The organism is Allorhodopirellula solitaria, from assembly GCF_007859855.1.
Classification (GTDB): Bacteria; Planctomycetota; Planctomycetia; order Pirellulales; family Pirellulaceae; genus Rhodopirellula; species Rhodopirellula solitaria.
The window spans coordinates 119,982-174,274 of record NZ_SJPK01000008.1 but is presented as its reverse complement, the minus strand read 5'-3'; the positions used below and the strand labels follow the sequence as shown (position 1 = coordinate 174,274).

Below are 54,293 nucleotides of genomic sequence, written 5' to 3'. Positions count from 1 at the left end.
TGCGGTCCATCGGCTCCTGCAATGACCGCCATGATACAAATGACGAGTAGATCGCCGAAGATATGGAGTCGATTAACGTGGGAACGAGGGTCGTTGAGTTCGTCAAAACAAGTGAGTATCGAATCGACGTTATCGAACTGGATTTCGGCCATAGAGATGAATATTGGAAAGCGATGGGAAGCGAACAAATCACCTCCATATCATCACCTAAAAACCGGCCGAGCGCAACTCGACGCATACTGCCCATTTAGCCCAGAGTGCGCGTTGGCCGTGGCCGACCATGGGCAATTTCGAAGGATCCTGCGGCGTCGGAAATGCGATCTGCCACGCAATCGCTAAGTCGCACAGAAACCGAAAGGTGCCCTCGGCTGACATCGTCTGTAACCGTGTTCAGCGGTCATTCTGCCACGGCTACCCGCATTTCGACCACCACCGCCATGCAGGCAAAATACAACATTCGGATTCGCCCAAAATAATCGCGGATGGGTATTTCTTCGCTCGCCCTGTTCTGCGGCGAATCTGATTCACGGCGTTCTAAGCAGGTATGGGTAATTCTTTCGGTGTAACTCAATTAGCCGGTGGGCGCTAGCCCCGGTTTTCTCGCATTAAACGCGAAGCGTCAATGGAAACGGGGCTAGCGCCCACCGGCTAATATACCGAACAATTTGTTCATACCTGCTTACTTACAATGACGCGAGCAAGAAAATGGCCATGATTCGAACCTGAAGCTGAGTCCGCGTACGTTTTCTTCATCCGTACTATTTTCTTGGCCACGCTATCAATCAGATACTCTATTTGCAGTGAAAACGCCACCTCCGTGATGCCGAGTCTTGCCGAGGATAATTGGGCCAGCAATCGCCTGTTTGAATTCGAGACGCAGCATACACTGAAGACCGGAACCGGAAACTGCCGTCCAATTCTTAATTGCAATGGTAGGCTGCGGTATTCCTCTGCGACTACACTCGGCTAATACATCGCGTTTAATCAGATTTCCTGCTGTTGTCTTCTTACCGTGACGGTTGACGCTGTAGGGCGTGAGTGACTCCCAGACTGGCGAGCGACAAAAGAGTGGATCACTCGCTAAGTCGATGCCAGTTGGGTAGAGACGCAGGTTTCCGTCACGTCCAGCGCGCAGGTGAGCGAACTGAGCCAAAGCGAGTTCAAGCGTCTTGCTATGTCGGTTCGATCGGCCGATCGAGGCGTCAAGCATCTCAGGTTGAAGAACCAACAAACGACTTCGCACGGGATCGAATGTATACGTCAGGTGTGGCTGTCTTGATGAGTCTGCTGGATCGCCCGTTTTCAAATGGCCGCTGAAATAGGCTGGCAGGTCCGATGTCTTGCATACGTCTCGAACGCGCGCCATGACGGCGTTGCGTAGCGATCGCGACAAGCGGACGGGATCCGGCTTGCTCGACAATCCAGACTCGATAGTGAACGCGAGCACACCCGATGAAGTCGCAGTGGGTTGGAGCAAGCCGAGCCCCAAAAAACGTCCATCACCAAGCAACAGAGGACCACTAACCGGTTTTTCAAATTCCAATTGCGCGTGCCATAGTGTGTGTTTGCTAAAGCGATCTCCGGCGGCAAAATCATCTGCTCGCTGGCCACGCGCGGTGAACGGTTCTTTTTGTAGGCGAAGGCGAGTCAATCTAGCGAGCACGCTGGCGTGACGTAGAGCCTGACGGAGTGCGGACGCTGCGTTTTCCTGCTCGAACCTTCGCTCCGCAGTGCCCTTTTTATCGTGAGCAACTCGTTTGCGATGGTCCGGTTCAAGCCTGCGGCGAGCGGCCCCAGACAGCGCGATCGGCGTCACGGTTTGCCACATTCTCGATCCTCCAACGTTAACACCATAATGTTCGAGCTGACGGTTCGGCTGCGACCGTATAAGATCGATCGTGCGCCCGTAGCGGCTGAGCATCTGGCCCGAGAATGCCCAGGCGACGTCATCGGCAAGTAAGGGGCAATAGCCAGGAATCTCGATGACGACGCGACGAATCTGTTGGTCGGCATGTTCGTGGCCGATCGATGGTAGTGCAATGATGCGAGCGCGCGCTTTAATTGGTCCCGCATTCTCGCCGCTTGACGTGCGGCCAATTAAGGCTTGGCCGATCTCAGCTTGCTGATCTGGCAGCGTCTTGATAAGTCGCTCGACTGCGGCATCGCGAATCGTCTTGACCAGTTCGATAACTTCCGTGGCTGGCCAGACCGCTAGATTTGACGTCTGACGATCAGTAAGGTCAAAAGAGAGTCGCGTCACAGAATTGTCATACGATACTAGTCTCCACTTTGGCTTGGCTCGTCGACGAAATGTCTGTCCCTTTCCGTCTGCGGTCATCGCGTAGCGATTGGACATATCAGCATGACGCTGGATCAGGCTGGCAACCGTTCCAGACGTTGGACACTCTGTGCTACCGCTTCCCGATGATGGGCGCAGCACAGGTCCGCGATGCGAGTGCAGACGTTCATCAAGCTCGTCCGTCGAGAGTAACTCGGCCCATGCCCATGCCGTATCGACCCCGCGACCGAGCTGAAAGACACCATCGGCCAAAGCACATATTTGTTCGACGTGAGCATCATCAAGCGATGATTGCTCATTCAAATGCCAGCAGAACACGAACGGAATTTCGCAATCGAACAACAGTGGTCGAGTCGATTTCTTCGTTCGGATTTCGCCAATGCGGCGATGATCGCCTTGCTTGGCGTCCAAATCGTTATTGGGGACGAAATTCGTAACGGGCTGGCCGCCAAGCGTCACCGGAGCGGCCATGATCGGCGGCGACTGACGCTCCAACCACTCGAGTGCCTCAATCGATTCGTCAGAAATCGGGCCCGACAGACCGCGTCCGGCAATCAGCGATTGAAACAATCGGGCTGGCGATGGCGTAGAACCCGCGCCATGATACCAACCTTCATGCAGCCGAACGGAAATGACCAGTGCGTTGCTCATGGCTACTCCGCTTCCTCTTCAGTCGTCTTGCCGAGCAATTCCTTGGCGGCCTTCATGTCGAAGTCATGCTCGGACTTCAGATCGAGTTTTACCCAGGCCTTTCCGAGTGGTTTGTATGCAGACTCTGCGTAGTTCTTGAGCAATTCGGCAGCTTCTTCGCTGTTAAGATCGACAGACTTCTTATCCCCACGTCGTGGCACGACCTTCCAATCGTCCTGTTCGTCGGCGATTCGTAGGTTGCAGCCTTCGCGAAGAAACATATCAATGTCCGTCGTCGCGGTTAATAACGAAAGCGCGAGCAGGTACTTGCGTAGTGTTTCAGTTTCGGCGTCGTCTGCTCCAACGAGTCCACGCAACGCGACCAGGTTAATCGTGACGTGTCGTTCGATGTTGCCGCGAACGACGATTCCGCCGAGTCCTTTGGCTGGTGCATCATTGAAACCTTTTTCTGACAGCTTTTTGCCCTTGGGAAGGGCCTTTTTCAACGCCTCGCGTTGGTCTTCGTCGAGAGCCTTCCAGATCGAATTGAATTGCGATGCAGTGGTTAGTGGGTCCACGTCCCAGGCGCGAATAATGCTGCGGACTAGGCGGGGTAGTTTCTCTCCCGATCCGCCACGTGAGTCCCAGCATCCAAAGACCAGTGAAGTCGGCGCGACGGACGCCAGGGGCATCGCGTTGCCTGTCTTACGAAGATCCTCGAATGCTTCCTGAACCGTTGGCAGCAAGGTGGGTGAAGATTGGACAACTGCGTCAGCTGCCCGGTGTGCAAGCTCAAACAGCGAGCGTTTCTCTTTCCACGGGTTCTCGCACTTGCCAGTGGTCGGCTTCTTCGCCTGCTCGCAAGCATCGCATTTGCCGCAAGGTTCCGTCCGTAGCACAATATCAATCTGTGGCACGAAACCGGACAATGCGTGGCCTGATTCTGACTGGAATGCAGGCTCCAATCGGTTGGCTTGTGATCCAACACTGTCAATCAGGGCCACCCGAGTGCCATCGGCCAGCGTATCGATGTTATAGCCGACGTCCGCAAATGTGGGCGGATAGACGATCTGGTCCTCGCCGTCTTCACCTTCAACGGACAGCAGGCGCTGACGCATGCTGAGGGCAACGGGGCCGGTTAGGTCCGTTGCCCATTGGTTAAGCAATTCGATGGTTAATGGCATAGTGTCACTCATTTTCGATTTCCTCATAGACAGTGGTAATACAGCGTGACTGGCCTTCTTTTCCAGGCCAACCGAGTTTCATACGGAAAGTACGCTGTGGAAAGGGAAGTTCTGGGGCACCCAGCGACGCCCGCAGAAAGAATGGATCGAATAGATCAGCAGTAGAGCCGACCCCAAGTGTTCCGTATCGATAGAGGAGCTTATTGAGAAACTCGGGCCGCGCATTGGTCAATCCAATGGCCGCCAAAACTTCAACTATGGGATAACCAACCGTCTTGAAACGGGGTCCGCTGTGTGCGTTTAACGAAAATCCGATGTCGATCGGTATATAGTCGCGTCGCCAATCCAATCGAAAGCTACTGCTTTGCTCGGCCCAGGCCGCAAACGGGTCGTTGATGGAGGCTGGTATATCGTCTCGAACTAAATCGAGTGCATCTCGAGCCAGCGCGGCACCGGGATATCCAGCTGCTCCCGCCCAAAACTTGACGTTGTCTCGACCGGTTTCCGCGCGATTATCGCCCCAGTGTCCTATCTCAATCCTTGTCGCTGACTCGTGTTGTGCCGACGACTCTACAACCAGTACCGCAGGCAAGGTTGCTGGACTTGCGGGCGGCGGGAATGGGAACGGGGTATCCGTCGAATACTGTTCTGTGTCAATGTCCCAGCCTGATGTATCAAGTCCGAGAACTCTCGCACTTCGCGATGTCACAGACGCATGTTGTAGAAACAACAACACGACCTCATAGGGATTTCCGACGGTATCAGCGCTGAGCCGAAAGCGAACGTCTGACTCATCGGACCAATCGAAGCCACCGCGGGCGTTTCCCAGCAAAATGTCGGCCGCTTCTAGGAAACCAAGGCAGGCAAACACCTGCCCCGGATTGAGCAAATCAACGGGAATCGAAGCTTCAGCCATGAATGCTCTCCGGGTGTTCGGTGTTAATGTCTTTGCTTGTTGGTTCTTTTTCATCGACGAGTGCGGAGGCTCGATGATCGGCTGCGCGTAGAATCGATTCGAGCCACGCTAATCCCCACGGCCCCCATTGCTGCTGGAGCCGAGCGAATCGCAGGGCGACGTCACGCACGCGTTCGGCAAGGGCGGAAGGCGGTGCGTCTTCGCATCCGTCGGTCCGAATGATTGGTCTACCAAAACCGTGATGTGCCGCGACAAGATGCAACGTCAGATCTTGCCTGTCTTCGCAAAGGCTACTGAAATCGGGATCGTTCTTTACCAGTGGCAGTGACCCGAACTCGTGTCGGTAGCCGTCCAGCAAACTGTTGCGAAACGGGCCGAGTGTTTTCGCGTACGGTCGCCCCTCTTCAGGTGCGCTAAAAGCATTCTGCCAACGATCGCAATTCTTGCCGTGATCATGGTTACGAGCCGCTATTTGAAAAACAAGAGTCAGCTCGCGGGATAAGCCAAGAGTTGTTGCGAGCCTAGCAACCTCTCGCTCGGTATCCGCCAGATGGTCTTCGAGCGTCCGCACACCGATCGATGAGCGGCTCTCTTCATTTGTAACCGCTTGGCGATACTTTTCGATAACGAGGAATCGCGACGGCTCGTCTTCGTAACTCGATTGGACTGGCAATCGATAGCAAACTCTCCAAACGCGGTCTTGTTGCTTTGAGGTCGTCGGTTCATTCAGCTCATCAGCCGACTGATCGACAATACGAAAAGCGGGGATTGGTTCGATGTCGTTGCTTTGAGCATCTTCTGCAACACGGATCCACGGGTTCGAATCAGTCGCATCCGCAGCCTCTGCCGGTTCCGTTATCCTCGCCTTGTTATCGAGCAGCCCGCCAGACAAACCGCCGATCCGAGAGTCGACAACCAGCGTACCACTGGAAAGCTGTCGTGAAAAATGCTTCTTTTCATCCTGGACCGACTTTCCCCCATCAAATCGCAACTCATCGAGCGTCAGTCTTCTTTCTACGTCACCTTTTCGATCTACCAAGATTGCGACGACATCGTCATTCTTGGGAAGACGTGCCAACTCCTCTGGCTTGGTGCTCTTGGCTGGTTTTTCTTTGAGCTTAGTGATCCCATCCACTCGCTTGAGCAGCCATCTGAAGACTTCGTCGCTACGCGTCTCCAACTTCTCTGTCAAATGAATTGGTGCGGCTTCAAAAAAATCCGCAATTTGCTTATTGGTGCATCCGCTCGACAGTGTTGGCAAATACTTACGCCATACAACCGTTGTCTGAGGTTCATCATCGACCCAGCCACGTAGCCATGGTGCCACAAACGGTCGAGCCGAATGTTTTTCCAGTGATGTCATCGACCACGAGTCTAGAATTGGACGAGTCAACTGGGGACGCAACGGTGCGGGAGTCGTTGCATCGGCCAGAACGCTTGCAAGCCGATCATCCGTGTTTGCATTGATTTTCAACTGACGCAGCGCTTCGGGACTCGCATCTCTTGCCGATTCGCCTTCAATGAGCGGCAGAGCTTCCATCGCTGCACGATACTTCGGGGCCAATTCGAACTGTCTTACCACTTCGTGATCTTTTGCCCCACGCTGACGCTCAGCCTTCGCCTGGGCTTTACTCAGTGCGTCGGCTTCTTTTTTGTCGGGAACATCTCGCTGCAATAGCACATGCACCTCCGCCTCTCCCTCGCCCCGTCGATTGACGCGGCCAAAACGCTGCACCATTCGCTCGTACGCGACCAAATCGCCCACCATATGATCAGCATCCAGATCAACACCAACCTCCCCGGCGCTGGTCGCAAAGACGAAGGCGGGAGCATCAATGACAGCCTTCGAACCCGCAAGAAAACCATGGGCCTCAAGCCAAGCTTCGAGTTCTTGTCGTTCCCGAACCCGACGTGACCCAACAAATAACTGTTGAAATATCTTACGCGCCGGTATCCCTTGTTTCTTGTCGGCCTTGGCGAGTTTGGCAACGGCTTGCTCAACTTTCATCGCATCGGTCCGACGGGTGCAAAAAACGATGATGCGTTTCGCAACTGTCCCAAATCCGGAAAGCTTCCAAGCCTCCGTCGCGAGTCTCTCGACTAAGTCGTCATTGTCATTTTCTGGTTTGAGCAACCTCAGACGCTTGATCGCTCGAAGACGTTTGCCTGCGACTGGATGCTGAAGATCCTTGTCGTCAATCCGCAGCACGTTCTCCGATACTCCACGTCCCGTTGCTGAAAGCGAAATTAGAACAGATTGAGGTATGAGTAGGTCATTCGCGCGGTCGCCGCGCAGTACCTCATTGGGAGTGACGACGCGTTCCAAGAGAGCCTCGAATGGCGGAACCAGATGAGCTTCATCAATGATAAACAGAGAACCCGCACCGAGAAAACCAGCGTGATAGGGACGCATTTTGCGTGAGACTCCATAGCCTTGGAACAGCAATCGCGAGCCAATCATGTCGACCGTGCCGATAACGATTGCTGGCATAGAGGGATTCCTAAGCCACTGACCGTTGTCTGCAAATTGGCCTCGAAGCGTCGAGATAGGTAACCGCTCATCGCTCTGCAACCCAAGTAACTGGCTGGTCTCTCGATCCGTCGACACCCAATCCCGAAGCCTTTCCGCTTCTCGTGTCGCCTGATCCACGACCGCGCGGCGGTCAACGACGTATACAAGGCGTCTCGGCAGGTCTGCACCGCTGGCCAACGCGACCAACCAAGCGGCCATGACGCTCGTTTTGCCAAGCCCCGTCGGTACATCGAGCACCAACCGGTTACCAACTCTGCCTGTTAAGCGGTCCAACAGTGCATTCTGCCACGGAAATGGCTCGTTGGGTTCACTTAGGCCCAGTATTTCTTGCAGCGATATCATTCGTTCGTTCGTTTCCTCTAGCTGTCGTCCAGCAAGATTGCCTTGAAGCCATCCCGCCATTTGGAAGAACGCAACTTAACGGATCTCAGTGACACGTTTGGCCAGGGGGGGGTGTTGAATAGCTAACTTTTTGCAAGTTCTTTTCGTTTTCGTGGGCTCATCGGAGTCCGCAGGATGCGTTCTCCGGACCGACAGCGGCAATTCAGCCAATGGTGTGGGATTTTCAAGGCATGTCGGTGGCGTCCGAAACTTGTTGTCACGCTGATGTGAGTGCCTTCGCCTGAGCAGGCCAGGAGAAGTGGAAGCGAGCTCTGCTCGCAATGAGATCCCCGGCTGTGGGGCGGATTGGCCGAGAGTTCTTTGGCCATTCGACCGAAACGGGCGCAAACACTCGATGCCTGAGTTTTTGAGGCATGCCGTCAAAACCTCCAGAGCGGTGTTTCATCGAAAGAGCCATTTTGTCGATTGGCTGGGCGAATGTATGGAAGTAAGCACGGTTTATCGAAAATTGATAAACCGCGCTTACTTCGGTAGATTCAGAATCGCGTGCTAACTCCATCGGCATCTTGATCCCGTTCATCGATCGTGCGGCTGTCATCATCGATCGCCTACGTGGAGGAAATCACTGCCTCCTTGGTCTTCCAGGCGTTTGGATCAGACTCGTCACGAGTGTGCCCGCGTGATACGGACCTCCTTGACTCACGACGGGCGGAGCCGTCGGTCGACTATGTGAGTGATCTGCTGGGCGAAATCACGTAGACTGAATCGCCGCTCTTTCTCAATCCGGTCGTTTTTCTTCCCTCCATCGCGAATAATCCGCACAGATTGTCGCTGGGTGGGATTTTTCACACCGTCGACTTCGCCGAATTCTCAGCCAGACAGCCTCCCTCGAATTAGGGTGCATGATCTCCCCACTGCCTTGACCGGCGGCCTTCTTGCTTTTGATGGCTGAGAATCATGCGACGTATCTACCTGATCACCTACGACGTCTGTGACGCGAAGCGTCTACGGCAGATTTTCAAATGCCTCCGGGGCTGGGGCGACCATCTCCAGTACAGCGTGTTCGAGTGCCAATTGACCGACGCTGATCTGCTGCGCTGCAAGTCCGAGATGGCGGACATCTTGCACCACGGTGAAGACCAGGTGCTCGTGATCGATCTCGGTCCAGCAGCCTCACGCAGCGAAACGCTGGTCCAAGCGATCGGCAAGCCCTACTCCGCCATGGCAGCGCCCTGTTTCGTCGTGTGATTTTATTTGCTTTGCCGGGCGTGTCTTGGCTGTTCGCTTTCCATTTTTTCCAACCCATTGATTGTCCCTGCCCCAGTGTGATGCCATGATCCGACCCGCTGACGCGAGTGCTTCCACCTCCGACCGTGATCCTGAGGATCTACTTCCCGCTCGGATGATCAACGAGCTCGTGTACTGCCCGCGTCTCTTTTATCTGATGCATGTCGAAGGGCAGTTTGCCGAATCGATCGATACGATCGACGGCGGGATCGTGCATCGCCGAGTCGATAGCGGAACAGGCGGATTGGCCCCTGCCGAGCCCTGTGCGACGGAGTCTTTCATCCCGAGTGCTGATGAAGAACCCGCCGACGTGCCCCCGGAACCTGCCAAGCCGAAGAAGCGGCGAAAGTCAAAGCACGTGCAGCCAGCGACCCTCTTCGGCGACGATGATCCTGGGGATGCGGCTCAACCAAATTCGGATGACGAAGCGTCGGATTCCGAGGAAGAGAACGAGGACCTTCCTAAAACAATTCATGCCCGCAGTGTGACCCTGAGCAGTGACTCGCTGGGCGTGATCGCCAAGCTGGATCTCGCCGAAGCGACTGGCAACTCAGTAATCCCGGTCGACTACAAACGCGGGCGTCCCAAGCGGATGGCCGACGGAACCCTCGCGGCCTGGGATCCCGAACGTGTGCAAATTGCTCTGCAGGTATTGGTACTGAGAGACAATGGCTACCAATCCGATGAAGGCGTGCTGTATTTCAATGAAACACGGCAGCGTGTCCGGATTCCGATCGACGACGAACTGCTGAAACTGACACGCGAGGCGATCGCGACTGCGCGCCAGCATCGCATTTCAGGGCAAATCCCGCCGCCGCTGGTGTCCAGCCCCAAGTGCCCGCGTTGTTCCCTGGTCGGTATCTGCTTGCCCGACGAAACTCGCCGGCTTGCCGAATCTCGGCAAACGCCACCAACCGTGCGGCCCTTGATTACCGCTCGCGATGAGCGGCGACCCGTGTATTTCAATACGCAAGGGATGTGGATTGGCAAGAAGGGAGACCTGCTGCAAGCCAAGGTCGAAGGCAAAGTAGTCCAGGAAATTCGCTTCAACGACATCAATCAAATTAATCTGTTTGGCAATATCCAGCTATCGACCCAGGCCATTCAAACGGCGCTTGGGCGTGACTTACCGATCGGTTACTTCACTCAGAAGGGGTATTTCTATGGCGTCAGCGGTGGCCTGGGCGTGAAGAACATCCTCGTCCGACGCCAACAGTTTCGCTTGGCCGATGACCGAGAGTTCTGTCTCGACATTGCTCGCACCTTGGTGCATGGCAAGATACGCAACCAGCGAACGCTGTTGATGAGAAACCATCGCGAGCCCGATGCCAAGTCGCTGAGCGAACTCAAACGCTACGCCAATCGTGCCATGTCTGCCGACTCGCTCGCTTCCCTCTTGGGGATCGAAGGAATCGCCGCCCGCGTGTACTTCCAGGATTTTGCGGGAATGCTCAAAGTCGATTGCGGTGTATCGACAGGAGGTGCGGGATTCGCGGCAGCGGAAAAACGTCCCGCGTTTCATTTCCAATCGCGCAACCGTCGCCCGCCGCGAGATCCTGTCAACGCGATGCTGTCCCTCGCCTACAGCCTGTTGACCAAAGAGTGTCTGGTTGCGGCCACGATCGTAGGCCTGGATCCTCATCTGGGTTTCTACCATCAGGTCAAACCCGGCAAACCAGCTCTGGCACTCGACCTGATGGAACCGTTCCGCCCCCTGATTGCTGACTCGGTCGTCCTGTCGGCGATCAACACCAAGATGGTCACACCGGCTCACTTCATCTGTGCGGGAAAATCGGTCGTGATGAGCGATGCCGGGCGCAAGCATTTTCTGCTAGCGTATGAGAAACGGATGGATTCACTGGTCACTCATCCGCTATTCGATTACCGAGTCAGTTACAGGCGTTTGCTCGAGATTCAAACTCGATTGTTAGCTCGCCGCCTCAGCGGAGAGATCGAGGATTTCCCGGTTTTTCAGACGCGGTAGTGACGCGAGCAGCGAGGTGGTGAGCAATTCCCGGCCACCGCTCGCAACCAGGAAAAACACCGTATTTACATCACCTCCAGGGAAACATCCACGTGAACAGAAACGCTCAACTGGTGGACCGCTCGCAAACCGCAGCAAAATCCCCCATAATCCCGCATCCAGAAATGGGTGCTCCTTCCACGAGTTCCAACTCGTGGCCTCATTGAAGCGCTATCATTGATTCTGATGAGGTTGGTGCTTTAACCCTTCCACGAGTTCCAACTCGTGGCCTCATTGAAGCAATCCAACGTCGCTGGGACGGTGCCCGCACCGATCGGCCTCCTTCCACGAGTTCCAACTCGTGGCCTCATTGAAGCTCGAGAGCGAGCGTGATCGTGTTGAACGTCTCGAATCCTTCCACGAGTTCCAACTCGTGGCCTCATTGAAGCCGCCTCGCTGTAGACGCTCAACGCCGTCCGAGCATCCTCCTTCCACGAGTTCCAACTCGTGGCCTCATTGAAGCCATGATGGAGCAAGCCGCCGATGCGAAAATCAGCGACTCCTTCCACGAGTTCCAACTCGTGGCCTCATTGAAGCGTTCCCGCCGATGGGCGTTTCCCGCCGAGGCGTCCCCCTTCCACGAGTTCCAACTCGTGGCCTCATTGAAGCGTTGACATCTACCAGGATCGCACTGGCCAATCGCGAGACCTTCCACGAGTTCCAACTCGTGGCCTCATTGAAGCGCTGCTGTCTTGCTTGGCTGCAACGTTCATCGCGTCACCTTCCACGAGTTCCAACTCGTGGCCTCATTGAAGCGATTCCGCGTGAGGTGATGCTGTCGCGGCTGATCTCCTTCCACGAGTTCCAACTCGTGGCCTCATTGAAGCGTGTGGGATGGATTCTTTTAATTCCACGCTCTGTGCCTTCCACGAGTTCCAACTCGTGGCCTCATTGAAGCTGATTGTAGACACTTGTTTTTGGTGCCGAGCCGCCACCCTTCCACGAGTTCCAACTCGTGGCCTCATTGAAGCTTGCTTTACTGACATTTAAGTAAGCCCGTTCAACAGCCCTTCCACGAGTTCCAACTCGTGGCCTCATTGAAGCTTTTCATACCCTCCTATAAGAGAAACAAAAAGTGTTCCCTTCCACGAGTTCCAACTCGTGGCCTCATTGAAGCTAGCAATTTATCCTCATCTGTCTGATGGGATAATGCCACCTTCCACGAGTTCCAACTCGTGGCCTCATTGAAGCTCAGATATCGAGGTAGGATCAGGCGGTGTCACAATTGCCTTCCACGAGTTCCAACTCGTGGCCTCATTGAAGCATCGCTCTTTTCTGTCCACTCGCGACCATGCTCAATCCCCTTCCACGAGTTCCAACTCGTGGCCTCATTGAAGCGAGCGTTTGGCCCGTTAATGGGTCGCACTTACGACGCCCCTTCCACGAGTTCCAACTCGTGGCCTCATTGAAGCGCGTGATCGGCATGGAACAACGCGGTGCCATCACGCACCTTCCACGAGTTCCAACTCGTGGCCTCATTGAAGCCAGGTCGAATTGCCGAATGAAATCCACGGCGGCTTGCCTTCCACGAGTTCCAACTCGTGGCCTCATTGAAGCAGCGGTTCGGGGCCTGCTTCAGTTTCCGCAATCTCCGTCCTTCCACGAGTTCCAACTCGTGGCCTCATTGAAGCATCGTTGAATTTCTCCAGAGGGGTTCTGAGTGAATCGCCTTCCACGAGTTCCAACTCGTGGCCTCATTGAAGCTCTACAACGTGTTTGGTGGTTACTCGTCTTTTTATGTCCCTTCCACGAGTTCCAACTCGTGGCCTCATTGAAGCGGTGAGTTCTTCGTAGGTGATGCCAAGTAGTTTGGCCTTCCACGAGTTCCAACTCGTGGCCTCATTGAAGCCGAATCCTTGTCAGGCTTCAATTCCTCAGCCATCTTACCTTCCACGAGTTCCAACTCGTGGCCTCATTGAAGCCTACCACGAGGGATACGCTGCCGGAGAGGATGGCGACCTTCCACGAGTTCCAACTCGTGGCCTCATTGAAGCGCTTCCTGGACAGCATCGACGTATAGGAGCTTTTCTGTCCTTCCACGAGTTCCAACTCGTGGCCTCATTGAAGCCGCGAATGACTCCGCGTGATTCATTTGATCCGCACTTCCTTCCACGAGTTCCAACTCGTGGCCTCATTGAAGCCTACGCTGCCGCCTGGTCGATTGCGATCGATGGGACGCCTTCCACGAGTTCCAACTCGTGGCCTCATTGAAGCGTGGAGGGGTCATCATTCATTCACCGTTGGGCAAGCCTTCCACGAGTTCCAACTCGTGGCCTCATTGAAGCCCATGTTGCCGCCACTGGATGTATCGCCGCGAAACTCCTTCCACGAGTTCCAACTCGTGGCCTCATTGAAGCTCAGCGATTACTTCGGCCGGTGTCGGTTCGGTCGTAATCCTTCCACGAGTTCCAACTCGTGGCCTCATTGAAGCGCTCGCCTCTTGCTGGGCTGCCATCTTCGCCAGCTCCCCTTCCACGAGTTCCAACTCGTGGCCTCATTGAAGCCGTTCTACTTGGCCTCAACGTCGCCCAAATACTTCGGCACCTTCCACGAGTTCCAACTCGTGGCCTCATTGAAGCGATTTCGGTTTCGGTCGGTTTGTTGTCGCCCGCGGGCCCTTCCACGAGTTCCAACTCGTGGCCTCATTGAAGCCAGATGACCCAGAAAGTACGACGACCACCGATGCAGGATCCTTCCACGAGTTCCAACTCGTGGCCTCATTGAAGCCGTTGAACTGATCGAGATCTTCTACTGTGTAGTTGCTCCTTCCACGAGTTCCAACTCGTGGCCTCATTGAAGCAGCAGGCAAGCAAACAAAAGCTACTGGCTATCCTTGGCCCCTTCCACGAGTTCCAACTCGTGGCCTCATTGAAGCCGACCCATCGACATAGACCTTGATCCCTGCCTCTGTCCCTTCCACGAGTTCCAACTCGTGGCCTCATTGAAGCAGAATAAATTTCGTTGTGGCGATACATTGGCTCGCCGTCCTTCCACGAGTTCCAACTCGTGGCCTCATTGAAGCAAGTGAACGGGAACCCGGCGGTCGTTGCGTTCGTCGGACCTTCCACGAGTTCCAACTCGTGGCCTCATTGAAGCAGTAGTTGCCTGTCCAGCTTCTAAACTTCTTGCTTCACCCTTCCACGAGTTCCAACTCGTGGCCTCATTGAAGCCGGCGGCATGTCGATGTCGTAAATCGTGTAATCGCCGCCTTCCACGAGTTCCAACTCGTGGCCTCATTGAAGCTGGAGACGACGACTGGCAGGATGTCGATTTGGTGGCACCTTCCACGAGTTCCAACTCGTGGCCTCATTGAAGCTGTTCGGAGTGCCTTTCTTCCGTCCGCCGGTTTTTCCCTTCCACGAGTTCCAACTCGTGGCCTCATTGAAGCTTAGTCCCTCCGGATCCCTTGCGGCCAACCCAGCATATACCTTCCACGAGTTCCAACTCGTGGCCTCATTGAAGCGACCACACGATTTATTATTGTTGAAATAAACCGTGATACCTTCCACGAGTTCCAACTCGTGGCCTCATTGAAGCGCCTTGGATTCCTTGCGGGCCAGTGTCTCCCGTTGCGCCTTCCACGAGTTCCAACTCGTGGCCTCATTGAAGCAAGGCGTCGTGCGAGGTATCGAAATGGCCCGAGGTCCTTCCACGAGTTCCAACTCGTGGCCTCATTGAAGCCGAATCGTCGCCGTAGACGCCCGCATGATCGAGAGCCTTCCACGAGTTCCAACTCGTGGCCTCATTGAAGCCAGAGAGTCGGAGAATCATGACTTTCATCGGGACGACTCTCCTTCCACGAGTTCCAACTCGTGGCCTCATTGAAGCGAGGAGCACGGCCGCCATCAACTTGATTCGATGGAGGCCTTCCACGAGTTCCAACTCGTGGCCTCATTGAAGCCGGTGTGAGTTCAGCAATACGGGCGAAACAATCGTCCCTTCCACGAGTTCCAACTCGTGGCCTCATTGAAGCAAGTGCCGTCTTGATTTGCTTGGACCTGTCATCGCGCCTTCCACGAGTTCCAACTCGTGGCCTCATTGAAGCGCGACGATGAGCCAGGCGAACCGACAGGGCGGTGGCCTCCCTTCCACGAGTTCCAACTCGTGGCCTCATTGAAGCAGCATCCCAGGCAGGAACCTGTCGCGGGGCAGCTCGAACTTTCCACGAGTTCCATCTCGTGGCCTCATTGAAGCTCGCGGGATTCCATTACCCACTCGGGCCAGCCGTTCGCCTTCCACGAGTTCCATCTCGTCGCCTCATTGAAGCCAATCATCATCGGACGATAGACACCCATCAGCCCCGGCAGCCTTCCACGAGTTCCATCTCGTGGCCTCATTGAAGCACCTTCACGTCTCGTCCTCGGCCTTCCTTGCGTAGCCCTTCCACGAGTTCCAACTCGTGGCCTCATTGAGCTAACGTGCCACTCAATTCGGTCAAGAACCATCAGCGAAGGAAACGCGAAGGCGCCAGATATTTTTGATTGGTCAGAACATTCTTTGCGTCTCTGCGTCCTTGCGTCTCTGCGTCAAAAACTCGCCATGATCTACGAAGACCGACTCGAACCAATCACCGGTAGCTGACAGGTGGCCGCGGGGTCCATGTTGATCACCGGTGCTTCCGGTAGGATGTTTGGCGATTGGGTGGGTTCCTTTTTGTCGGGGTGATGGGTAGCTGATGGCTGAGTTTGTTGCGTTTTATATTCTTCCGGCGGTTTTCGTTTTGACGTACCTGCTCCAGCTTTGGAGTGGGTTTGCGGTGGCGGGGATCTCGGGGGATCAGGTGTTGGTCGATCGGCGGACGAGGCCGGGGCCGTATTGGTTCATCATGGCGATCCAAACCATGATCCTGGTCGTCGCTCCGATCTTGGTCGGGATGTGGGGCTGAGAGTCGCCGCGGGCGGTTCTGAGTGCCGCCCGTCCCGCTGGCGGCGCGGGTATGGCACAATGAGAGACACGGTATCCGCATTCACTCAGGAGGAACGTCCCATGATCGATTCAGAGTCACAGTTAACCGCTCAGCCGCAGGGAACGCTTCCCCAGCAGAGTCCGGTCGGGGATCTGCAGGAGCCATCGGGTATCGTTCATGACAAGAACGAAGTCCCGGTCGTCGTTTACAGTCGTGCTCGCGGGCCGATCGCAGAGATGACGTTTCTGCAGCGATCGCTGCTATTCGCCGAATTGGCGATGATCGCCTATAACGACGAGCGGGAAGCCAGCGAAGCGGCCCGGTTTGTGGGTTTCCCCGACGTGACGTTCTTTGAGCACGATGGTTCTCAGGCGTATCGGTTTCGCAACGACCACGACTGCGTGATCGCTTGCCGGGGCACCGAACCGAATGAGTGGAACGATATTCGTGCCGATGCCAATGCCGCAGCGGTCTTGGCGGAGACGGCGGGAAAGGTGCATCGCGGCTTCAAAACGGAGGTCGACGATTTGTGGCCGATGTTGGAGACGGCGTTGATGGGCAATGAGCAACCGGTGTGGTTTAGCGGGCACTCTCTCGGCGGGGCGATGGCGACGATCTGTGCTGGACGTTGCTTTTTGTCGCATATCAAGAGCGTGCCGAGTGCTCTGTTCACCTACGGCAGCCCTCGGGTGGGCGATAAACGCTACATTAACTTCGTCCAGCTCGATCACTATCGGTTTGTCAACAACAACGACATCGTCACTCGCACCCCGCCGGCATGGATGGGGTACCGCCATTGCGGTACGGAAGTTTACATTGATCGCGACGGCAACCTGGGTCACCTCAACGCGATCAAGAAACGTCACGATCGCTGGCGTGGATTCCTGAAGAGCTTGCGGCGATTTCGCATCGATCATTTTTCCGACCATCCCTTGCATCAGTACTTGGGACCGATCCTCGAAGCGGCGCGGCAAGAACAGGCCGAATTGGTGCGAGGCGATGATGCGGTCACCGCTGCCGAATTGACTGATTGAAACCTCCCTGTGTGAACACCTCAATCGCCACGCCTTCACCAACGCGCATGACGAGCAACGCGACGTTGGCGGAGCGACCGGCGACTCTCTCCCATTTCTTTCTGGATTCTGCATGAGTTCCCCTGAATCACCTCAACCCCACTCGCCTGCCGCTGGCACGGACTCGGTCGTTTGCGTGGAGGGTGTCGACTTGAAATTGGCTCATCCCTACGACGCGCCAGGCGATTGGATTGGCCAGAGCGAGATTCTCAAGCAATTGCTCGCGTGTTGGATCACAGTCGATGCCAACGACCTGCCACTGACACCGCGGCTGCTCGGCTCGCCGGGGGTGGGCAAAACGCAGTTGGCGATCGCGGCGGCCAAGCAACAGGGCGTGCCGCTGTATATCTACCAGTGCACTGCCGACACCCGCCCGGAAGATTTGTTGATCACGCCCGTACTCAGTCGCGGAGGAGAGATCTCCTACCACGCCTCGCCCTTGGTCAGTGCGATGATCCGTGGCGGGGTCTGCGTGCTCGACGAAGGCAACCGGATGAACGAAAAATCCTGGGCGTCATTGGCTCCTCTATTCGACAGCCGGCGATACGTCGAGTCGATCGTGGCGGGGATCACGATCCCAGCCTCGCCGAACTTTCGTGCTGCGGTGACGATGAACCAGGACGAATCCACGTTCGAGATCCCCGACTACATTCTCAGCCGTTTGCAACCGACGCTGCAGGTTGGGTTCCCCAACAAACAAGACGAGATGGCGATTTTGCAGTACCACCTGCCCTTCGCCGAGCCGGAGATGTTGGCGTTGACGGTGGATTTCTTGCAGCACTCGCACAAGTTGAAATTGGATTTCTCTCCCCGCGACGGGTTGAACCTGTTGCGGTTTGCGATCAAGCGGATGGCTCAGGACCCCGACCATCCCGTCGCACGCGATGTCGCGTGGCAGGAAGCCCTGGAAAAATGCCTGGGTGAAGATGCGGTCGATCTCGAACGCTTGGCCGAACGGCGCAGCCGCACGCTCGGCGGTGACGCCGTGCCGCTCGGCCTGGCCGATCTATTCTTCGACCCCGACGATCCATTGCACCCGGATCGTGAGGAGGAAGACGAGGACGACGAATTCTGAGTGGCAGCTGGGAAGTATTTTCTTCGGAAAAACATGCTTTCTACCAGCGCGGGCGGGACTCCCGCCTACCCATCAGTCCTGCTTGAGGAACCGGTCAGCGAAATCGAGGTATCGTCGCCAATCGTGCTCGGCCAGATCATGGCCACCGCGGCGGAGGTGGTAGCTGATCGCACCGTTAGAATAGGCGTGGTCCGGGTGGGGCGGTTGGAGGGGAGTGTTCCCGGTATTGTCGATCAGCCCGGGCAGGCCCAATAGTTCGTAGACGGGCGAGGCGGCGCGGGCGGCGAGGAATTCACCCACCGGGTCGGCCCACTTGTCCTCGGTCGCGCTGCCGACAGCGATCGGACGCGGGGCGGCCAGCCCGATGAGCTGGTGCGAGTCCACCGGTAGCGAGTTCTCGTTGAGGTTGTATTGCTCGAACCCATCGCAGAACCAATGCGGGAAGCTGGAGTTGATCCGGCCGACGGTTTCCCCGATCGCGCGGCGCGACAGGGCTGCGCCGCCACAACCGGAATCATTGCTGACGACCAATGCGAATCGCGGGTCAGTGGCGCCTGCCCAGAGCGCGGTTTTGCCCAAGCGAGAGTGCCCGAGAACGGCTACCTTGGAAATGTCGATGCCGAGATCCGGCGTCATTTCGATCGCGTCGAGGATACAGGACAGACCGTAGGACCAGGCTGCAATCGAACCGGGGCGCTGCTCCGGTGGCAAACCTGCGATGAATTCGGGCATCAGTCCATGCAGCCCATTTTCAAATCCATCATCGAAATCGGGATCGATATCGCCGTAATAGGCGGTGATGTTGGCGTACCCACGTTGGTTGAGCATCTCGATCGGCCAGCGGCTCGCTGCGACACCCCGGCCGGCTGCCGTGGCCCGATTCTCCTCAGTGGTCTCGTTGCGTCGATCACGCACCCAGGACTGTGTGATGCGTACTTTCGGGTCAGTCGTGACGGTGTGGTTGCCTTGAAAGTTCAAACCGAGGAAGGCTGGCACGGCTGGCGGTGCCGCATCATCCTGGCCGGACGTGGACCGCGGCACATCGACGAGGACGTGGATCTCGACGGATTCCGCTTCGCCATCGGCCGCACCGGCATCGCTCTGCGGTGGTTTCACGGTCACTGTCAATTCGGTGCGAACCGTCGCGCCTTGGTGGACCTGGTCATCGCGTCGCACGATTTCGCATTCGACTTGGCGGTCGTCGGGCATTTGGCCAAAGACGTGTTGCGTGAAGAGGTCGACGATCTCGGCGCGACGGTCGGGCCATTGACTCGCCTCGGTGACCGCTGTGCCGGATTGCGTGGTCAGTGGGTCGGGCAACTCATAATCGGGGACCTTCGATTCGTCGTAGTTGGCTTGAAATTTCTGAGCGTTGACTGGCGAGACGGCAAAGCAAGCGATCAGGGCAGCGGCGATGCCAGCGCCCCCGGCCCGGGAACAGTGTGAAATCGCGGTCGAGGCGGGTGGTGCAGTTGGGCGGGGCAGTCTCATCAAAAACTCGCTTGTCTTGCGTTGGGGAGGGGAAGGAAGCTAGGCTGGCGGGCATTCGGTGCAGCAGTTCATTGCCACCGATCTCTTTTCCCCGCACTCATCTGAATCGAATCGGATGGCCTTGCCGGCCACTGATTATAGAACGTGACCACACCAGATTCGACTCCCGCCGCCTCCGACACTGCGAATATCGACGATTCGCCAGCAGCGGACCGCCGGCAATCGCCGACCACCGGTCCGGAAGCTTGGTCAAAAAGGCTGGCGGATCGATTTGCGTTGGATTTTGGCGATGAGTTGAACCAGTGGTGGGATGAACTCTGTCAGCATTCGCCGGGCCCAGGCGAATTTCGCTATCCCGTGATGCCGCAGACGCTGTTGGCAACGGTCCCCGATCCGATCTGGCCCCCGTTGATGCCGCCCAATTTCCTGCCCTTGGTAGGCAACGGGGCAGGCGATTGGCTGTGCTTGCGGTTGCTCGATCCCCACGTCGCGGCGCAATCGGGTCGCTCGATGGACATCTGCCACTGGTACCACGGTGGCGGCGATTGGTTGCCCTGGGGCGATACCCTGTCCGAGGCGTTGCTCTTCGATTGGTTGCTGGCGTCCCTGCCACAAGCCGAGCGGCGACACGCCGAACCGGCGAGCGAGCCAGCTCTCGAGTGCGAAAGTGATGACCCGCCCAGCCACGTCGGCAGCGACAGCCCGGCCGCGTGGCGCGACCATCGGTGGGGCCAATGGGTCTCCAGCAGAATGCCGGGACTCAACCATATCGACTGGGCCCGCACCAAGCCCCCCAGCGTCGAGACCCCCAGCGTCGAGCCCCCCAAAGTCCATGACCCCAATACCAACGATCCTCATCAGTTGGCCGCTGAATTGTTATCCCAAGGCGTGTGTGAGGTCCCGATCCGATGCCAGCTGATCATCGATGCGCTCGCCAGTCCGCTGGGTGGTCAGATCACGCCCCAGACCGCTCACGATCTCGGGCTGACGTGGAACGATTGGATGCGATGGTGTTTCGATTTGCGAATGATGCCGAGCGAGACTGCGGCTCTGTTGCAAGAAAAACTGGGGACTCCAGCGGCTGCTTTTGATCCCGCTCAACAATCCTGGAACGACGTCGCGGCGCACGCAGCGGTTATCTGCGCAAGCCATCCCGAATTGTCTTGGGGCCACGACTTGCTCGGCTACACCAAGTGGTCGCAGGGCGACACCGCGGGAGCCGAACAAGCCTTTTCCCAAGCGATCCGCTGCAGTGTGTTCACCGACCAAAGCGTGCGGTTTCGGACACACTGGGCGACGTCGACCGACGGTGTTGCGAAATTCTCGGCCCGTTTTCTAGCGGAGATGCCCGCGGGAGCGAGTCACCCAGGCCCACCTGCGGAAGCCGACCGGCTGGGATGTTTGCCAGCGACGGTCGATCTCGGCACGCTACGTGAGTTTCTCGGTCCCCATCGCGATCAGGACGCCTCGTCGGTGCGCCAGCGTTATTCGCAGCTGCTCGTTGACCAGGCCGAGGCGAGCGACTCACCGGAAACGTCCGTGCGACTGCTCTACGCAGCCGGTTGGGACTTGGGAGCCGAACCGATGCGTCGCTACGGCGAACTGCTCGATCGCTACATCCGCGCCTGTCGCGATGCCGGGTGGACGAGTCATGAGCGTCTCGCCAGTGTGCATCGCGGCGGATTGAAGGCTCGGTATAATCTGTAAAACTTGCTCCAACGGCGGCTCCGCCCGTCGCGAGCACAGTGTCGGCCGCAGTGAAACGGGACCCCGCGCGGGCACCGCCCTCACCGCTTCGGCACATTCCATCGCTCGCAATTGCTTCCCAATCCAACCTTGTCACTCAACCCATCGCAGCGAACATGACCGTACCTTCGGATTCCGACCCGACCTCTGCCAGCGGTGACATCTCAGAAAATATCGTGTGGCATGAGAACACGGTGACACGGGCCTCGCGGCAGAGCAATCTGGGTCAACGTGGCTGCGTGGTCTGGTTCACTGGCCTGAGCGGCTGCGGCAAATCAACGATCGCCAATGAGCTCGATCGGCTGTTGATCGCTCGCGGTGCCGCCTCGACGCTGCTCGATGGCGACAACGTCCGCCACGGGCTGTGCGCTCCGCCTGCGGTGCTGCAAGGTGAGCACGGGCAAGCCTTTGCCGAGCGGTTTGGACTAGGTTTCTCGCCGACCGACCGGGAGGAGAACATTCGCCGCATCGGCGCGGTCGCGTCGCTGATGGCGGGCGCGGGCTTGGTCACTCTGGCGGCTTTCGTGAGCCCTTATCAGCGGGACCGAGATCGGGTGCGGCGGATGGTCGAGCAGGACGGGCAGGCAGGAGATTTCCTCGAGGTTTTCGTCGACACGCCTTTGGAAGTGTGTCAGCAACGCGACCCCAAGGGTCTGTACAAAAAAGCTCTCGCTGGGGAGATCGCCCATTTCACGGGAATTAGCGACCCCTACGAGGCGCCCGAGCGGCCGGAGATTCATCTGCAGTTCCGTGAGGGGATGACTCCGTTGGATGCGGCGGAGGAAATTGGTCAGGTAATGCAGGAGCGAGGGATATTCGGCGACTCCCCGGCAACGGGCTAGGACGCCCGGGCAGACACCCCTGGGACGGTAAAGCGATCTTAGCCACCCGGCGGGCGAGTGAGAAACATCTGCTCGGCAGGCAAAAGAGGTTCATCCGACGGAAGCGTGCGCAGAACACAGCGGGAGGTTTTTTGAAGCATGGCTCTCGTATCCAATGATCGTTCAAAAATGCGACCCTGATGAACAAACGCTCGCCAGGGACCGACAACACCATTGGCGTACCGCTTTTGCAGGGAAACGCTGGCGACCGAGATATCCCTTGCCAAGCCAGCACCTCTGCAGAGCTCGGCTCCGTTTCTCCCGGCAGTGCCAGGCTAACATTGATAATCACATCCCACAAATAAATCCTTCGATACGGGAGTCATGCCTTGAAAACCTCGGGCGCACGCTTCCGTCGGATGAGCCTAAAGACTGCCTTCTCCGCGCCGACGGATCGGCTTCCCACCGGAGCGCCGGAGCGATGTCTGAAGAAATGTTCCACTGGACTTTGGCGAGTGCAGTTGCCGAATGAGCAGTAAGCGAGCGGCATTCGGCTGGCGCGATGGGGCGGGGTCGATGGTGTCAAAAAAGACAAAAACACGGCCCATCTGCTCGATTTGACGTTGCGTTGGCGGGGTGGCACGTTAGACTTCGCGGGAAAATAATTTCACTTTAACTTGGGTCTGACGCGGACGGCATGTGACCTCCGTATTGGATTCATCTAGGAAACAGTTCACGGCATGACGATCTCGAAAGAACGTAAGAAGGAAGTGGTCAGCGAACATGGGGCTGCCGCCAATGACACCGGATCCCCTGAGGTCCAGATCGCGATCTTGACCGAACGGATCAATGGATTGACCGAGCACATGCGAACCCACCGCAAAGACTTTGCTTCGCGTCGCGGTTTGTTGGGCTTGGTGAGTCGTCGTCGGCGTTTGCTCGACTATGTTCGGGCTCACGACCCGCAGCGATACCTCGATGTCATCGGCAAGCTTGGTATTCGCAAGTAGTATTTTGTCAGGTTGGTCGTCGGCATGGTCCCACGACCGTGTGTGGACGAGCCAACGGGCGGTGTGCCCGGGATTGGTCAATGCGAGTGGTCTCACTCTTTCTGCGAAACCCACACATTACTGAGCGTTCGCCGTGGGCGAACATTTCTGAGAGCCTATCCGAAAAGGGGTCTGCCCCGCTCCGGCGAGGCCGTCAAAGGCCATGTCAAATGACTCGCCTCCGAAGGGCCAGTCCTTTTTCGGATCGGAATTCATTTCAAATTCACGCATGTACCGAGCCACAGAGCAAAAACGCTGCTCGGTTCATGCCGGTGGACGCTGGCACAATGTTTCTCGAGTTGTGCGGCGATCAAATGTAGTGATCGAGTTTGTTGGCGGTTCAGTGCCGCCGTTTTGTTGTTTGTAGGAAAAAGTAAAGAAAAATAGAGGTTGTGGTGAGTATTCACAAAATTCGCGTCGAGCGAAAAATCGGCGATTCAGTCCTGTCGTTCGAGACCGGCCATGTCGCCAAGCAAGCTGCCGGCAGTGTGCTGGTCCAGTACGGTGACACCGTGGTCTTGGTGGCCGCAGCATCGGGCACCCCGCGTCCGGGCATCGATTTCTTCCCACTGATGTGCGACTACCGCGAACGGTTGGCCGCGGCGGGCAAGTTCCCCGGTGGTTTTCTCAAGCGAGAGGGTCGTCCGAGCACGAAGGAAATCCTCAGCTCGCGTCTGATGGACCGCCCGATTCGTCCGCTGTGGCCCGATGGGTTCATGGACGAAGTCCAGATTCAAGCGATGGTTGTCGCGAGCGATTTGCAAAATGATGGCGACGTGCTCGCCATGAACGGGGCCGCCGCGGCGCTCCACGTCAGCCCCTTGCCTTTCCAAGGACCGCTCGGCAGCGTGCGCGTCGGCAAGGTTGACGGCAAGCTGATCGCGTTCCCGACCTTCGAACAGCTCGAAGAGTCCGAACTCGACATGATCGTCAGTGGCAGCCGCGAAATGGTCGCCATGATCGAAGGCTTCGCCAACGAGATGCCCGAAGAAGAAATGATGGAAGCGATTCAGTTCGCTCATGGCATCATCCGCGAAGTCATCGACCTGCAGGAAGAGCTGTATCAGAAAGTGAACCCGACCAAGGTTGCTTTCGAGTCGCCAGCGGACGACGGATTGTTCCAACGTCTCAACGACGCCTACTACGACGATTTCCGCAGTGCCCAGCAGACGTCGGGCAAACAGGCCCGCGCCGATGCCACGCGGAGCCTGCGTGAGCGTGCGATGGGCGAAGTCATCCCCGACCCCAAAGCGGACGATGCAATCTGCAGCAATCGTTTCAAGAAGGTTTGGCACGACCTCGAAGAAAAGGTCGTCCGCGACCTGATCAGCGCCGGCACCCGTCCGGACGGACGCGACCGCGATTCGCTCCGTGCGATTCACTGCGAAACGGACCTGTTGCCCTGCGTTCACGGCTCGGCTTTGTTCCAACGTGGTGAGACCCAAGCGATTGTCACGATCGCCTTGGGCACGAGCCGCGACGAACAACGCGTCGACGGACTGCAGGACGAGTACAGCAAGAAGTTCATGCTCGATTACAACTTCCCCTCGTACTCGGTGGGTGAATGCCGCCCGATCCGTGGCCCGGGACGTCGTGAAATCGGACACGGTTGCTTGGCCGAACGCAGCGTAGCTCCGGTTCTGCCGCCCGCAGAAGCGTTCCCTTACACGATCCGCGTGATCAGCGACATCACTGAATCCAACGGCAGCTCGTCGATGGCGTCGGTATGTGGTGCGACGCTCGGCCTGATGGCTTCGGGCGTCCCGATCAGCAACCCCGTCGCTGGGATTTCGGTTGGTCTGGTTCAGAACTCCGCCGACGATTGGCACCTGTTGACGGACATCCTCGGAACCGAAGATCACTTCGGCGACATGGATTTCAAGATCGCTGGTACTCAAAACGGCATCACCGGCATTCAATTGGATCTCAAGATCACGGGTGTGGGCGAAGACATCATTCGCGCAACGCTGAAGCAATCCCGCGAAGCTCGGATCGAGATCCTCAAGAAGATGCTGACGACGATCCCACGTCCGCGTCGGGAAATCTCGCCCACGGCACCACGGTTGCTCCGCACGAAGATCTCGCCCGATAAGATCGGTGCCTTGATCGGGCCTGGCGGTAAGAACATCCGTGGCATCCAAGAGTCCACCGGCGCGGTCATCGAAGTCGATGATGACGGCACCGTGCTCGTTGCGAGCAGCAACAAGGACTCGGCCATGGAAGCCATGCGTCAAGTCGAAGCCTGCACCGCAACGGTTCAAATCGGCAAGATCTACGACGGCATCGTCAGCAGCATCAAAGAGTTCGGCGCGTTTGTCGAAATCCTGCCCGGCCGCGATGGATTGGTCCACATCAGCGAAATGAGTGGTGGCTACATCAGCAACCTCGATCGCGTCGTCGCTGTCGGCGACGAAATGAAGGTCTTGGTGATCGATGTCGATGAGCATGACCGCGTCAAGCTCAGCCGCCGTCGCGCCCTCGAGGAACTCGGCGAAGAAGATCCTTTGGCTGCCGAACTCGAAGAGAATGAAGGTAGCAACGAAGGTGGTGGAGACGGTGAAGACCGCCCCCGACGCCGACGTGGTGGCCGCGGACCACGCCGTGATGGCGGTGGCGGTGGCCGTTCACGCGACTGAGTCGTTGACCCAGTATTGAAATCGTTTGAATGCAAAATGAAGATTGCGGCATCGCGTCTTCGTTTTGCATTTTTTCTTTCGTTTGTCGTGCTTCGCATGTCGCGGAGTTCACGGATCGATTGTTGGTAATTGTTGGACACTCCTACGCAAGGCTCCAATTCACATGGGTATCAATGATCGCGACTACGGTCGTACCGAACGCACGCCGTGGGATCGGGTTGAGAATCCGCGGAGCATGGTGATCACGGTGATCGTGATCAACGTGATCGTGTTCGTGGCGCAGATGCTCTTTCAGTACAGCCCTGAATCCGACGCGGGGCAGGGATTGGAGCGGAGCGGGCGGGATGCCGTGCTCGCTCCCATGGAACCGAAACGTAGCCATGTCGACGACATCTTCGCCGTCCGCGGCACGTCGTTGGTGCGGCCCTGGTTGTGGTTCCAGACCGTGAGCTACGGTTTTTTGCACAACCGGGCCAATATCATGCACCTGCTGTTCAACATGTTTTTGTTGTATGTCTTTGGCCGTGCTATTGAACAGAGATTGGGCGGTCAGGAGTTCTTGAAGGCCTACCTGGCAGCCATCTTGGTCGGCGGCGTGGTGGCGATGGTATCGCCCTGGATTCTGGGTGCGTTCGTGCCCGGTATCTCGCTGCATGTTCAGACGCTTGGGGCCAGTGGTGGCGTGATGGCTTTGATGGTCATGTTCGCCTGCTACTATCCCAATCAAGAACTGCTGTTGATGATGGTGCTGCCGATCAAGGCTTGGGTGCTCGTCAGCGGTCTCGTCCTGTTAGATTTGCTCGGCGCCGCAGGCATGAGCGGCAGCGAAACCGCCTACGGAGTCCACTTGGCTGGGGCGCTCTTTGGGTTCCTCTACGTCAAGCAGGGTTGGAGCTTCCAGCGGATCGATTTCACGGCGATCGATGAGGTCCCCGGCCGCCTAAGACAACGGTCGCGACGGGCAAAATTAAAAATTCACGATCCTGACAAGAAAATTCGCGAGGAAGAACGGGAAGCGGATCGCATTTTGGCTAAAATCCATGAGTCGGGCGAATCCAGCCTGACTTCGGGTGAGCGACGAACACTCGAAAAGTACAGCCGCCGAAAACGAGAATCACGCGATTAATCGCGACCGCGATGCCCCTGGCATCACCGTCGCAGCGGATTGGCTGGGTCGAAGGCCGTCCGGCCAAGGTCACCGACACGGGACTGCGGCATGGCCCTGGTAACCCGGTGCGTGAGCAGCGATGTTCGGCGGGCCACGCAACACACGCCATTTTTCTCGCCAGCGAGCCGACGTCCCCAACGAGCGGTACCCCAGCCGGGGCCAAAGCAGGCGCACCGGCCGTGCCGCCGTGGGCAAGCAGGAATGAACAATCTGATGTGTCTATCCGCCATTCGATTCGTGCCGTCACCGGCCGATTCGCAGAGCACGACTACCTGAGCAAACTTCTTATGATGAAACACCTTGAGAGACCCCGCCGACCTTTTGATCGTCATCCACGGGCCGCGTCTGTGGTTAGGTTCGTATTGCTAGTCGCTATCTCAGTGGCCTGGTTCAGCGCCAGCCGCATCGTCGCCGCGGACGAGCAGCCGGGCGACAAGGCGGCTGCCGAATCAAAACCGGAGGCTGGTGAGAATGACGCGTTTCAACCCAGCGATGAGGTGCAGGCGGCACTGCTGCCACTCTTTGAAGCGATTGCCGATACCGACGCATCTCGATCCGAGATCGAATTGTCCGTCGAGACTGTGATGCATGGCGAGATCCTGTCGCGAGAAAAGTCCACGTTCCAGATCGCGTCGAAGTTCCCCGATCAGTACACGATCTATCACAAGTCCGATAGCGACCGCAAACGAATCTACTCCGATGGTGAAACGAGCATCGTGGCACTCTCGTCGGCCGCCTACTACGAATTGCCCCGCGTTTGGAACAACCAATCGATCGTCACCGGTTCGCCGATCGACTTCGGTCCGTACCCCGAACCGATGCTGGCATTGACACTCGCGGGAGTCGATCCATCGATCACCTTTTTCGGCGGCATGTCATCGGTCGAGGCAAAGGGGAAAACAAAGTTCCGTGGACGCACCGACTCGGTCCACGTGCGTGGGCAACAGGACGATGGCGTTGTGTGGGATTTATGGATCACCGATGAAGAGCGCCCCCGGCCGCTACGCCTACTCGTCAACCTCACCCCGATGCTGCAGGCGAGTGGCCAGGTCCATGTGCCCCAAGGTTACGGCTTGTCGCTGCGATATGATTTCGTGTCTTGGCGGGTGACAGGCGCCGTCGATGAGAAGTTGTTTCGATTCGCCGCGACCAAGGATTCGGTGAAGTACGATTCGATGGCTGACTATCAAAAACAGACCGCTGGCGATACCGCCAAACATCCGCTGCTCGGCAAACCGGTCCCCGCCTCGACGCTGACGCTACTCGAAGGAAAGAAAATCGAATTGGCGGACCTGCGGGGCAAAATCGTGGTCTTGGATTTCTGGGCGACGTGGTGCGTGCCCTGCATCGAGGCAATGCCTGTACTCAAGTCCGCAGTTGACCAGCATGCGGACGCCAACGTCGTCCTGTATGCAGTCAATATCGGTGAAAACCCCAACCTCGTCTCGGGGTTTGTCGGCGAACAGGATTGGGGAGTCGAGGTAGCGGTGGACCCCGAGGGTGCGATGATCGATGAATTTTCTGCTGAGGAGCTTCCACTGACACTTGTGATCTCGCCAGAGGGTATTGTGGAGTCGGTCCATACAGGATTCTCCGATGACAAAGCGAGCTTGCAATCATTTCATGACGAAATCGATGAGCTTGTCCAAGCCAAACGTGCCGCTAATCCTCAATCTCAAAAACAATAAACGGATGCTTCGATGAACTTATTCTCCCCCATCCCAGCACTCTTCAGCATTTGTCTGCTCATCTCGGCGGTGGGTGCAGACGACCTACCCGAGTTCGATGTTCGCTTGCTCACAGTCGATTCCAACGAAGGCATTGCGGCAGGCGACATCGACGGCGACGGGAAACTCGACATCGTTTCGGGACGGCATTGGTTCCGGAACGGTGATTGGGCACCGCGACCATTGCGTAACATCGACGATTGGAATGGGTACGTGCAAAGCAACGGCGACTATCTGCTCGATTTCGATAACGACGGGCGTCTCGACGTGATCGCGGCATCGTTTCTGCCCACGGAAGTGAATTGGTATCGCAATCCAGGGAAAGAGGGACTGCGACTGGGCAAGCAATGGCAGCAGCACCGGGTCGTCGATACGGGGGCGACCGCCAACGAAGGGCAGTTGCTCGAAGACATCGATGGCGACGGCAACGTCGAGTGGATTGTCAATAGCTGGAAAGCCGACGCGCCGATGATCGTTTGGCGGTTCATACCGAAGAATGCATCCTCAGGCGAAACGGAACCGGGCACGCCTGCGTACACCGTCAAACGCCAATTGATCGGTCCCAAGTGCGGTCACGGGATCGCGGTGGGCGATATTTCCGGTGACGGTCGCAAAGACATCCTCGTCGGCAGCGGTTGGTACGAACAGCCTGAATCCGATCCCTGGGAGAATAGCTGGACGTATCATCCAGACTGGAATCTCAATGCAAGTCTGCCGATGATCGTGACCGACCTCGACGGTGATGGCGACAACGACTGGATCTACGGCAATGGACACCACTTCGGATTGCAGTGGCGAGAGAACCAGGGTGTCTCCGGGCCGGACAAGACCATTCAATGGACCGATCACGTGATTGACCGAAGCTATTCCCAGCCGCATAGTTTGGCGTGGAAGGACCTCGATGGTGACGGTCATCCCGATCTCATCACCGGCAAACGATACTTCGCCCACAACGGCAATGACCCCGGCGGTAAAGAGGTTCCGTGTTTGTATTGGTATCGCTGGAACCCCGATTCCAAATCCTTCACACGGCACACGATCGACGAGGGCCGAGTCGGGACAGGACTGCAGATTGTCGTGGAAGATTTCAATCAGGACGAGCGGATGGATATCGCCGTTGCGGGCAAGAGTGGCACCTATCTATTGCTCGCCAAGCCATGAAAGACTCATCCCCCACGACATCCGAGTCGCTGACCCTGTCGCAGGCGCAAAAGGATGTGGACCAGTGGATTCAAACCATCGGGGTACGATACTTCCATGAACTCACCAACCTCGCTCAGTTAATGGAAGAGGTGGGCGAAGTCGCTCGGATCCTATCACGCAGCCATGGTGAGCAGTCTCGCAAACCGGAAGAGGACACAGGCGAGCTATCGGATGAACTCGCCGATGTGTTGTTCGTCGTGATCTGTCTGGCCAATCAATCTGGCATCGATCTAACGGACGCCCTGAAGAAAAACCTGGCCAAGAAAACAGACCGGGATCGCGACCGCCATCGTAACAATTCGAAACTGCATTAGCGCCGCGTCCGCATCGTAGTCGGTGAGCCGCCGAGCTGTTGGTTACCCACAAGTTAAAGATAGCTCATGACAACGCCCCAACGGGGCAGTCCTATGAAAGCCCCAGTCAACGCCTGGGGTTTCAGACGCCACCACCTCGCGTTAGCCCCAACGGGGCGGCTCTATTTGCACATGCCATCCGAACGGCAGGATTGCGGCGAACATGAGGGCCGCCCCGTTGGGGCTACCGAAACATTTCGCTATCCGATTATCCGACCCCAGGGCGATGCCCTCTTTATCCTACACATCTTTTCGGGTAGATACACAGGCACATAAAGGATCTTAGTGTGCTCAGGGAGGGCTGCGGCGATGGAATGGATTGAATCGGAGTTCGCTTGGCTTGAATTAGGCGACCTGGCAGCTTCTCGCTGGCAAGAAGCGTCGAGGCCCTCAATCGATCGGCGACTTGCTGATCGGCTTACTAATTCGTCTTGGAGTGAACCAGGAAAACACTGTAGAATCGAAACCGTCCGAAGCTCTGAAGCCTTAGGCTGAATTGTCGTGCTGCCAAGCACACTAACAACGTCGTCGCATGCCGAGGGTATCGGTGGAGCGTAGCTCTGCTGAGCAAGCCCGTGCTAGAGTGAGATGCTCTGTTAGCGGTTCAAACGCCGGATGAGACAGTGTGGGGCTCTCAGAGCTTCGGATATCTACCAGGGTGGCGAGACTGAACCACCAAAGCTAACCGAGCCGTGCTGGCTGGCCGACAAACAGTGGACTTTGAGTGTCGAAAAAGCTACCCTATTGGTGGTGCCGCTGAGCGTACGCGCGCACTGCAAATTTTCGTTCTGGATATGACAGTACTCAAAAAACCTTCCGCTGTGATCTGTGCACGCTTCCGTCGGATGAACCTCAACCCTTGCCGACGCGAACGACGAGTTTGCCGAAGTTCTTACCCTTGAGCATTCCCATGAATGCGTCGGGGGCATTTTCAAGGCCGTCGACAATATCTTCGCGGAACTTGACCTTCTGATCCTCGACCCATCCGCTCATTGTCTCGATGAACTCGTTGTAGCGGGATCCGTAGTCGTCAAAGATGATGAAGCCCTGCACTTTGAGTCTCTTGATCAGGATTGTCTGCGTCAACAGCGTCAAGCGATCGGGACCAGGCGGAAGCTCAGTGTCGTTGTAATGAGCGATCAAACCGCACACGGGCATGCGTGCTTTGGTGTTGAGGAGCGGAAGCACCGCATCGAAGACTTTGCCTCCCACGTTTTCGAAATAGACATCAATACCCTTGTCACATGCAGCAGTGAGTTGGTCAGCAAAGTTTGCTGCGTGGTGGTCCACACAGGCGTCAAAGCCTAGTTCCTGGACTGCGAATTCACATTTCTCGCTACCGCCCGCGACGCCGACGACACGGCAGCCTTTCAGCTTGGCGACCTGCCCGACAACCGATCCCACTGCACCCGTTGCGGCCGCGACGGCGACGGTATCTCCCGCCTGAGGTTGTCCAATATCCAAGAGGCCCATGAAGGCGGTGAACCCCGTCATCCCCAGAACGCCGAGGGCCAATGAAGGGTGCTTCATCTGCGGATCGAGCCGAATGAGCCCCGTGCCATCGGAAACGTCGTAATCCTGCCATCCACTTTGACTGAGGACGAGATCACCGGTAGCGAACTCCGCGTGATTGGACTTCTCCACACGGCAGACCGTCGAGCCGACCATAACCTCGTTGAGGGCAACCGGCTCGGCGTAGGACTCCGCATCGCTCATCCGCCCTCGCATGTAGGGGTCGAGCGACAGATAGACCGTCCGCAACAACAATTCACCTTCACCTGGCACTGGAGTTTCAGCGTTCTCCAGCTGAAAGTTCTCTGCACTCGGCTCCCCCTTCGGCCGGGAATGAAGCAGAATGCGTCGGTTCACTTGGCTGGTTTGCGTCATCGGAAACACCCTCTTGCATCTCGGTCATAATCATGATCTCAGCACAACGTTGGCACCTGCCCCCGATCCGCTGAGCCATCGTACCGGGCCAAGCATCATACCGGCCGGGTCCGCAAGCGTCAAAATGGACTCCATCCCGAATGGCGTGGACTTGAGCGGTTATAGGTTCTGAGCCGACGTGACGACGAGCACTGCCATTGCCTCAAACTGGCATCCATACGCGTCAATTGCGAGCTGGTATTGCTGGCGATCCTTGAACATTCGGAAAGCCGGCATGGTCAAAACAAAGGCCTCAACTCGATTGCCGAATCAGCGACGATGAACGCCCCGGTTCAGCGTGGGCCGCGAGAACAACGAAGCAATGCGGGAGTAACCAATGGTCCATCCGGGTTTGTCGTGGGTAACTCCAGCGTGTTGGATTTTAGAGGCATGGCGGTGGCGTCCGAAATGAGCGATGCCGTCACCGAATAAATGCTGGCGGCGGACGCGTCCGCTGCCAGCCGAAGTGGCTCATCCGACGGAAGCGTGCGCGGAGCACAGCGGGAAGGTATTTTAAGGCATGGCTCTAGTATCCAATAATCTTACAAAAATGGGTGCCCGACGAACGAATGTCCGCCAGGGACCGGCAACACCATTGGCGTACCATCGACCGAGATATCCCTTGCCAAGCCAGCACCTCTGCAGTGCTCGGCTCCGTTTCTCCCGGCAGCTACAGTCTCACATCCACTCTTCGCGTCTTGGCTTTGCCTGTGCCTGTGCCCCGGAAGCAAGAAGACTGGCGGCAAACTCCTCAGTGGAAGAACCCGCACAAGTGCGAATCGAGCCGCCACGGCTCTGCGAACCGCTGCGGCGTCGCTAGCGAGATCCAACTGTGCATTGGGGGCATTCTTCCGCAGAATTCGCTCTCGCCTTGGCTCACCCAAAGCGAAACCCACAATAGTTGCTGATGGACCTAACCAATGTCGTATTGGACGTGACAATGAGCTGTTGACTCTCCACCAAACCAGATCCCCTGTCAGCTTGTCTGACAGGAATCCCCGTTTTGCGATTAGAATCATGGAGCGTTCACCCCGCTCCCATGTGGGCTTGCCCCGCACGAGAGCAAAGTTTGCCGGCTTGGTTTCATGACGATCCCTTGCGAGTACAGAATTCAGTCGGCCGACAAGCTAATCCTTGGGGATGTTATCGCCCGTTGGCGCCGATTGAGTATGAGAGGGCTGGATTCGAGGGTCAAGTAAAACTTCTCTGCGTTCTCTGCGCCTCTGCGTTAAGACCAACCTCGCTACGCTCCGATTCGGGGAAGGCTGGCTAACTCTATGCCGTCGATCCGCCTTCTCGTACCAGATGTTTCCCGGCCGCGACTCAGCTTCGCCCGCGAGCACCAGCGGTTCCTGCACCGGTCTGATCGGCGTTCTACCGAGCGTCTGCCCGGCATGCCGTGCCAATTAGAACGCAAGGACGCCAAGTCGCAGAGACGCAAGGCGTCTCCAGGTGCTTCGCGTCTTCGCGTCCTAGCGGCTCTGCGTATATTTCCACCACCCTCATCTCGCCGAGCAACAATCAACGCCGCGATTTTGAGCGACGGCGCCAGCGTGCTTCTTTCCCAGAATCACGCATCACCACGGCCGATTGATTCCCAGTTTCTGAAATCGCGCAAGCCGCCCTTAAGTGCACGTCATGGTTCTGGCTTCCTGCCTTCTTCGTGCTCGTGCTCAGCATCGCGGTGCTCGTGCTCGCTATCGACATCCAGTGCATATACACCTGGTGACTCCGAAACGGTGCCAAACTTCATTGCCATCTTGGTCAACATCGAGACGATCCGTTTGAGTTTCGATTTCAATTGATAGCTCTGCGAATGCTCCATGCCGCCGGAGGCAACGAGCACATCTTGAATCGCAGCACATTCGAAAGACGAGCCCCGAGCGATGTCGAAAAACCTCGCTCTGTCTTTGAGGCTGCGTTTACCGTTGCCCTCGGCGATGTTGAGCGGAATCGACTGGGCGGCACGAAGCCATTGATCGCGGGCAGGTCGGTGGAGCCCGTTCAATTCCTTCGATACAGCGAAGGAATCAGCAGTGTACTCGATCGAGAGACGATAAACGTCGAGTCGATCGTGGTCAAACATTGGATCGAACATCAGTGCCCCTTTCCTAATCGATTACGAGCACGAGCACCGTTTCACTGAGCACGAGCACGACTGTCGTACTCTAATGCCAGAACGAGGCAATTACCCCCGGTTGCGAAGATGGCATCCTGGTCCCCTGGGGTGCTATCGCTGGTTGGACCTTCAATTCCCTCGGTGGCACGAGAAGTGTTATCGCCGGTTGGAGGGAGTCGTGTCGCCAACTGGCGCCGATTGAGTATGAGGAGGCTGGATTCGAGGGTCAAGCAAAACTTCTCTGCGTTCTCGGCGCCTCTGCGTTAAGACCAACCTCGCTCCGATTCGGGGAAGGCTGGCTAACTCTATGCCGTCGATCCGCCTTCTCGTACCAGATGTTTCCCGTCCGCGACTCAGTTTCGCCCGCGTCGACCGCGTCCGCACCAGCGGTTCCCGCACCGGTCTGATCAGCGTTCTACCGAGCGTCTGCCCGGCATGCCGTGCCAATTAGAACGCAAGGACGCCAAGGCGCAGGGACGCAAGGCGTCTTCAGGTGCTTCGCGTCTTCGCGTCCTAGCGGCTCTGCGTATATTTCCACCACCCTCATCTCGCCGAGCAACAATCAACGCCGCGATTTTGAGCGACGGTGCCAGCGTGCTTCTTTCCCAGAATCACGCATCACCACGGCCGATTGATTCCCAGTTTCTGAAATCGCGCAAGCCGCCCTTGGGTGCACGTCATGGTTCTGGCTTCCTGCCTTCTTCGTGCTCGTGCTCGTGCTCAGCATCGCGGTGCTCGTGCTCGCTATCGACCTCCACTGCATATGCACCTGGTGACTCCGAAACGGTGCCAAACTTCATTGCCATCTTGGTCAACATCGAGACGATCCGTTTGAGTTTCGATTTCAATTGATAGCTCTGCGAATGCTCCATGCCGCCGGAGGCAACGAGCACATCTTGAATCGCAGCACATTCGAAAGACGAGCCCCGAGCGATGTCGAAAAACCTCGCTCTGTCTTTGAGGCTGCGTTTACCGTTGCCCTCGGCGATGTTGAGCGGAATCGACTGGGCGGCACGAAGCCATTGATCGCGGGCATGTCGGTGGAGCCCGTTCAATTCCTTCGATACAGCGAAGGAATCAGCAGTGTACTCGATCGAGAGACGATAAACGTCGAGTCGATCGTGGTCAAACATTGGATCGAACATCAGTGCCCCTTTCTGAATCGATTACGAGCACGAGCACCGTTTCACTGAGCACGAGCACGAGCACGAGCACGAGCACGACTGTCGTACTCTAATGCCAGAACGAGGCAATTACCCCCGGTTGCGAAGATGGCATCCTGGTCCCCTGGGGTGCTATCGCTGGTTGGACCTTCAATTCCCTCGGTGGCACGAGAAGTGTTATCGCCGGTTGGAGGGAGTCGTGTCGCCAGCTGGCGCCGATTGAGTATGAGGAGGCTGGATTCGAGGGTCAAGCAAAATTTCTCTGCGTTCTCTGCGCCTCTGCGTTAAGACCAACCTCGCTCCGATTCGGGGAAGGCTGGCTAACTCTATGCCGTCGATCCGCCTTCTCGTACCAGATGTTTCCCGTCCGCGACTCAACTTCGCCCACGTCGACCGCGTCCGCACCAGCGGTTCCCGCACCGGTTCGAACTGCGTTCTACCGAGCGTCTGCCTGGCATGCCGTGCCAATTAGAACGCAAGGACGCCAAGGCGCAGGGACGCAAGGCGTCTCCAGGTGCTTCGCGTTCTAGCGACTTTGCGTATATTTCCACCACCCTCATCTCGCCGAGCAACAATCAACGCCGCGATTTTGAGCGACGAGCACGAGGCTTCATTACTGTGCGTTGAGTTGTTGGGCCCGGGCCATGGCGTCTTCGGCTTTGCGGATGTAGTCCTGGTTCTGGGTTCCCGCCCAGGCGCGTTGGTAGGTCACGCTCATGGCGGTGAAGTTGAATGCGTCCTCGGGTTCGAGTTCGCAGACGCGCTCGCCGTGCTGGATCGCCAGATCGTGTTTTTCGGTTTTGGTGTAGGCGCGGGAGAGGGCGAGATGAGCGAGTACGAAGGTGTCGTCCTCGGCCACGATCGCTTCGAGGGCAGGGATCGCTTCGTCGTACTTCTCGTCGTCGATTAGCTTTTCAACTTCGTTGTACTTGGCGTGGATTTCAGACATGGTCGAGGCCTTGGGAGTCGATGGGAGAAATGGCGGCAGAATTGGCGACCACGCCTCCCGCGTGCCGCGAGCGGTCGCGACAGGCGGGAGGCGTGGCCGTTGGGTACAAAAAACGCCCCCCGGCGCGAGCCGAGGGGCGTTCTCGATGGGCGATGCTTCGTCTTATTTCTGCTCAATCGCAGCTTGAGCAGCGGCCAAACGCGCGATCGGCACGCGGAATGGGCTGCAGGAGACGTAATCGAGTCCGGCTTGGTTGCAGAAACCAACCGATGCGGGATCGCCACCGTGTTCGCCACAGATACCGATCTTCAGCTTGGTTTTCTCGCTGCGTCCCTTGCTGACGCCCATCTCGACGAGTTGTCCGACACCCGATTGATCGAGCGATTGGAACGGGTCGACGGGCAGGATTTTGGCATCGATATAGTCGGGCAGGAAGCCACCGATGTCGTCGCGGCTGTAGCCGAACGTCATTTGGGTCAAGTCGTTGGTGCCGAAGCTGAAGAAGTCTGCATACTCAGCGACTTCGTCAGCGGTCAGGCAGGCCCGTGGGATCTCGATCATGGTACCGATCAAGATGCTTAACTCGCCTTCGAACTTCTTGGCGGTCTTGGTCTTCTCGATGGTCTTCTCAACCTGCTCACGCAGGATGCGAAGTTCGGCAGCGGTACCGACCAAGGGGATCATGATTTCGGCTTGCGCGTCGATCTTCTTTTTCGAGCAGTTGATCGCGGCTTCCACGATCGCTTGCACCTGCATCTCGAGGATTTCGGGATAGGTGATGCTGAGCCGGCAACCGCGGTGGCCGAGCATCGGGTTGGATTCGTGCAGCACTTCGGCGCGTTTCTTGATCTCGGCTGGCTTGACGCCGAGTTCTTCAGCCATCTGTTTTTGGCTGGCGGTTTCGTGGGGCAGGAACTCGTGCAGTGGTGGATCGAGCAAGCGAACGGTGACGGGCAGGCCGGCCATTGCTTTGAAGATGCCCTCAAAGTCTTTGCGTTGGAAGGGCAGAAGTTTCTTCAACGCGGCGCGGCGGTCCGCTTCGGTGTCGGCGAGAATCATCGCACGCATGTGGATGATGCGATCGGCTTCGAAGAACATGTGTTCGGTTCGGCAGAGGCCGATGCCTTCGGCACCGAAATCGCGAGCTCGCTTGCTATCAGCGGGCGAATCCGCATTGGTGCGGATCTTCAGCGTGCGGTACTTATCGGCCCATTCCATCAGCTGGGCAAAGTCACCGGACAGCTTCGGCTCTTGCGTTTCGACTTCGCCGGCCATGACATCGCCGGTGGTACCGTCGAGGCTGATCGTGTCTTTCGCGGTGAAGGTGCGGGTTTGACCTTCGGCGTTGGTCACCGTGATCTTCTTGCTCTTCTCATTGATGGAGACGTCGCTGGCTCCAGCGACGCAGCACTTGCCCCAACCGCGGGCGACCACAGCGGCGTGGCTGGTCGCACCACCGGTGCTGGTCAGGATCCCGTCGGCGGCCGACATGCCCTCGACGTCCTCGGGGCTGGTTTCGCGGCGGACGAGGATCACCTGTTCGCCGGCTTCGTGACGCTCACGGGCTTCTTGAGCGGTGAAGGCGAGTTTGCCGACAGCGGCTCCGGGGGAAGCGTTGAGGCCGCGGCAGAGCAGGTCGGCAGCGTTGCGAGCGGTCGGCTTGAACGAGGGCAGGAGGCAGTGCGTCAGGTCCGATGCGGGAACCCGCATGACTGCTTCCTTCTCGGTGATCAAGCCTTCCTTGACCATGTCGCAGGCGATCTTCACGGCGGCGATGCCGTTTCGTTTCCCGGTCCGGGTCTGCAGCATGAACAGCTTGCCCTTCTCGATCGTGAACTCGATATCCTGCATCTCTTGGTAATGGTCCTCAAGCGTCTTCTTGATTTCCATCAGTTCCTTGTGAGCCGCCTTGTCCCACTTGCCCATTTCAGCAACGGGTTGTGGGGTGCGGATCCCAGCGACGACGTCTTCGCCTTGGGCGTTGATCAGGAACTCGCCGTAGAACTTGTTCTGTCCGGTGTTGGGGTCGCGGGTGAAGCCCACACCCGTTCCAGAGTCGTCACCCATGTTGCCGTAAACCATCGCTTGGACGTTCACTGCGGTACCGATCAGATTGGCGATCTGCGAGTTCCCCTTGGCAGCTTCGATGCGGCGATAGGAGATCGCACGGTCCGCGTTCCAGGAGCCGAACACAGCCTCGATAGCGAGCTGGAGTTGCTTGATGGGGTCTTGTGGGAACTCTTCGCCGGCTTGCTTTTTGTAAACGGCTTTGTAGGCGTCGCAAAGTTCACGCAAACCTTCGGCGGGGACGTCGGTGTCCTCGGTGACCTTGTATTTCTTCTTGACCTTGTCGAACGCTTCTTCGAAACTGTGGTGGGACAAGCCCATCACGACGTCGCCGTACATGTTGATCAAGCGGCGATAGGCATCGTAAGCAAATCGCTCGTTCTTGGTCGCTTTGGCAAGCCCTTCAGCGGCCTCGTCGTTGAGTCCCAGGTTGAGGATCGTGTTCATCATGCCAGGCATCGAAACGGCGGCACCGCTGCGAACGCTGACGAGCAGCGGGTTGTCGTTGTCACCGAACTTCTTGTCGAGCTCGTCCTCGAGCAGCTTGACAGCTTCGTTGACTTCATCCATCAAACCGGCCGGCAGTTTCTTGCCATGGGTGTAGTAATCACCGCAAACTTCAGTGGTGATGGTGAATCCGGGAGGCACGGGCAGCCCGATGGAGGTCATTTCAGCGAGATTGAGCCCTTTTCCGCCCAACAGGGCTTTCGGGTGACCTTTGCCTTCGGTTTTCTTTTGGCCGAAGTAGTAAACCATTTTGGCTGCGTTAGATTTCTTTGCCATCGTCGCTAACTGTCCCTATTGGGGGGGTTTTTAGATCCAAATCGGCCCAAACCATCAGGGTAGGAAGCATCGGGCTGCCTCGTGACGCACCAAGGGCGTCTGGTTTAGTACCGTCAATAAGCGGGAAAGCGTATTTGCATCCGCCGATTTGGTCAATCGTGTGACGAGGATTCGTCGTCAAAATGCCTGCATTTTAGCTAGTCCCCCTCATCAAAAGGCCGTTTGGGGCGGCTCATTTCGATCTTGATGCAGCCGGCGCTCCTCGATACGCTGACCAAGTCGTTACAAGGATGTTTCACGCGAGTCATGGCCTGGGAGGCCGAACGATGCGCATTCCCCATCAAGTTGGGCGTTTCCTGCGAAGCCCGTTCTCGACGGTTTCATCCAGGGACCCATCGCGTCAATCTCGCCCGCCGCTCTCGACAGGGGGTGATCGTTCCGCCGCGACGCCGCCCCAAGCGAAATCGCGAGGCGTCGAGACCGAAAGGCCGCTCCAGTCTCACTCACCACAGCAGAGCGACTGGGAATCGATCGAGGACGGTGCGATCGACCTCGATTGCTCCGGCTCTCAGACTGGCTCGGACTCAGGAATATGGAAGCGGGGCGCGCCCATCACCGGCTTGCTGCAACGCCGCTCGATCCGCACCAAGCTATTTTTCGGTGTCACCACCCTGGCGGTCACGATCGTGCTCTTGACCGTGGTCGGCTTGGTCGGGTTCTATCGCTATCGCGCCCTCGCCGATGAGATCAGCACTCGCGCCCGAGAACTCCCGATGGCAACGGACTTGAGTGAGTGCGCCACGGCGCTCCGCGACTGCAATATGCGAATCTGCTTGATGAGGTCGCACGAGGGCATGATCGACTCGATCGGAGCATCGAAATCCTCCATGTTTGCTGACACCCACATGCGGCTCGAGTGGGCAAACTTCGATCAAGCCATGTTTGATCTGACGATGGCACTCGATCGCTACGCTAATGCAATCCAACTCAAACTCCCACTCCAAGAACAACAATCCTTGGAACAGGCGCCGCGCCCGGAAGCGGCGGATCTCGCAGCCACTCTGATCGATACTTATGAGCAGCGAACTATCGTTATTGATCTCGCTCACAAAATACGCGATATCAATACGATGTTAGAGGATCCTCAGTCCGTGATCGTCAACTCTCAACTCAGACGCAATGCTCTTTCGGACGTACTTACCGGACTCGTCAAGCAGACCCATGACCATCTGGCATTGATGCACGGCCAGATGGCTAGTTTCAGCGACCACATTAAGACGCAACACCGAGTCGGGATCGCGGGCGCCTGGATCGCTCTAGGCATCGCGACTCTGATCACCGTGACGATGGTGTGGTACTTTCAAATGATGGTGATTGGCCCATTCAGCAATCTAGTCATGGGCGCTCGCCTGGTCGCACGGGGTGAGTATCGCCACCGGATCGAGATGGGCAGCGATGATGAGATTGGTGAGCTCGGCGAGATTCTCAATGAGGTTACCGATCGCTTTCATAAGAGTCTGCTGCACATCCAGACGATCTGCCGTGAGAAGGACGAAGAGGTCAAGATTCGATCTCGTGAAGTCATCCGCAACGAACAACTCGCTGGGATCGGGTTCCTCGCAGCAGGCTTCGCTCACGAAATCAACAACCCCATGGCAGCGATTGCCTGGAGCGCCGAGTCACTCGAATCACGCGTCAATGATCTGGTGATGGTTCCTGAATCGGACCGCCTGGTCGACGAGGAGATGATGGAAACTCTGCAAGAGAACCTGCAACGGATTCAGGGTGAAGCGTACCGCTGCAAATCGATCACCGAGCGGATGCTGAGCTTCAGCCGGGTGGGACATGTGGAGCGAGAGGAGGTCGACATTAGCCCATTGGTCCATGACGTGGTCGAAATGATCGGCACGCTCGGGCAATACAAGTGCAAACAGATTCACGTTGACGCCGACGAGCCCGTCGTCGCACATGCCAACTCACAAGAGATCCGACAAGTCATCCTGAACCTCGTCACCAATGCGATGGAGAGTGTCGACGGTGAGGGACGCGTCGACATCGCACTTCGCAACGACGGCGACTTCGCGAGCGTCCGGGTCCGCGACAGCGGCTGCGGGATGACCCCCGAAGTCATCCAACACTTATTTGAACCCTTCTACACCCGTCGCCGCGACGGCAGCGGCACGGGACTGGGGCTGAGCATCTCCTACCGGATCGTCTCCCAGCACGGTGGCCAGCTGATCCCGCGCAGCGAAGGCGAAGGGAAGGGCTCCGAAGTCGAACTGCGACTTCCCATCCACGCGGCGACCAACCGCGATCAGCCCACCTCCCCCGTCGACGCGACTCGGCACTGGGAAGATGCCCAACCTCAAGCCGCATAACTCAATCCTCAACGACGCCTGCCGTCGCCCCGTCTCTCGCCTCTCTTTTTGAATCACCCATGACTGAAAAGCGAAAACCGACTGCCAAAGAACGTGCCGCCGCCGATAAGTCGGCTCAGTCGAGCATGCACATTCTTTTTGCTGACGATGAAAAGCCACTGCAAGAATTGATGCGCAAAGAACTGCCGCGGATGGGATACCGTGTCACAGTCTGCCCTGACGGATTGACCGCCGTCGAGACGCTCAAGCGTGAACGGATCGACTGTCTGCTGGTCGATCTGAACATGCCGGGGCTCAACGGTATCGAAGTCATCGCCCAGGCGCGAGAGATCCGCCCGGAGATCGAAGCGATCGTCATGACCGCGAACCCGTCGACTGAAACGGCCATCGACGCGATCAAATACGGCACGTTTGACTATCTCACCAAACCGACTCGCCTAGCGGATATCGCGACTCTGCTCGGACGCGTCAGTGAGCGAAGAGAGGGTAAACGCTTGCTCTCGGCACTGATGCACCGCTTGCAGCGAGCCGAGGGACACAGCGATTTGATCGGCGATCATGGATCGATGGAAGCGGTTCGCAAACTGATCGGCCGCGTCGCGCCCACCGACTCCACTGTGCTGATCCGTGGCGAAACCGGCTGCGGCAAAGAACTCGTCGCTCGAGCCATTCACAGCCAGAGCCTGCGAGCGGAAAAACCGTTTGTCGCGGTCAACTGTGGGGCCCTTCCTGAAACATTGATCGAAAGCGAGCTATTCGGGCATACGAAAGGTTCCTTCACCGGTGCCGACACGACGCGGGTGGGGTTGTTTGAAGTTGCCAACGGCGGCACCCTATTCCTCGACGAGATCGGCGAATTGCCACTGGCGGTGCAGGCCAAACTCCTCCGGGTGCTCGAGACCGGTGACATCCGGCGACTCGGTGATAACGATAGTCTGCATGTGGATGTGCGGATTGTCTGCGCAACGCATCGCGATCTGGAGAAGATGGTCAGCGAACAAACCTTTCGTGAAGACTTGATGTTCCGCATCAACACGTTTGAAATGCGCGTGCCACCGCTGCGAGAGCGGATCGAGGACCTCGAAACCTTGGCCTCCCATCTGCTGCGACGGCATCGCCGCGACGGCGTCGATGGCCAACTATTCACCCCCGAAACGATCACCGAATTACAGAACCACCAGTGGCCGGGGAACGTCCGAGAACTCGCCAATGTGATCGAGCATGCCTCGGTCCTGTGTGATGCCCTGCCCATCGGGGTGGAGCATCTCCCCGCGCACTTTGCACAGCGAAAACTTCGCGATGACCTCGTCGGCACGGCCCCGATGTCACTCAAAGAACTCGAGCAAATCGCGATCGACCGCAGCATGAAACGCCATGACGGCAACAAGAAAGCGGTGGCAGAGGAACTCGGTGTCAGCCTGAAGACGCTCTACAATCGACTGAGTGTCACCGCGGAAGCAGAGGCAGCCTGAATCGGTTCATCCGAGCAAGGAACGCGGGAGTAATAAGTAGCGTAAGCTTCCAGCTTGCGATATCTGCTGTCCGCAAGCTGGAAGCTTACGCCACTTGTTGTTCTCCCGATGCGCGGCATGCGTTCGTCGGGAGCGGACAGGACTACGGACTGCTCAGTGAGTGTGCCGGCTCCTCGGCGGATTCGGATTCTTCGCGCTCGCCATGCTGCTTGCGATAATCCTGGTGCTCGAGAAACTCGATCATCTTGCGGCGGTATTCGTAGTACTCGGGATGCTCGAGCACTTCGGCGCGATTTCGCGGGCGATCAAACGGCAGGCTGAAGATTGCGCCGACTCGAGCGCGGGGCCCGTTAGTCATCATCACTACGCGGTCACTCATGAACAGAGCCTCGTCGACATCGTGGGTCACCATCACGGTGGTGACTTGATCCCGCACCAAGATTTCTAACAGGATCTCTTGCAGTTCCAGCCGAGTTAGAGAATCGAGCATCCCAAAAGGCTCATCGAGTAGCAGCATCTTGGGTTTCAATGCAAACGCGCGAGCGATCCCCACCCGCTGCTGCATCCCCTGGCTGAGATCCTTGGCACGTTTATGCAGGCTACTGCCCAAGCCTACGAGATTGAGGTAATAGCTAGCCAAGTCGACACGGTCCCGCTTGGGAACATGCCGGTAGACTTGGTTGACGCCCAACATCACATTGTCCAACGCCGTCATCCATGGCATCAAGCACGGCGATTGAAAGACGACACCGCGATCGGGCCCCGGGCCGTCAATCTCGCGACCATCGATCACTACACCTCCGGTCGAGATTGAATTCAAACCTGCGATCATGGTCAGCACGGTGCTCTTGCCGCAACCGGAATGCCCCAACAGCGAGACATACTCTCCTTGAGCGAGGTTCAAATCAAAGTCCTCGACAATCACGACTGGCCCATCGTGGGTGTCGTAGGTTTTGCCGAGCCGAAAGAGTTCTACGTAGCCACGCATGGCGGAGTGTCCTAGTGGGGAGTGGTGGGGAGAGAGGACGAATTCAGCAGCCAGGCCGTTTAGGCATGAACCAACCGCCCCTTGCGGGTAAGGTCCTGCGGTTGGATATCGGGTAGTCGAAACGAAAGATGCTTGCTGGCGGCGGTTTCCCGATCACGTGCTTTCTGCCGCACGGTAACGAGATAGTTCGTTACGGCGTTGCGAAGACTTTTGAACTCTTCGCTGTCGTTGAGCTCCGCGAGGACGCGGGGACGCTCGATCTCGACATCGAAAATCGGCCCCAGGGACGCCTCGGGGCCGGGCGTGAGCGGCACGATCCGATCCGCCATCATGATGGCTTCGTCGACATCATTGGTGATCATCAAACAGGTCTGACGTTCCTCCTGCCAAATCTTCAAGATCTCATCGCCGAGCTGGGACCGCGTCAATGCATCGAGCGCCGACAAGGGCTCGTCGAGCAGTAGCATCTTGGGTTTCAGGGCCAGGGTCCGCGCCAACGAGGTGCGTTGCCGCATTCCTCCGGAAAGCTCATGTGGGCGGCGATGAGCGGCATGAGACAAGCCCACCATTTCGATGAACCGTTCCACATGATCGCGCCGTTCGGCTTTGGACCAATCGCGGAAGACCGCATTGACCGACAACGCAATATTCCCGCGCACTGTTAACCAGGGAAGCAACGAATAGTTCTGAAACACGAGGCCACGATCGGCCGACGGCCCGGTCACCGCCTGGGCCTCCATCGTGATCGTGCCTTGGTCGGGCTGAATCAGGCCAGCGACCAACTGGGCAAATGTCGTTTTTCCACTGCCGCTGAAGCCGACGACAGCGAGGAACTCACCTTTGCGGATTTCCAAGTTGATGTCGCTCAAGACTTCGCTGCGAGTCACCCCGCTGCCATAACCTCGGCATACATCCTTCATCTGCAAAATCGGCTCGGGTGCCGCAACACTCGATGATTTCTCAGTGCTGGCTTCGTGGTGCAGGAGGGCGTTCATAGAGCGTGCCGGAGTGAGTTCAATAGATAAAAAACCCGTCCCGCAGTCGGCATGTGTCCCCACACACCACCGACTGCGGAACGAAACGAAAACCTTGCCATCACACGGTGGCAGGGTTTCCAAAGCTGACGAGATTACGGAAGAAGATCATGAAGCGATCGAGAACCAATCCGATCATTCCGATCACGAACACGCTGAACGCGATTCGTGCGTAGGTCAGTTCACTACCGTTTTGGAATTCATCCCACACGAACTTTCCCAAACCTGGGTTTTGGGCAAGCATGTCGGCAGCGATCAAAACCATCCAGCCGACCCCGAGGCTGATCCGCATACCTGCGAACATCAGCGGCAGACTCGCAGGCAAGATGATCTTGAACAGACGCTGGGTCCACGACAGTCGCAGCACATCGGCCACGTTGATGAAGTCCTTATCAACGCTGGCGACCCCAAGCGTCGTGTTAACGAGCGTGGGCCACAGCGAGCACAAACACACCGTCGTCGCCGAGATCAGGAAGGCTTTGTCGAAGTAGGTCTCGCCCGAGGCGTAGCCGGCGTAGTACCACATGATCACGATGAACGCCAACGGCAACCACGCCAGCGGACTGACCGGTTTGAAGATCTGGATAAAGGGTGTCAAGGCAGCATTGCACCAAGGGCTCATGCCACAGAGAACGCCCAGAGGGACCGCGACGAGGGTTGCCAAGAGAAAGCCGAAGAACACGGTGCGAACGCTCGTGCCGATCTGATCGAGAAAAGTGGGAGCACTCGACGGCTGATAATTGGCAGCCGCGACAGCGCGTTTCTTCAGTGATTCCGACCTCGTTTGGAGTGCCTCCTGCTTCGCGCCGGTTGCCGTCGCTGCCGCCGACTCATAGGCCTTGGCCTCCACCATCATCTCAACGGCTTCATCCAGCTTCTCGTGCTTGGCCAATCGGTCAGCTTCTTTCTGGTCGAAGTGCATGGCAATCAACTGTTTGCCCGCACCCCAAGTTGCCCCGGGGCTCGGCAGTTTGGCACTATCGGTAACGACCGTTTTGGCAGCCGCGTTCCACATCAACAGAAAGAGTGTGATCGCAACGACGGGCAACAGCACGTACTTGGCAATGCCCTTGAATTGCTCTGTCTTGTCTTCTCCGGCTGCCAATCGCACGAATGGCTCGAAGATCGGTAGGCCAGTGATTTGGCACGCCCTCAGTAGATTTCCTCTCCAGTTCATAGTTCTTCCTTCGTGCCAATTTCGAAACTGTTGATGTAACCAATTGGATCGCGACCGTCATACGTCTTGCCATCAATGAAATCTTGCGTCGCGGATCGATAGCCGTCGTAGTCAGGGCCCGGCAATTCGCTCGGTTCCAGCTTGCCCTCGCTGACCAACAACTCCGCCGCTTGCCGGTAGATCTGCGGCAGATAAATCTCTTTTGCTGTGTCGTCATACCAGGACGCCGGCTTCGGTTCGGTGATCTGGCCCCATCGACGCATCTGGGTCAAGAACCAAACGCAATCGCTGTAGTGTGGGTAGCTGGCACCGCCCGCGAAGAACACATTGAACTCTGGCATCTCACGGACGTCCGTGGACTGAAACGTGAACGTGCCCGCCATGGATTGGGAAATGACCTCCTCTTCAGCCCCAACATAGTCCTTGCCACTGAGGATCTTCGCGGCTTCCGGGCGGTTGATGAGCACCCCGGCATCGTCGGTCTCATCGAGCCATTTCCCAGCACGGATCAGCGCCTTGACCACGGCCAGGTGAGTACTGGGATGCTGATCGGCCCATGATTTCGAGACACCAAAAACCTTTTCAGGATTGTTCTTCCAGATCTCGCTGTTGGTGACCACAGGGACACCGATGCCTGTCGCGACCGCTTTCTGGTTCCAGGGTTCGCCCACGCAGTATCCCTTGACGATGTCCGCCTCAAGGTTCTGCGGCATTTGCGGAGGCGGGACCGTAGAAAGTTGAACCTGTGCGTCTTGGAAACCGTTCAAATCACTTGCGGTGTACATGCCGGGGTGAATGCCCGCAGCTGCTAACCAATAGCGTATTTCATAGTTGTGCGTGCTCACGGGAAAGACCATCCCCATTGGGAACGGCTGCCCCTGCTCGGCGAGATACTCGGCCACGATGGGCTGGAGACTGGCGGCCGAAATGGGATGCGGCGGCGTGGGGCTATCCAGACTCGGATCATGCTCCTGCATCTGAGCCCAAACCTCATTGCTGACCGTGATCGCGTTGCCGTTGTAGTCCATGCTATAGGCGGTCACGATCGGGGACTGGGTGCCAATCCCAATGGTTGCGCCAATGGGTTGCCCCGCCAACATGTGAGCACCATCGAGCTGCCCGTTGATCACATTGTCGAGCAATATTTTCCAGTTGGATTGTGGCTCCAACGTGACATTGAGCCCTTCGTCGTCGAAGAATCCCTTCTCTTTCGCAATGACGAGCGGTGCACAATCGGTGAGCTTGATAAACCCGAACTTGAGATCACTCGCTTCCAGATTCAGCATCGCGGCGGGAGCCACATCGGACTCATCGATCACGATATTTGACACATCGACGTTGGCGACCGCAGCTTCTAGATCGGCGAGAGTAATGTCACCCGACGAACATCCAACCAACGCCAGGGGCACGAGAAACAATAACCACCAAGACGCCAGCCAGCGGCAGTTACCGCTGGATTGTCCTGAGCAAAATGGAGTGAACACGGAAGGATAACCTGCAGTTGTGGGGAAGTTGATCGCCCGACGCCCAAATTATGAGCAGAGTTCGCTGCGGACGATTAACGAACCGCAGAACACGCATCCACCGGGCCAATTTCAGCGACCAAATCATTTCGTTTGACGCACGCGCACTGAACCCGCCTACGGGCAAAGATGTGGGGGCGAACCTCCCCTTAGGCCACTGAGCTCATCGGCAACTCAGCATTGCAAGCGATTGCGTGGGCCGGCTCGAAATGCCTCGAGATGCCAAAACTTGACGCACACACGCTGCAAATCGAGGCACCGTCGATGATGGCCTTGCGTGGAAGCGCTCAGTTCCAGAGGTCTGCTTGAGATTTCGTCCCTATTGCGGGGTGCCGTCATCGTGGTCCCTTCATCGTGACCGCTGGGGTATAACGGGGGCTTGATCGAGTTCCTGTATTGCACCGAGGGTCTACTCATTCGTTTGTTTACTGTTGATGACACGATTGTCGCCATCGCCTCACCGCTAGCGCCGGCCCACCGTGGGATCGTCAGGATCTCGGGAGATGCCGTCGTGCCGATGCTGCAGCGGGTGGGGTTGCTACCAGCGGACTTCCGTGGCTCCCGGCCTCGCCGCTTCCCCGCCGCCTTGGATCTCGGCTGCGACCTCGGATCGGTCGACACAGATGTGATGCTCTGGCCCACCGAGCGTAGTTACACCGGCCAGCCCTCGGCGGAGCTGCATTTGGTGGGCTCACTGCCGATCCTCGATGCGGTCGTCGACCGGTTGATTGAGGTAGGAGCGAGGGCTGCCCGTGCGGGTGAATTTACGATGCGAGCATTTCTCGCCGGTCGATTGGACCTGCCCCAGGCCGAAGCCGTGCTGGGGGTAATCGATGCCGAAGACCCGAACACTCTCAATGACGCGCTCTCGCAACTCGCCGGGAATCTGTCACGTCCTCTGCAAGCCGCCCGCAGTGAATTGCTCAATCTACTCGCCGATGTCGAAGCGGGTTTGGATTTCGTTGACGAAGATATTGAATTCGTCGAGGACGAGCATCTCCTGCAACGCCTGAGACAGATCCGCGCCGGATTGATCTCGACCGCCGATCAGCTTCGCGAACGATCCGCATCGCAGTCTGCACTCGAGATCGTGCTGCGAGGTCTCCCCAATGCAGGCAAGAGCTGTCTGCTCAACGCGATAACACAAACCGAGTCCGCGATCGTCACTGAACAGGCGGGGACAACGCGCGACAGCATCTCAGTGATTTTCGAATTAGACGAGCACTCGATCCAGATCACGGACACAGCGGGGATCGAAGCCCGTGGTGCGCATGAAGCCGACGCGGCCGTGTTGGCCAAAGCACAACTTCAAGCGATCGACGCTGCGTCGCGCGCAGACCTGTGTTTATGGTGTGTCGACGCCAGCGGCCCGGCGTCAAACGATGCACTGGATCAATTGCGCGGTGCCCTCGCGGCGGGTGGTGGCTTTAAAAAATCAATCGAACACTGGTTGCTGCTGACCAAGAGCGACTTGTCGCCCCCACCATCGGGATGGATGGAGGCGATCGCCGAACTCGGTATTCGCACCCTGAGCGTCAGCGCGGTCTCGGGAAGCGGGATGGCGGAGCTCATAACCGAAATCGGGGGTGTTGCCGAGCGGCTCGATCCGACTGAAACGGGCGGTGTGATCGGCACCGCAGCTCGCTGCCGCAATTCCCTCACCTCCGCCAGCACCGCGACGCAAACCGCGATTGCGTTGACGCAGGCCCAAGCAGGGCACGAGCTCGTCGCCGCCGAAATTCGTGCGGCGGCCTCGGCCATCGGTGATGTGACCGGCGAAGTCTACACCGACGATTTGCTCGACCGCGTGTTCAGCCGATTTTGCATCGGCAAGTGATTCCCGGACGACGTGGGCCGCCAGGCCAATGCTGGGCCGTTCAATCTTTGGGGGTGACGCTCGATTGGGCTTGCGCAAGTTTTATACTTCACCCGCCCGGCGAAGCTGGGAGGGTCGGAGGACGAGCCTTTAGCGAGTCTTCCGGGGAGGGCCGACAGCGCAAACGTAAAGTCCCGAACCAGCGTGTTGTGCTGCCCGAGCGAAAAAGGGGGGTTCATCCGACGGAAGCGTGCGCAGAGCACCGCGGAAGGTTTTTTGAGACATGGCTCTCGTATCCAATGATCGTTCAAAAATGCGTCCCTGACGAACAAACGCTCGCCAGGGACCGACAACACCATTGGCGTACCGCTTTTGCAGGGAAACGCTGGCGACCGAGATATCCCTTGCCCGGACACTTGACGAGATCAAGCACGTCGGCATTGACGAAAAGAGCCTCGGTAAAGGTCATGACTACGTCTCGGTATTGACTGACCAGGATCATCGGCGAGTTCTTGATGTGACCAAGGATCGCACCACTGTGGCTACCGATGAACTTTGGCAAACACTCAACGAAAACCAGCGAAAAGGGGTTGAATCGGTGTCATTGGACATGTGGCAGGCGTTCATGACCAGCTCCAACAAGAATGCCCCGAACGCGGAGATCGTCCATGACAAATTTCATGTCAGCAAGTATCNCAATGAGGCCGTCGACAAGGTGCGACGGAGGGAGCACCGCGAGCNCAAGTNCGAGGGNGATGATTGCTTGACGGGCTTGCGTCAGTTGCTGTTGTACAACGAGGAGAATCTCGATGAGGACGGTCAGGTCGAGATGCAGATCCTTCAGAAAAGTGATCTTCAAACGGGCCGTGCTTGGGCTATCAAAGAGAACTTTCGTCATTTCTGGCTGAGTGAGAATTCAGGCACGGCGGGAGAGTTCTTCCGTTCTTGGTACGGCTGGGCGATTCGCAGTCGCTTGGAGCCAATCAAGAAGGTCGCGCGGATGCTCAAGAGGCATCTGCCTGGACTGCTGAGCTACTTTCGGCATCATGTCACTAATGGGTTGGCCGAGGGATTCAATAGCAAGATTCAATCCATCAAGTCAGCCGCAAGAGGCTTTCGTTCCTTCGCCAACTACCGACTCAGGATTCTGTTTTACTGCGGCAAACTCGATCTGATGCCGGAAAATACGTGCCACTAAATTCCGAGAAGAACCTTTCCAAGTACTTCTTTCTTTTTCGTGTCCACGGAAACCGCTGGTCTTCCGCCACGCCAATACGCTTTGACTCGCGCCGCAGTGTGTTGGAATTGTAGATCGCGATCGGGATGATCCCTGCCCTCTCTGGGGGTGCGATCCGCGTAGTGCGCCTGTGATCCGGCGAGATTGGTATTCATGAAAAGAGGCTTCCTCCTGCAAAATGTTGGTGCTCAAACTAACACCGCAGGAAAGGAAGCCTCATGGATGTCAAAGGTATCGTCGGAAGCCTCACTCAAGCAATCGCAGATTCTGAAATTCAATCCCTGGTTGACGAACTGACCACGGAGTTTCGACGGCAAGCGGGCGAGCTGATCGGGCGGTTCGCCGGCGAACCGCCAACAGCTCCAAGAACCAACGACCTGGAGAATGATTTGCATGAACAACTTCGCGAACTTGGAAAGCAATTGATCCAGGCGATCTTTTCGCGTCTGCAACCACAGCCCGAGGACATGCCGGGCACCGTATCGTATCGCGGAAAATCCCACCGCCGACTTCAGGGCACGTCGCTTCGCTCGGACATCGTCACGCGATTCGGCAAGGTCTCGCTGATGCGAGCCCGCTACCGACGCGGACGCGGTGGTCGGACGATCTTTCCCCTGGAAATTCTCCTGGGCATCGAAGATGGATTCACTCCGGCAGCGGCAAGCCGGATTGGTCAGCAGTTCGCCGCTTGCGGAAGTTCTCAGGGACGCACCCGCGAAATGATCGCCGACCAGATGGGAACCCGAATCGGAACCGAAAAACTCCGACGACTCATCGCGACACTGGCCGGTGGCATGGAACCGCTTGGCCAAGACGCTCGAGTGGACCGGCTAATCGAACTGATCAATCAGGCCCGCAAAGACGGACAAAAGCCCGTGTTGTCGGTCAGCCGCGATGGGGTGTCGCTGGGCTTGGCACCGTGGAGTTTCTTCGAGATGGCCAGCGTCGCCTGCGTCAGCGTGATCGCCGGCGGCAAGAAAGTGGGAACAGTCTACCTTGGACGCGTTCCCGAAACCAACCAAGTGACGCTTTCGAATCAACTGACCAGTCTTCTGAAGGCCACGATTCGTCGCTGCGATGATCGTGTCCCGGAGATCGTGTACGTCAGCGACGCCGGCAAAGTCGAAACGGCTTATTGGCGGAACACGCTGAGCAAGTTTTTCGTTGACGGTCGGCGGATCAAGATCACCCGCGTCGTGGATTACTATCACGCCGCCGAGCGATTGACAATCATTGCCGACGCCTTGAAGTTTGGCAAAGACAGGACGAAGCGAAAGGAGTGGCTCGAACATGCCAGGTGGTTGCTTCTTCAGCCCGGCGGCCACGGGCGGATGTTCCGCAGCATTGCTGCGATGCGAAAGCTGTACGGTTACAAGAAGTCGGGCAGCGAGGATGCTGAAAAAGCGGAGCGGTACCTTCGTCGCCATCATCGTTTCATGGATTACGCGGGGATGAAGTCTCGAGGGTATCCGATCGGAAGCGGCGTGGTGGAGTCCGCATGCAAACAGATCGTCAGCGAACGGATGAAGCTGTCGGGGATGCGTTGGAAGAAGGAAGGCGGTCAACAAACGATGACACTTCGTTGTCTGCTGCTCAGTGGAGTGTGGGATGCTGTCTATGAGAACTGGCTCCAGTCAAAACTGACCGTCGGCGACCTTATCAATTTGGAAACAGCGTGATGCAGGACTCGTCGAGCGCATCAAGCGGATCGCACCCCTCTCTGGTTTTACGATTGCCTTGTAGTGAGTAGCCCAAAGCACGAAGGACTTCTGAAATCTTGGTACGCCCAACTTGGAAGCCCTGCGAATTCAACTCCGTTTGTAGATTCGTCAGGCTCTTGCAGGTCCATCGTAGCGGCGACTGCGGATCACTTCGCTCGCTTGGCTCGACCAATGCCTCGATGGCAGAAACCAGCTGGGTTTGGTGGGGCTCAAGCGGTTTTCGACCGCCACCAGGGCGACGTTGTCGCCCTGATGTCAGTGGCGTCTTGCTTTGAAGTTCGGCGATACCATTCTTGACGGTGCGATCCGATAAGCCAGTAGCGGTCGCAACTGCTGTAATACCACCACGACCAATCGCGATCGCTTCGGTGGCAGCCCAACGACGCCTACCACGTTCATCGAGATCATCGACGAGCGAGTTATACTTAGATCGGAGTCCATCGACCAGTGTTGCATCCGGCATGCAAAGAGTATGCGGATTTCAACTTCGCAACTCAACACCAATCGGGTAAGTTATTTCCGAAGGACGCCTTAGCTCATGGTCCGAATATTGGAGGCCACTTCAAGCGTTAGCCAGCCCATGCCGTAGTCTGCTGAGGCGAATTGATGCTTGCTATCTGTGTCAAGCAATGCCGGTGTCTCTCAACGAATCGAACGCAATCAAAAATATCCTGCTCGGGGTTCTGAGAGCCAACGAGCCTGCCGGCGTTCAATGGACGGATGGCGATAAACGGATGTTCATTTGCCAGCGGAGCGTATTGGGTCTCGTTTCTATTTAAGTATGCAATGACTCCATCGACGCCGTGAAGACCAATCACTTGCCTTGCGAAGGAAACCGAATAGGGGAAGCTGAAGACGGACTTGATCTTGCCAGATTGCTTGAGCTTGCTAAAGCATTCTTCCATTTCTTCACGCTGGTCAGCTAGTGTTGCAAGCCGATCTATGTCGTTGATGGGCTTGGATCTCACTAGCCACTGCAGGACGTCGATGCAATCGACTCCCAGGGATTTCAACTCCCTGTCGACGTGCTTGGTCAGTTGGCCTCCCGAGAACTCATTGTCCTCAAAATGAGGCGAAGACAGCTTGACGATATGTTTGACGTGGGCGCGACACGATGAACCGCGGAGGGATTCTGCATACAGGCTGTAGGAATTGTACTCATGCGAAGAATGGTGCGTCGAAATCCCTTTTTCAAAGCACGACTCGATTATCTCTTGCACTGCCGCTTTGCTCAGGCACTTGTCCTGAAATCGCATGGTTCCAAGGCTGATTCTGCTCAACCCAAGCCAATTCCCTATGCTTTCCATTTGAAACCCGTTTTCCAGATGAACCGATCATCGGTCTTCTCAACTTCATAGGAGGTTCGGCCGTGCAGGACAAGTTCGTCCCACCAGAGGACTGCTTCTCCTGGGTTCAGAGTGACCTTTTCAATCATGTGAGAGTGCGCAACATAGCTCTGGAGGAAATCGAAGAAATTC

At 57.1% G+C, this 54,293-nt stretch carries 35 protein-coding genes, 3 pseudogenes and 1 CRISPR repeat array (1 of these 39 only partly in view); of the genes and pseudogenes, 19 read left to right on the top strand and 19 right to left on the bottom strand.

All coding sequences use genetic code 11. The features are described from left to right. The 5 genes and pseudogenes from CA85_RS25745 to cas3g form a co-directional block, all read right to left on the bottom strand. Positions 1–152 (bottom strand): annotated as a pseudogene (locus tag CA85_RS25745) (ISAs1 family transposase); the annotation flags it as partial. Positions 153–778: 626 nt separating this feature from the next. Then, complete coding sequence (gene csb2 / locus CA85_RS16015; protein ID WP_146392340.1) at positions 779–2,950, bottom strand: type I-G CRISPR-associated protein Csb2; 2,172 nt, start codon at positions 2,948–2,950, stop codon at positions 779–781. A 2-nt stretch (positions 2,951–2,952) separates the two neighbouring features. Then, positions 2,953–4,125 (bottom strand): type I-G CRISPR-associated RAMP protein Csb1/Cas7g, encoded by a 1,173-nt coding sequence (gene cas7g, locus CA85_RS16010; RefSeq protein WP_222435463.1) that lies wholly within the window; start codon positions 4,123–4,125, stop codon positions 2,953–2,955. After that, a complete protein-coding gene (gene cas8g2, locus CA85_RS16005; protein WP_146392338.1) occupies positions 4,118–5,029 on the bottom strand; it encodes a type I-G CRISPR-associated protein Cas8g2 in 912 nt (303 codons plus the stop codon). The genes cas7g and cas8g2 overlap by 8 nt, the downstream gene beginning before the upstream one ends. Next, a complete protein-coding gene (gene cas3g, locus CA85_RS16000) occupies positions 5,022–7,904 on the bottom strand; it encodes a type I-G CRISPR-associated helicase/endonuclease Cas3g (protein WP_186774992.1) in 2,883 nt (960 codons plus the stop codon). Before cas3g ends, cas8g2 begins: the two co-directional genes overlap by 8 nt. A 957-nt stretch (positions 7,905–8,861) precedes the next feature. Here cas3g and cas2 point away from each other — a divergent pair. The 5 genes from cas2 to CA85_RS15970 all read left to right on the top strand — a co-directional run bounded on the left by cas2 (position 8,862) and on the right by CA85_RS15970 (position 18,268). Then, positions 8,862–9,152: a CRISPR-associated endonuclease Cas2 gene (gene cas2, locus CA85_RS15990; RefSeq protein WP_186774991.1), complete on the top strand. Its 291-nt coding sequence runs from the start codon at positions 8,862–8,864 to the stop codon at positions 9,150–9,152. Positions 9,153–9,237: 85 nt separating this feature from the next. Beyond that, positions 9,238–11,175: a CRISPR-associated endonuclease Cas4g/Cas1g gene (cas4g/cas1g, locus tag CA85_RS15985; protein WP_146392334.1), complete on the top strand. Its 1,938-nt coding sequence runs from the start codon at positions 9,238–9,240 to the stop codon at positions 11,173–11,175. A 173-nt stretch (positions 11,176–11,348) separates the two neighbouring features. Continuing rightward, a CRISPR array of direct repeats spans positions 11,349–15,629; the repeat unit is 36 nt; unit sequence CCTTCCACGAGTTCCAACTCGTGGCCTCATTGAAGC. 260 nt (positions 15,630–15,889) lie between these two features. After that, complete coding sequence (locus CA85_RS15980) at positions 15,890–16,099, top strand: hypothetical protein (protein WP_146392333.1); 210 nt, start codon at positions 15,890–15,892, stop codon at positions 16,097–16,099. Between the two features lie 101 nt (positions 16,100–16,200). Continuing rightward, positions 16,201–17,154 carry a lipase family protein gene (locus CA85_RS15975; protein ID WP_146392332.1) on the top strand — a complete coding sequence of 318 codons (954 nt, stop codon included), beginning with the start codon at positions 16,201–16,203 and terminating at the stop codon, positions 17,152–17,154. 112 nt (positions 17,155–17,266) lie between these two features. After that, positions 17,267–18,268 carry an AAA family ATPase gene (locus CA85_RS15970; protein ID WP_146392331.1) on the top strand — a complete coding sequence of 334 codons (1,002 nt, stop codon included), beginning with the start codon at positions 17,267–17,269 and terminating at the stop codon, positions 18,266–18,268. 72 nt (positions 18,269–18,340) lie between these two features. On the opposite strand, the gene CA85_RS15965 is transcribed toward CA85_RS15970, so the two are convergent. After that, entirely contained in the window at positions 18,341–19,759 is a 1,419-nt protein-coding gene (locus CA85_RS15965) for a glucuronyl esterase domain-containing protein (protein WP_246112851.1), read from the bottom strand. Between the two features lie 144 nt (positions 19,760–19,903). On the opposite strand from CA85_RS15965, the gene CA85_RS15960 reads away from it, so the two are divergent. The 8 genes from CA85_RS15960 to CA85_RS15925 all read left to right on the top strand — a co-directional run bounded on the left by CA85_RS15960 (position 19,904) and on the right by CA85_RS15925 (position 30,423). Then, positions 19,904–21,466: an SMI1/KNR4 family protein gene (locus CA85_RS15960; protein WP_146392330.1), complete on the top strand. Its 1,563-nt coding sequence runs from the start codon at positions 19,904–19,906 to the stop codon at positions 21,464–21,466. A 155-nt stretch (positions 21,467–21,621) separates the two neighbouring features. Further along, positions 21,622–22,347: an adenylyl-sulfate kinase gene (cysC, locus tag CA85_RS15955; RefSeq protein WP_146392329.1), complete on the top strand. Its 726-nt coding sequence runs from the start codon at positions 21,622–21,624 to the stop codon at positions 22,345–22,347. A gap of 719 nt (positions 22,348–23,066) precedes the next feature. Then, complete coding sequence (gene rpsO, locus CA85_RS15950; protein ID WP_146392328.1) at positions 23,067–23,336, top strand: 30S ribosomal protein S15; 270 nt, start codon at positions 23,067–23,069, stop codon at positions 23,334–23,336. A 434-nt stretch (positions 23,337–23,770) separates the two neighbouring features. Continuing rightward, complete coding sequence (pnp, locus tag CA85_RS15945; protein WP_146392327.1) at positions 23,771–26,011, top strand: polyribonucleotide nucleotidyltransferase; 2,241 nt, start codon at positions 23,771–23,773, stop codon at positions 26,009–26,011. A gap of 163 nt (positions 26,012–26,174) precedes the next feature. Next, the gene (locus CA85_RS15940; RefSeq protein ID WP_146392326.1) at positions 26,175–27,137 is read left to right on the top strand and encodes a rhomboid family intramembrane serine protease; all 963 of its coding nucleotides are present in this window, start codon (positions 26,175–26,177) and stop codon (positions 27,135–27,137) included. A gap of 11 nt (positions 27,138–27,148) precedes the next feature. After that, the gene (locus CA85_RS26030; protein WP_315852716.1) at positions 27,149–28,867 is read left to right on the top strand and encodes a redoxin domain-containing protein; all 1,719 of its coding nucleotides are present in this window, start codon (positions 27,149–27,151) and stop codon (positions 28,865–28,867) included. Between the two features lie 12 nt (positions 28,868–28,879). Continuing rightward, positions 28,880–30,067: an FG-GAP repeat domain-containing protein gene (locus tag CA85_RS15930; RefSeq protein WP_186774990.1), complete on the top strand. Its 1,188-nt coding sequence runs from the start codon at positions 28,880–28,882 to the stop codon at positions 30,065–30,067. Continuing rightward, on the top strand, positions 30,064–30,423 hold the full coding sequence (locus CA85_RS15925) for a nucleotide pyrophosphohydrolase (RefSeq protein WP_146392325.1): 360 nt from the start codon (positions 30,064–30,066) through the stop codon (positions 30,421–30,423). The genes CA85_RS15930 and CA85_RS15925 overlap by 4 nt, the downstream gene beginning before the upstream one ends. An 891-nt stretch (positions 30,424–31,314) precedes the next feature. Here the strand turns inward: CA85_RS15925 and CA85_RS15920 are convergent. Continuing rightward, a complete protein-coding gene (locus CA85_RS15920) occupies positions 31,315–32,349 on the bottom strand; it encodes an NADP-dependent oxidoreductase (protein ID WP_146392324.1) in 1,035 nt (344 codons plus the stop codon). A 318-nt stretch (positions 32,350–32,667) separates the two neighbouring features. Between CA85_RS15920 and CA85_RS24995 the strand changes: the two genes are divergently transcribed. After that, positions 32,668–32,820 carry a hypothetical protein gene (locus tag CA85_RS24995; protein ID WP_186774989.1) on the top strand — a complete coding sequence of 51 codons (153 nt, stop codon included), beginning with the start codon at positions 32,668–32,670 and terminating at the stop codon, positions 32,818–32,820. Between the two features lie 1,204 nt (positions 32,821–34,024). Here CA85_RS24995 and CA85_RS15915 read toward each other — a convergent pair. The 4 genes from CA85_RS15915 to ppdK all read right to left on the bottom strand — a co-directional run bounded on the left by CA85_RS15915 (position 34,025) and on the right by ppdK (position 39,469). Further along, complete coding sequence (locus CA85_RS15915; RefSeq protein ID WP_146392323.1) at positions 34,025–34,486, bottom strand: four helix bundle protein; 462 nt, start codon at positions 34,484–34,486, stop codon at positions 34,025–34,027. Positions 34,487–35,184: 698 nt separating this feature from the next. Continuing rightward, on the bottom strand, positions 35,185–35,652 hold the full coding sequence (locus CA85_RS15910) for a four helix bundle protein (protein WP_146392322.1): 468 nt from the start codon (positions 35,650–35,652) through the stop codon (positions 35,185–35,187). Positions 35,653–36,283: 631 nt separating this feature from the next. After that, complete coding sequence (locus CA85_RS15905; RefSeq protein ID WP_146392321.1) at positions 36,284–36,619, bottom strand: tetratricopeptide repeat protein; 336 nt, start codon at positions 36,617–36,619, stop codon at positions 36,284–36,286. Between the two features lie 162 nt (positions 36,620–36,781). Beyond that, a complete protein-coding gene (gene ppdK / locus CA85_RS15900) occupies positions 36,782–39,469 on the bottom strand; it encodes a pyruvate, phosphate dikinase (protein WP_146392320.1) in 2,688 nt (895 codons plus the stop codon). Between the two features lie 326 nt (positions 39,470–39,795). Here ppdK and CA85_RS15895 point away from each other — a divergent pair, with 326 nt between their 5' ends. Together CA85_RS15895 and CA85_RS15890 are read left to right on the top strand one after the other, a co-directional pair. Then, positions 39,796–41,847 (top strand): sensor histidine kinase, encoded by a 2,052-nt coding sequence (locus tag CA85_RS15895; protein ID WP_246112850.1) that lies wholly within the window; start codon positions 39,796–39,798, stop codon positions 41,845–41,847. A gap of 125 nt (positions 41,848–41,972) precedes the next feature. Beyond that, positions 41,973–43,319: a sigma-54-dependent transcriptional regulator gene (locus CA85_RS15890; protein WP_146392412.1), complete on the top strand. Its 1,347-nt coding sequence runs from the start codon at positions 41,973–41,975 to the stop codon at positions 43,317–43,319. A gap of 142 nt (positions 43,320–43,461) precedes the next feature. Here CA85_RS15890 and CA85_RS15885 read toward each other — a convergent pair whose 3' ends face one another. From CA85_RS15885 to CA85_RS15870, 4 genes are all read right to left on the bottom strand, one after another. Continuing rightward, a complete protein-coding gene (locus CA85_RS15885) occupies positions 43,462–44,307 on the bottom strand; it encodes an ABC transporter ATP-binding protein (protein ID WP_222435462.1) in 846 nt (281 codons plus the stop codon). A 59-nt stretch (positions 44,308–44,366) separates the two neighbouring features. Further along, a complete protein-coding gene (locus CA85_RS15880) occupies positions 44,367–45,302 on the bottom strand; it encodes an ABC transporter ATP-binding protein (RefSeq protein ID WP_146392318.1) in 936 nt (311 codons plus the stop codon). Positions 45,303–45,402: 100 nt separating this feature from the next. Beyond that, positions 45,403–46,518: an ABC transporter permease gene (locus tag CA85_RS15875; protein ID WP_146392317.1), complete on the bottom strand. Its 1,116-nt coding sequence runs from the start codon at positions 46,516–46,518 to the stop codon at positions 45,403–45,405. Beyond that, positions 46,515–47,954, bottom strand: a complete 1,440-nt coding sequence (locus CA85_RS15870) for a CmpA/NrtA family ABC transporter substrate-binding protein (protein ID WP_246112864.1) — start codon at positions 47,952–47,954, stop codon at positions 46,515–46,517. Before CA85_RS15870 ends, CA85_RS15875 begins: the two co-directional genes overlap by 4 nt. A 466-nt stretch (positions 47,955–48,420) precedes the next feature. Between CA85_RS15870 and CA85_RS15865 the strand changes: the two genes are divergently transcribed. Both CA85_RS15865 and CA85_RS15860 read left to right on the top strand, forming a co-directional pair. After that, a complete protein-coding gene (locus CA85_RS15865) occupies positions 48,421–49,878 on the top strand; it encodes a tRNA modification GTPase (protein ID WP_246112849.1) in 1,458 nt (485 codons plus the stop codon). Positions 49,879–50,215: 337 nt separating this feature from the next. Beyond that, a complete protein-coding gene (locus CA85_RS15860) occupies positions 50,216–51,055 on the top strand; it encodes an ISL3 family transposase (RefSeq protein WP_146392315.1) in 840 nt (279 codons plus the stop codon). Between the two features lie 17 nt (positions 51,056–51,072). On the opposite strand, the pseudogene CA85_RS25730 reads toward CA85_RS15860, so the two are convergent. Then, positions 51,073–51,195 (bottom strand): annotated as a pseudogene (locus CA85_RS25730) (ISAzo13-like element transposase-related protein); the annotation flags it as partial. 117 nt (positions 51,196–51,312) lie between these two features. On the opposite strand from CA85_RS25730, the gene CA85_RS15850 reads away from it, so the two are divergent. Next, the gene (locus CA85_RS15850) at positions 51,313–52,773 is read left to right on the top strand and encodes a hypothetical protein (protein ID WP_146392313.1); all 1,461 of its coding nucleotides are present in this window, start codon (positions 51,313–51,315) and stop codon (positions 52,771–52,773) included. Between the two features lie 19 nt (positions 52,774–52,792). Here the strand turns inward: CA85_RS15850 and CA85_RS15845 are convergent. The 3 genes and pseudogenes from CA85_RS15845 to CA85_RS15835 all read right to left on the bottom strand — a co-directional run. Continuing rightward, positions 52,793–53,278: pseudogene (locus CA85_RS15845) on the bottom strand (ISAzo13-like element transposase-related protein); the annotation flags it as partial. Positions 53,279–53,384: 106 nt separating this feature from the next. Next, positions 53,385–54,122, bottom strand: a complete 738-nt coding sequence (locus tag CA85_RS15840) for an aldo/keto reductase (RefSeq protein ID WP_146392311.1) — start codon at positions 54,120–54,122, stop codon at positions 53,385–53,387. After that, a protein-coding gene (locus tag CA85_RS15835; RefSeq protein WP_146392310.1) for a TauD/TfdA family dioxygenase crosses the window boundary here: on the bottom strand, positions 54,110–54,293 show its final stretch. 593 nt of this gene lie beyond the right edge of the window; the window shows 184 of its 777 coding nt (coding positions 594–777); its start codon lies beyond the right edge, outside the window — the gene reads right to left on this strand; its stop codon occupies positions 54,110–54,112. The genes CA85_RS15840 and CA85_RS15835 overlap by 13 nt, the downstream gene beginning before the upstream one ends.

Bases quoted from the DNA above. Each gene is read 5' to 3' on its own strand.
- csb2 (WP_146392340.1), bottom strand. From the start codon at position 2,950: ATGAGCAACGCACTGGTCATTTCCGTTCGGCTGCATGAAGGTTGGTAT.
- cas7g (WP_222435463.1), bottom strand. From the start codon at position 4,125: ATGAGTGACACTATGCCATTAACCATCGAATTGCTTAACCAATGGGCA.
- cas8g2 (WP_146392338.1), bottom strand. From the start codon at position 5,029: ATGGCTGAAGCTTCGATTCCCGTTGATTTGCTCAATCCGGGGCAGGTG.
- cas3g (WP_186774992.1), bottom strand. From the start codon at position 7,904: ATGATATCGCTGCAAGAAATACTGGGCCTAAGTGAACCCAACGAGCCA.
- cas2 (WP_186774991.1), top strand. From the start codon at position 8,862: ATGCGACGTATCTACCTGATCACCTACGACGTCTGTGACGCGAAGCGT.
- cas4g/cas1g (WP_146392334.1), top strand. From the start codon at position 9,238: ATGATCCGACCCGCTGACGCGAGTGCTTCCACCTCCGACCGTGATCCT.
- CA85_RS15980 (WP_146392333.1), top strand. From the start codon at position 15,890: ATGGCTGAGTTTGTTGCGTTTTATATTCTTCCGGCGGTTTTCGTTTTG.
- CA85_RS15975 (WP_146392332.1), top strand. From the start codon at position 16,201: ATGATCGATTCAGAGTCACAGTTAACCGCTCAGCCGCAGGGAACGCTT.
- CA85_RS15970 (WP_146392331.1), top strand. From the start codon at position 17,267: ATGAGTTCCCCTGAATCACCTCAACCCCACTCGCCTGCCGCTGGCACG.
- CA85_RS15965 (WP_246112851.1), bottom strand. From the start codon at position 19,759: ATGAGACTGCCCCGCCCAACTGCACCACCCGCCTCGACCGCGATTTCA.
- cysC (WP_146392329.1), top strand. From the start codon at position 21,622: ATGACCGTACCTTCGGATTCCGACCCGACCTCTGCCAGCGGTGACATC.
- rpsO (WP_146392328.1), top strand. From the start codon at position 23,067: ATGACGATCTCGAAAGAACGTAAGAAGGAAGTGGTCAGCGAACATGGG.
- CA85_RS15940 (WP_146392326.1), top strand. From the start codon at position 26,175: ATGGGTATCAATGATCGCGACTACGGTCGTACCGAACGCACGCCGTGG.
- CA85_RS26030 (WP_315852716.1), top strand. From the start codon at position 27,149: ATGCCCCTGGCATCACCGTCGCAGCGGATTGGCTGGGTCGAAGGCCGT.
- CA85_RS15930 (WP_186774990.1), top strand. From the start codon at position 28,880: ATGAACTTATTCTCCCCCATCCCAGCACTCTTCAGCATTTGTCTGCTC.
- CA85_RS15925 (WP_146392325.1), top strand. From the start codon at position 30,064: ATGAAAGACTCATCCCCCACGACATCCGAGTCGCTGACCCTGTCGCAG.
- CA85_RS15920 (WP_146392324.1), bottom strand. From the start codon at position 32,349: ATGACGCAAACCAGCCAAGTGAACCGACGCATTCTGCTTCATTCCCGG.
- CA85_RS24995 (WP_186774989.1), top strand. From the start codon at position 32,668: ATGAACGCCCCGGTTCAGCGTGGGCCGCGAGAACAACGAAGCAATGCG.
- CA85_RS15915 (WP_146392323.1), bottom strand. From the start codon at position 34,486: ATGTTCGATCCAATGTTTGACCACGATCGACTCGACGTTTATCGTCTC.
- CA85_RS15910 (WP_146392322.1), bottom strand. From the start codon at position 35,652: ATGTTCGATCCAATGTTTGACCACGATCGACTCGACGTTTATCGTCTC.
- CA85_RS15905 (WP_146392321.1), bottom strand. From the start codon at position 36,619: ATGTCTGAAATCCACGCCAAGTACAACGAAGTTGAAAAGCTAATCGAC.
- ppdK (WP_146392320.1), bottom strand. From the start codon at position 39,469: ATGGCAAAGAAATCTAACGCAGCCAAAATGGTTTACTACTTCGGCCAA.
- CA85_RS15895 (WP_246112850.1), top strand. From the start codon at position 39,796: ATGCGCATTCCCCATCAAGTTGGGCGTTTCCTGCGAAGCCCGTTCTCG.
- CA85_RS15890 (WP_146392412.1), top strand. From the start codon at position 41,973: ATGCACATTCTTTTTGCTGACGATGAAAAGCCACTGCAAGAATTGATG.
- CA85_RS15885 (WP_222435462.1), bottom strand. From the start codon at position 44,307: ATGCGTGGCTACGTAGAACTCTTTCGGCTCGGCAAAACCTACGACACC.
- CA85_RS15880 (WP_146392318.1), bottom strand. From the start codon at position 45,302: ATGAACGCCCTCCTGCACCACGAAGCCAGCACTGAGAAATCATCGAGT.
- CA85_RS15875 (WP_146392317.1), bottom strand. From the start codon at position 46,518: ATGAACTGGAGAGGAAATCTACTGAGGGCGTGCCAAATCACTGGCCTA.
- CA85_RS15850 (WP_146392313.1), top strand. From the start codon at position 51,313: ATGGATGTCAAAGGTATCGTCGGAAGCCTCACTCAAGCAATCGCAGAT.
- CA85_RS15840 (WP_146392311.1), bottom strand. From the start codon at position 54,122: ATGGAAAGCATAGGGAATTGGCTTGGGTTGAGCAGAATCAGCCTTGGA.